Origin of the sequence: Synechococcus sp. CBW1006, assembly GCF_015840525.1 — a bacterium.
Lineage (GTDB): Bacteria > Cyanobacteriota > Cyanobacteriia > PCC-6307 > Cyanobiaceae > CBW1002.
In genome coordinates this window covers 1,688,437-1,745,909 of record NZ_CP060396.1, presented here as the reverse complement: position 1 = coordinate 1,745,909, position 57,473 = coordinate 1,688,437, and the positions used below count along the sequence as shown (strand labels likewise).

General features: G+C 59.9%; 51 protein-coding genes and 6 pseudogenes (2 of these 57 only partly in view). 28 read left to right on the top strand and 29 right to left on the bottom strand.

The genetic code is table 11. The annotated features are described in order from the left end of the window. Window positions 1-301 carry the 5' portion of a histidine triad nucleotide-binding protein gene (locus H8F26_RS08345; protein ID WP_197158725.1) on the bottom strand. 44 nt of this gene lie to the left of the window's left edge, so 301 of the gene's 345 nt are visible here — the first part of the coding sequence; it begins with the start codon at window positions 299-301; the stop codon falls past the left edge of the window. 57 nt (window positions 302-358) lie between these two features. Here H8F26_RS08345 and H8F26_RS08340 point away from each other — a divergent pair, with 57 nt between their 5' ends. Next, complete coding sequence (locus H8F26_RS08340; protein ID WP_197158724.1) at window positions 359-2,128, top strand: YifB family Mg chelatase-like AAA ATPase; 1,770 nt, start codon at window positions 359-361, stop codon at window positions 2,126-2,128. Between the two features lie 58 nt (window positions 2,129-2,186). On the opposite strand, the gene H8F26_RS08335 is transcribed toward H8F26_RS08340, so the two are convergent. The 5 genes from H8F26_RS08335 to def all read right to left on the bottom strand — a co-directional run bounded on the left by H8F26_RS08335 (window position 2,187) and on the right by def (window position 4,457). Continuing rightward, window positions 2,187-2,384, bottom strand: coding sequence for a hypothetical protein (locus H8F26_RS08335; RefSeq protein WP_197159389.1), 198 nt, complete (start codon window positions 2,382-2,384; stop codon window positions 2,187-2,189). A gap of 243 nt (window positions 2,385-2,627) precedes the next feature. Then, on the bottom strand, window positions 2,628-2,798 hold the full coding sequence (gene rpsU, locus H8F26_RS08330; protein WP_006172073.1) for a 30S ribosomal protein S21: 171 nt from the start codon (window positions 2,796-2,798) through the stop codon (window positions 2,628-2,630). A gap of 52 nt (window positions 2,799-2,850) precedes the next feature. Then, window positions 2,851-3,465 (bottom strand): DUF3747 domain-containing protein, encoded by a 615-nt coding sequence (locus tag H8F26_RS08325; RefSeq protein ID WP_370594681.1) that lies wholly within the window; start codon window positions 3,463-3,465, stop codon window positions 2,851-2,853. A gap of 116 nt (window positions 3,466-3,581) precedes the next feature. Next, on the bottom strand, window positions 3,582-3,779 hold the full coding sequence (locus H8F26_RS08320) for a hypothetical protein (protein ID WP_197158722.1): 198 nt from the start codon (window positions 3,777-3,779) through the stop codon (window positions 3,582-3,584). A 72-nt stretch (window positions 3,780-3,851) separates the two neighbouring features. After that, on the bottom strand, window positions 3,852-4,457 hold the full coding sequence (def, locus tag H8F26_RS08315; protein ID WP_197158721.1) for a peptide deformylase: 606 nt from the start codon (window positions 4,455-4,457) through the stop codon (window positions 3,852-3,854). A 54-nt stretch (window positions 4,458-4,511) separates the two neighbouring features. On the opposite strand from def, the gene H8F26_RS08310 reads away from it, so the two are divergent. Next, entirely contained in the window at window positions 4,512-6,659 is a 2,148-nt protein-coding gene (locus tag H8F26_RS08310; protein ID WP_197158720.1) for a prolyl oligopeptidase family serine peptidase, read from the top strand. Between the two features lie 119 nt (window positions 6,660-6,778). Then, window positions 6,779-8,155, top strand: a complete 1,377-nt coding sequence (locus H8F26_RS08305; protein WP_197159075.1) for a sodium/glutamate symporter — start codon at window positions 6,779-6,781, stop codon at window positions 8,153-8,155. A 355-nt stretch (window positions 8,156-8,510) separates the two neighbouring features. On the opposite strand, the gene H8F26_RS08300 is transcribed toward H8F26_RS08305, so the two are convergent. The 3 genes and pseudogenes from H8F26_RS08300 to H8F26_RS19355 form a co-directional block, all read right to left on the bottom strand. Beyond that, window positions 8,511-10,025: an IS66 family transposase gene (locus H8F26_RS08300; RefSeq protein ID WP_197154224.1), complete on the bottom strand. Its 1,515-nt coding sequence runs from the start codon at window positions 10,023-10,025 to the stop codon at window positions 8,511-8,513. 340 nt (window positions 10,026-10,365) lie between these two features. Continuing rightward, window positions 10,366-10,617 (bottom strand): Nif11-like leader peptide family RiPP precursor, encoded by a 252-nt coding sequence (locus H8F26_RS08295; protein ID WP_197158719.1) that lies wholly within the window; start codon window positions 10,615-10,617, stop codon window positions 10,366-10,368. Window positions 10,618-10,909: 292 nt separating this feature from the next. Further along, window positions 10,910-11,676: pseudogene (locus H8F26_RS19355) on the bottom strand (transposase); the annotation flags it as partial. Here H8F26_RS19355 and H8F26_RS20130 point away from each other — a divergent pair. The 3 genes from H8F26_RS20130 to H8F26_RS08275 all read left to right on the top strand — a co-directional run bounded on the left by H8F26_RS20130 (window position 11,648) and on the right by H8F26_RS08275 (window position 14,537). Beyond that, window positions 11,648-11,959, top strand: a complete 312-nt coding sequence (locus tag H8F26_RS20130; RefSeq protein WP_370594696.1) for an IS3 family transposase — start codon at window positions 11,648-11,650, stop codon at window positions 11,957-11,959. The pseudogene H8F26_RS19355 and the gene H8F26_RS20130 sit on opposite strands and share 29 nt — an antisense overlap. Window positions 11,960-12,283: 324 nt before the next feature. Beyond that, on the top strand, window positions 12,284-13,348 hold the full coding sequence (locus tag H8F26_RS08280) for a hypothetical protein (protein ID WP_197158716.1): 1,065 nt from the start codon (window positions 12,284-12,286) through the stop codon (window positions 13,346-13,348). A gap of 97 nt (window positions 13,349-13,445) precedes the next feature. Beyond that, a complete protein-coding gene (locus H8F26_RS08275) occupies window positions 13,446-14,537 on the top strand; it encodes an IS630 family transposase (RefSeq protein ID WP_197158715.1) in 1,092 nt (363 codons plus the stop codon). Between the two features lie 32 nt (window positions 14,538-14,569). Here H8F26_RS08275 and H8F26_RS08270 read toward each other — a convergent pair whose 3' ends face one another. Continuing rightward, a complete protein-coding gene (locus H8F26_RS08270) occupies window positions 14,570-14,911 on the bottom strand; it encodes a Nif11-like leader peptide family natural product precursor (protein WP_197158714.1) in 342 nt (113 codons plus the stop codon). Between the two features lie 169 nt (window positions 14,912-15,080). On the opposite strand from H8F26_RS08270, the gene H8F26_RS19890 reads away from it, so the two are divergent. The 6 genes from H8F26_RS19890 (at window position 15,081) to H8F26_RS08245 (ending at window position 19,947) form a co-directional block, all read left to right on the top strand. Continuing rightward, window positions 15,081-15,710: an ISAs1 family transposase gene (locus tag H8F26_RS19890; protein WP_197158706.1), complete on the top strand. Its 630-nt coding sequence runs from the start codon at window positions 15,081-15,083 to the stop codon at window positions 15,708-15,710. Then, window positions 15,701-16,243, top strand: coding sequence for an ISAs1 family transposase (locus tag H8F26_RS19885; RefSeq protein WP_197158713.1), 543 nt, complete (start codon window positions 15,701-15,703; stop codon window positions 16,241-16,243). The genes H8F26_RS19890 and H8F26_RS19885 overlap by 10 nt, the downstream gene beginning before the upstream one ends. A gap of 418 nt (window positions 16,244-16,661) precedes the next feature. Then, on the top strand, window positions 16,662-17,669 hold the full coding sequence (locus H8F26_RS08255; protein ID WP_197158712.1) for a transposase: 1,008 nt from the start codon (window positions 16,662-16,664) through the stop codon (window positions 17,667-17,669). Continuing rightward, on the top strand, window positions 17,666-18,199 hold the full coding sequence (locus H8F26_RS19880) for a transposase (protein WP_197158711.1): 534 nt from the start codon (window positions 17,666-17,668) through the stop codon (window positions 18,197-18,199). The genes H8F26_RS08255 and H8F26_RS19880 overlap by 4 nt, the downstream gene beginning before the upstream one ends. A gap of 183 nt (window positions 18,200-18,382) precedes the next feature. Next, window positions 18,383-18,892, top strand: a complete 510-nt coding sequence (locus H8F26_RS19345) for a transposase (RefSeq protein WP_197170293.1) — start codon at window positions 18,383-18,385, stop codon at window positions 18,890-18,892. Continuing rightward, complete coding sequence (locus H8F26_RS08245) at window positions 18,868-19,947, top strand: IS3 family transposase (RefSeq protein WP_231598145.1); 1,080 nt, start codon at window positions 18,868-18,870, stop codon at window positions 19,945-19,947. The genes H8F26_RS19345 and H8F26_RS08245 overlap by 25 nt, the downstream gene beginning before the upstream one ends. A gap of 536 nt (window positions 19,948-20,483) precedes the next feature. Here H8F26_RS08245 and H8F26_RS08240 read toward each other — a convergent pair. Continuing rightward, a pseudogene (locus H8F26_RS08240) lies at window positions 20,484-21,736 on the bottom strand (IS256 family transposase). A 647-nt stretch (window positions 21,737-22,383) separates the two neighbouring features. Here H8F26_RS08240 and H8F26_RS08235 point away from each other — a divergent pair. Beyond that, window positions 22,384-23,451: a hypothetical protein gene (locus tag H8F26_RS08235; protein WP_197158710.1), complete on the top strand. Its 1,068-nt coding sequence runs from the start codon at window positions 22,384-22,386 to the stop codon at window positions 23,449-23,451. A gap of 37 nt (window positions 23,452-23,488) precedes the next feature. On the opposite strand, the gene H8F26_RS08230 is transcribed toward H8F26_RS08235, so the two are convergent. The 3 genes from H8F26_RS08230 to H8F26_RS08220 form a co-directional block, all read right to left on the bottom strand. Continuing rightward, window positions 23,489-24,193, bottom strand: coding sequence for a hypothetical protein (locus tag H8F26_RS08230; RefSeq protein ID WP_197158709.1), 705 nt, complete (start codon window positions 24,191-24,193; stop codon window positions 23,489-23,491). Window positions 24,194-24,333: 140 nt separating this feature from the next. Next, on the bottom strand, window positions 24,334-25,263 hold the full coding sequence (locus tag H8F26_RS08225; RefSeq protein ID WP_197158708.1) for a hypothetical protein: 930 nt from the start codon (window positions 25,261-25,263) through the stop codon (window positions 24,334-24,336). A 26-nt stretch (window positions 25,264-25,289) separates the two neighbouring features. Then, on the bottom strand, window positions 25,290-26,549 hold the full coding sequence (locus H8F26_RS08220) for a YcaO-like family protein (protein WP_197158707.1): 1,260 nt from the start codon (window positions 26,547-26,549) through the stop codon (window positions 25,290-25,292). Window positions 26,550-27,030: 481 nt separating this feature from the next. Between H8F26_RS08220 and H8F26_RS19875 the strand changes: the two genes are divergently transcribed. Then, the gene (locus tag H8F26_RS19875; RefSeq protein WP_197158706.1) at window positions 27,031-27,660 is read left to right on the top strand and encodes an ISAs1 family transposase; all 630 of its coding nucleotides are present in this window, start codon (window positions 27,031-27,033) and stop codon (window positions 27,658-27,660) included. Beyond that, window positions 27,651-28,193: an ISAs1 family transposase gene (locus H8F26_RS19870; protein WP_197158705.1), complete on the top strand. Its 543-nt coding sequence runs from the start codon at window positions 27,651-27,653 to the stop codon at window positions 28,191-28,193. Before H8F26_RS19875 ends, H8F26_RS19870 begins: the two co-directional genes overlap by 10 nt. A 195-nt stretch (window positions 28,194-28,388) precedes the next feature. Here H8F26_RS19870 and H8F26_RS08205 read toward each other — a convergent pair whose 3' ends face one another. The 4 genes from H8F26_RS08205 to H8F26_RS08190 all read right to left on the bottom strand — a co-directional run bounded on the left by H8F26_RS08205 (window position 28,389) and on the right by H8F26_RS08190 (window position 31,982). Continuing rightward, the gene (locus H8F26_RS08205; RefSeq protein ID WP_197158704.1) at window positions 28,389-29,126 is read right to left on the bottom strand and encodes a hypothetical protein; all 738 of its coding nucleotides are present in this window, start codon (window positions 29,124-29,126) and stop codon (window positions 28,389-28,391) included. A 239-nt stretch (window positions 29,127-29,365) separates the two neighbouring features. Then, entirely contained in the window at window positions 29,366-30,607 is a 1,242-nt protein-coding gene (locus H8F26_RS08200; RefSeq protein WP_197158703.1) for an FAD-dependent oxidoreductase, read from the bottom strand. A 6-nt stretch (window positions 30,608-30,613) separates the two neighbouring features. Then, a complete protein-coding gene (gene phnD, locus H8F26_RS08195) occupies window positions 30,614-31,426 on the bottom strand; it encodes a phosphate/phosphite/phosphonate ABC transporter substrate-binding protein (RefSeq protein WP_231605601.1) in 813 nt (270 codons plus the stop codon). After that, window positions 31,335-31,982 (bottom strand): transposase, encoded by a 648-nt coding sequence (locus H8F26_RS08190; RefSeq protein ID WP_255518585.1) that lies wholly within the window; start codon window positions 31,980-31,982, stop codon window positions 31,335-31,337. Before H8F26_RS08190 ends, phnD begins: the two co-directional genes overlap by 92 nt. Before the next feature lie 573 nt (window positions 31,983-32,555). Between H8F26_RS08190 and H8F26_RS08185 the strand changes: the two genes are divergently transcribed. The 7 genes and pseudogenes from H8F26_RS08185 to H8F26_RS19335 all read left to right on the top strand — a co-directional run bounded on the left by H8F26_RS08185 (window position 32,556) and on the right by H8F26_RS19335 (window position 41,376). Beyond that, window positions 32,556-33,830: a hypothetical protein gene (locus H8F26_RS08185; protein ID WP_197158701.1), complete on the top strand. Its 1,275-nt coding sequence runs from the start codon at window positions 32,556-32,558 to the stop codon at window positions 33,828-33,830. Further along, a pseudogene (locus H8F26_RS20125) lies at window positions 33,831-35,051 on the top strand (cysteine peptidase family C39 domain-containing protein); the annotation flags it as partial. Window positions 35,052-35,363: 312 nt separating this feature from the next. Next, window positions 35,364-35,987 (top strand): annotated as a pseudogene (locus H8F26_RS20120) (ATP-binding cassette domain-containing protein); the annotation flags it as partial. Between the two features lie 11 nt (window positions 35,988-35,998). Continuing rightward, on the top strand, window positions 35,999-38,188 hold the full coding sequence (locus H8F26_RS08175) for an ATP-binding cassette domain-containing protein (protein WP_197171872.1): 2,190 nt from the start codon (window positions 35,999-36,001) through the stop codon (window positions 38,186-38,188). 234 nt (window positions 38,189-38,422) lie between these two features. Then, entirely contained in the window at window positions 38,423-39,973 is a 1,551-nt protein-coding gene (locus H8F26_RS08170; protein ID WP_197158698.1) for an IS5 family transposase, read from the top strand. 185 nt (window positions 39,974-40,158) lie between these two features. Then, window positions 40,159-41,112 (top strand): IS1595 family transposase, encoded by a 954-nt coding sequence (locus H8F26_RS08165; protein ID WP_197158697.1) that lies wholly within the window; start codon window positions 40,159-40,161, stop codon window positions 41,110-41,112. A gap of 96 nt (window positions 41,113-41,208) precedes the next feature. Next, the gene (locus tag H8F26_RS19335) at window positions 41,209-41,376 is read left to right on the top strand and encodes a hypothetical protein (protein WP_231598206.1); all 168 of its coding nucleotides are present in this window, start codon (window positions 41,209-41,211) and stop codon (window positions 41,374-41,376) included. A gap of 183 nt (window positions 41,377-41,559) precedes the next feature. Here the strand turns inward: H8F26_RS19335 and H8F26_RS19330 are convergent. Then, window positions 41,560-41,697 (bottom strand): annotated as a pseudogene (locus H8F26_RS19330) (IS630 family transposase); the annotation flags it as partial. Between the two features lie 128 nt (window positions 41,698-41,825). On the opposite strand from H8F26_RS19330, the gene H8F26_RS08155 reads away from it, so the two are divergent. Next, entirely contained in the window at window positions 41,826-43,376 is a 1,551-nt protein-coding gene (locus H8F26_RS08155) for an IS1182 family transposase (RefSeq protein ID WP_197158696.1), read from the top strand. Here H8F26_RS08155 and H8F26_RS08150 read toward each other — a convergent pair. The 5 genes and pseudogenes from H8F26_RS08150 to H8F26_RS08130 all read right to left on the bottom strand — a co-directional run. Then, a pseudogene (locus tag H8F26_RS08150) lies at window positions 43,361-44,224 on the bottom strand (IS630 family transposase); the annotation flags it as partial. The gene H8F26_RS08155 and the pseudogene H8F26_RS08150 overlap by 16 nt on opposite strands. A 240-nt stretch (window positions 44,225-44,464) precedes the next feature. Next, window positions 44,465-44,773 (bottom strand): Nif11-like leader peptide family RiPP precursor, encoded by a 309-nt coding sequence (locus H8F26_RS08145; protein ID WP_197158695.1) that lies wholly within the window; start codon window positions 44,771-44,773, stop codon window positions 44,465-44,467. 46 nt (window positions 44,774-44,819) lie between these two features. After that, entirely contained in the window at window positions 44,820-45,098 is a 279-nt protein-coding gene (locus H8F26_RS08140; RefSeq protein WP_197158694.1) for a hypothetical protein, read from the bottom strand. Window positions 45,099-45,208: 110 nt separating this feature from the next. Next, window positions 45,209-47,374 (bottom strand): bifunctional aldolase/short-chain dehydrogenase, encoded by a 2,166-nt coding sequence (locus H8F26_RS08135; protein WP_197158693.1) that lies wholly within the window; start codon window positions 47,372-47,374, stop codon window positions 45,209-45,211. Window positions 47,375-47,472: 98 nt separating this feature from the next. Then, a complete protein-coding gene (locus H8F26_RS08130; protein ID WP_197158692.1) occupies window positions 47,473-47,700 on the bottom strand; it encodes a hypothetical protein in 228 nt (75 codons plus the stop codon). A gap of 211 nt (window positions 47,701-47,911) precedes the next feature. Between H8F26_RS08130 and H8F26_RS08125 the strand changes: the two genes are divergently transcribed. Then, complete coding sequence (locus H8F26_RS08125; RefSeq protein WP_197158691.1) at window positions 47,912-50,254, top strand: response regulator; 2,343 nt, start codon at window positions 47,912-47,914, stop codon at window positions 50,252-50,254. Here the strand turns inward: H8F26_RS08125 and mtnA are convergent. Then, window positions 50,245-51,336: an S-methyl-5-thioribose-1-phosphate isomerase gene (gene mtnA / locus H8F26_RS08120; RefSeq protein ID WP_197158690.1), complete on the bottom strand. Its 1,092-nt coding sequence runs from the start codon at window positions 51,334-51,336 to the stop codon at window positions 50,245-50,247. The genes H8F26_RS08125 and mtnA overlap by 10 nt on opposite strands. A 94-nt stretch (window positions 51,337-51,430) precedes the next feature. Here mtnA and H8F26_RS08115 point away from each other — a divergent pair, with 94 nt between their 5' ends. Then, window positions 51,431-52,234 carry an STAS/SEC14 domain-containing protein gene (locus H8F26_RS08115; RefSeq protein ID WP_231605550.1) on the top strand — a complete coding sequence of 268 codons (804 nt, stop codon included), beginning with the start codon at window positions 51,431-51,433 and terminating at the stop codon, window positions 52,232-52,234. Window positions 52,235-52,406: 172 nt separating this feature from the next. Here H8F26_RS08115 and H8F26_RS08110 read toward each other — a convergent pair whose 3' ends face one another. Further along, window positions 52,407-53,102, bottom strand: coding sequence for a response regulator transcription factor (locus H8F26_RS08110; RefSeq protein ID WP_197158689.1), 696 nt, complete (start codon window positions 53,100-53,102; stop codon window positions 52,407-52,409). A gap of 221 nt (window positions 53,103-53,323) precedes the next feature. On the opposite strand from H8F26_RS08110, the gene H8F26_RS08105 reads away from it, so the two are divergent. Together H8F26_RS08105 and H8F26_RS08100 are read left to right on the top strand one after the other, a co-directional pair. Further along, on the top strand, window positions 53,324-53,713 hold the full coding sequence (locus tag H8F26_RS08105) for a hypothetical protein (RefSeq protein ID WP_197158688.1): 390 nt from the start codon (window positions 53,324-53,326) through the stop codon (window positions 53,711-53,713). Window positions 53,714-54,048: 335 nt separating this feature from the next. Next, the gene (locus H8F26_RS08100; RefSeq protein WP_197158687.1) at window positions 54,049-54,771 is read left to right on the top strand and encodes an iron-containing redox enzyme family protein; all 723 of its coding nucleotides are present in this window, start codon (window positions 54,049-54,051) and stop codon (window positions 54,769-54,771) included. 55 nt (window positions 54,772-54,826) lie between these two features. On the opposite strand, the gene H8F26_RS08095 is transcribed toward H8F26_RS08100, so the two are convergent. Then, the gene (locus tag H8F26_RS08095) at window positions 54,827-55,063 is read right to left on the bottom strand and encodes a Nif11-like leader peptide family natural product precursor (RefSeq protein WP_197158686.1); all 237 of its coding nucleotides are present in this window, start codon (window positions 55,061-55,063) and stop codon (window positions 54,827-54,829) included. A 176-nt stretch (window positions 55,064-55,239) separates the two neighbouring features. Then, window positions 55,240-55,416 carry a hypothetical protein gene (locus tag H8F26_RS08090; RefSeq protein ID WP_197158685.1) on the bottom strand — a complete coding sequence of 59 codons (177 nt, stop codon included), beginning with the start codon at window positions 55,414-55,416 and terminating at the stop codon, window positions 55,240-55,242. Window positions 55,417-55,592: 176 nt separating this feature from the next. Between H8F26_RS08090 and H8F26_RS08085 the strand changes: the two genes are divergently transcribed. Then, window positions 55,593-56,294, top strand: a complete 702-nt coding sequence (locus H8F26_RS08085) for a trans-aconitate 2-methyltransferase (protein ID WP_197159073.1) — start codon at window positions 55,593-55,595, stop codon at window positions 56,292-56,294. A 10-nt stretch (window positions 56,295-56,304) separates the two neighbouring features. Here H8F26_RS08085 and H8F26_RS08080 read toward each other — a convergent pair whose 3' ends face one another. After that, window positions 56,305-57,473: the 3' portion of a SufS family cysteine desulfurase gene (locus tag H8F26_RS08080; RefSeq protein WP_197158684.1), read on the bottom strand. 199 nt of this gene lie beyond the right edge of the window; the window shows 1,169 of its 1,368 coding nt (coding positions 200-1,368); the start codon falls outside the window, past its right edge — the gene reads right to left on this strand; its stop codon occupies window positions 56,305-56,307.

Below are 57,473 nucleotides of genomic sequence, written 5' to 3'. Positions count from 1 at the left end.
CATGCAGATGGAACACGGTCTGCCCCGCCTCGGCCCCGGAGTTGATCACCGTGCGCCAGCTGCTGAGGCCCTCCTGGCGCGCCACCTTCGCCGCCACCAGGAGGAGGTGGCCGAGCAGGGCCCCATGCTCCTCGCCGGCATCCGCCAGCTGGGCCAGGGGCTCACGCGGGATCACCAGCACATGCACCGGGGCCTGGGGGGCCACATCCCGAAAGGCCAGGCAGAGATCGTCGGCATACACCTCGTCGCAGGGGATCTCACCACGCAGGATGCGCCCGAAGATCGTGTCGCCGCTGGCCATGGCACCGGAAGGGGATGAGACGGGGGTGGCACTGACACTGCAGCGACCCCTGGCGTGATGTTGGCACGATCCTGCAGTGCGGCCCTGCAGGGCCTGGAGGCTGTGCCGGTGCAGGTGGAAGTGGACATCGCCCCCGGGCTGCCCGGCCTGCAGATGGTGGGACTGGCGGATACGGCGATTCAGGAGGCGCGGGAGCGGGTGCGGGCGGCAATCCGCAACAGCGGCCTCAAGGTGCCGCTGACCCGGGTGGTGGTGAGCCTGGCGCCGGCGGATCTGCGCAAGGAAGGGCCCTGGTTCGACCTGCCGATCGCCCTTGGGATGCTGGTGGCCAGCGGCCAGCTGCCGCAGGCGCGACTGGAGGGGATCTGGAGTGCGGCGGAACTGGGGTTGGACGGGCGGCTGCGGCCGGTCCGTGGCGTGCTGGCCCATGCCCTGGCGGCCAGCCGCGGTGGGGCCAGGGCCCTCGTGGTGCCACGGGCCAATGCCGCCGAAGCCGCCTTGGTGGAGACCCTGCCCCTCTGGCCGGCGGACACCCTGCAGGAGGTGCTGGAACTGCTGCGGGATCCCAGCAAGGCCCCGCCACCGGGATCGCTGAGCCCGGCGGCCACTCGGCAACCGGGCCCTGGAGATCAACGGGAACCCGTGGATCCCGATCGCCCCCAGGGAGGTCGCAGCGATCTCGATCTGGCCGACGTGGAAGGGCAGCAGCACGGACGGCGCGCCCTCGAGATCGCTGCGGCGGGCCATCACCATCTGCTGCTGGTGGGTCCGCCAGGCAGCGGCAAGACGATGCTGGCGCGGCGCCTGGCGGGTCTGATGCCGCCCCTGGAGCGGGACGAAGCCCTCGAACTCACCCAGCTGCATTCGGTGGCAGGCCTCCTCCGCGCTGAAACCAGCCTGCTGCTGCAGAGGCCTTTCCGCAGCCCGCATCACAGCTGCACCGCCGCTGCGCTGATCGGCGGCGGGGCCCATCCCAGGCCCGGCGAACTCAGCCTGGCCCACCAGGGCGTTCTGTTCCTCGATGAGCTCACCGAGTTTCGCCGGGAGGTGTTGGAACTGCTGCGCCAGCCCCTGGAGGAGGGGGAGGTGTGGATCAGCCGCAACCGCCTGCGCTGCCGCTTTCCCTGCCGCACCACCCTGGTGGCGGCCACCAACCCCTGCCCCTGCGGCTGGCATGGGGATCCTCAGCGGGCCTGCAGCTGTGGCGTCGTGCAGCGGCGGCGCTACTGGAACCGGCTGTCCGGCCCCCTGCTGGATCGAATTGATCTGCAGGTGGTGATGCAGCGCCCATCCGCCGCCTCCCTGGCCCGCCGCTACGGGTACGGGGCAGCGGCACAGGGAACCACCAGGTCAGGCAGTGCAGCGGCTGCAAACTCCATCTCTGCCGGGACTGGCACCATCCACGAAGGTGCCGAACAGACAGGCCTGCCGGAATCCAGCGCCATCGTGGCCGGCAGGGTGGCAGCGGCTCGCACCAGCATGCGTCGCCACAATCCGCAGGGCTGCGCCAACGCCGCACTGCCGGCGGCGGAGCTGCGCCGGGTCCTCAACCCCAGCCCGGCGGCACTGGAACTGTGGGAGGCCAGCGTGCACCACCGCCAGCTGAGCGCGCGGGCGGCGGAGCGGGTGCTGCGCGTCGCCCGCACCATCGCCGACCTGGAGCAGGCCCGCACTGAGCTTGCACATGTTGGCGTGAGCCAAGCGCTGCTCGACCAGGTGCAGTCAGACGATGCAGATTCCACCGAACGGATGCCGGTGAGCGAGCGGGCCGTGGCCGAGGCCCTCAGTTATCGCTCCTTTGACGGCCTCACGCAGGATCGGAGCTGAGCGGGGGCCAAAAGCCCTGAGCGGAGAACCCCACGGCCATGGCTCTCCACGGAAACTCCTAGCGACGCTTGCGGGGCCGATCGGTGTAGGGCTGCATCCCAACATCGGGGGGCAGGTGTTGGTCCTCCTCGCGAGGGTTGCCGAGCGCATGGCTCACCATTTCACTGAGCCAGTTGAGAAACAACGTGGCAGAGGAGGCCGGCGGAAGGGCTGTGGCGGCGGCAGGACGAGCGATCCATTCCGTACGACGGTCCATGATCCAGTAGCGATCGACACCTCCAGGGTGGTGGGAAATCACCAGACTGAACACAGGTAAAAACACTGGCAAAGCAACGCCTTGCCACGGACACGCTTCCGTCGTCCCCAGCCCGCAGAAGGTTGGACAGGCCCCAGCAGCCAAGCCCCAAAGGTTCGACAGGCCAGCAAAAAGCCCCGACTGGCGGGGCATGCAGAGATCCAGACCTGCAGAGCGTTGACGAATCCCTGAACCTCGCTGGACTCAGCGGCGGCGGCGGCGCTGCTGGGCCTTGCGCTTGTACTTCTCAGTGGGGGTTTCGTGGTGGCGCAGGCGCTTGAGGTCGGCGAAGATTCCGGCCTTGGAGACCTGGCGCTTGAAGCGGCGAAGGGCCGACTCGATTCCCTCGTTTTCGCCGACAGTGACCTGGGTCATGAAGCGCTGCAAATCAGTTCAGAGTGATTCACCCTAGCAAGCAGGCCAGCCCTCATCCCGGCTCCGCAGGAGTCACTGCGGCCTGGTTCTCCGAGGGCCAGCTATCGCGGTAGAGGTAGACGTGCCCCAGGACCCGGTTGCCGAAGTGGCGTCGCATCAGCCGCCAACCAGGCTCCAGTTCCAACTTGAGGAATCCACTGCCGGCGCCCTGGGTACGGGCCACGACCATCTCGGGCCCGACGCCGGCCTTGGTGGGCATCGCCATCAGCAGGATGTCGTCGTTGCCCTGGATCACGCTGAGGCGATAGACAGTACCCAGGTCGCTGCCACCGACGCGAACCGAGTAGCCGTTGGCATCGATGAAGCGGCTGCAGATGCCGGTGAAATCAAAGCTGCCCAGCAGGGGATTGACCGGAGCAGGCTTGCCGGACCCCACAGCGAAGCAGGGGCGAGTGGCCTTGACCTGCTCATAGATGTTGAGCTGGGCTCGGGTTCCATCACCGATCGGAGCCGACACCAGCACAAAGCGTTCCTGCTCCACTTCGCCAACCTGGAACAGGGAGCTGGCCCGCGCGACCGGGGCTTCCAACAGCGGCACCGCGGCGCCTCCGAGCAGGAGCAGGGTGGCCAGCAGGGGGCGCAGGGCTGCAGCGCCTCGCTGGTGCAAGGTGCGAGGCCTGGCAGGGAGGGAGCTCGGGAGGATCACGGTGGGACGGGCAGGGGACAGGTGAGGGAAATCGTATGCAGGGCGACCGAAGCGCACCAGCCGCAGCCGCCCAATCCTCAAGCCGGCTTGTTGAGACGAATCGCCACCACCAGGGCCACAACCGTGCCGGGCAGACATCCCGCCAGGATCAGACGGGTGACGGACACCCCCAGTTCCGGATCCCCGTAGGCCAGTTCGAACACCGAACCGGTGGCAGCGATCCCGAGCAGGCAGGCCAAGGCGAGGAACACCCCCGCCAGCGGTTTCATCGGCATGGATCTGAGAAAGGATTGAGGAAGACAGGCGTAAAACTGTTTGTCTCAGTGCAGTGCGCCACTGCGTCGAGCTCAGCGCACTGAGCGGACGTCGTCACGCTGGAAGCCGTGCTCCTGCAAGCCCTCGTTGAGGCTGATCTCATCGGTGACGCGATCGACGAACAGCACACCGTTGAGGTGATCCAGTTCGTGCTGGATGCAGCGGGCCAGGAGACCATCGGTCTTGAGGCGGCGGGGCCGGCCCATCTCATCGCGGAAGTTCACCTCGACCCGGCTGGGGCGCACCACATCGAGATAGACCCCCGGGATGCTGAGGCAGCCTTCCTCGTAGGTATCGATCGCGGCACTGGCGGCGGTGATCTCGGGATTGATCAACACCATCGGCGGGGTGGCCGGATTCTCAGGATCGAGGTCAATCACCAGCAGCTGCTTGTGGATGCCCACCTGGGGAGCGGCCAGGCCGATGCCCTTGGCGGTGTACATGCTGCGCAGCATGTCGCGGGCCAGATCCCGGATGCTTTCATCCACCTTGCCGATGCGTCGGGCCGGATCGCGCAGCACCTGATCACCGAGGGTGTGGATCGCCAGCGGCGGCTGGTCCAGGGGCTCCTTGGGAACCTGCACGGCGCGGTTCACCTGCTCCGCAGATCGGGCCAACTGGGCGAAGCTGCGAGCCAAGGCGACACCTGAAACGATAGATCGATTCTAAGTGGCGTCCACCGGAGCGATGGCATGGCAAGCCAGGGGAAGACCGAACGGCCGCGGCCGAAACCCCTGCCACTGACGGCGGATCAGGTGGTGGGCCGCACCCCCGTGGTGAAGGAGCCCCGCCTGGATCAGGGGCGGCTCTTCTGGCTGGAGCAGCGTCCCCACGAAGGCGGCCGCACGACCCTGCTGCTGCAGCTTCCGCCCTCCAGCCAGGCCGACCCCGCACCGGGCCGGGTGCTGGAACTCACTCCGGGGGACTGGAACCTGCGCAGCCGCGTTCACGACTACGGCGGTGGTTGCTACGCCGTGCAGGGCGACACGGTGGTGATGGTCGCGGACGCCGACCGTGCCCTCTGGCGGCTGGATCTGGCGGATCTCACGGCAGGGCTCAGCGCGGCTCTCCCAGCAGGGCTCACGGCAGAACTCGGAACGGATCTCGAGCCGGGGCTCAGCGCAGAGTGCCCGGAGGCTGCCTCAGTGGATTCGCCCCTCCCACTCCTGCTGCCGGCCCAGCGGCTCACGGCGGCGGATCCGCAGCGCTGCTTCGCCGATGGGCTGATCGATGCCGCGCGCCAGCGCTGGATCGGCGTGATGGAAGCCGCCGGCCGCGACCATCTGGTCAGCGTGCCGCTGCAAGGCGGCGAGCCCACCGTGCTGCTGGAGCCCGACGACTTCTGCGGCTACGCCGCCCTCAGCCCGGATGGCCGCCAGCTGGCCTGGGTGGAATGGCAACAGCCCTTCATGCCCTGGCAGCGCAGCCAGGTGTGGCTGGGACGCTTCGCGGCCGACGGCTCCCTGCAGCAGCGCCAGCCCGTGGCGGGTGCCGGAGCCGCCGCAACCCATCACTGCTCGGTGTTCCAGCCGCTGTGGATCGGCAACGGCGACCTGGTGGTGGCCAACGACCGCAGCGGCTGGTGGAACCTGGAGCGCCTGAGCGCGGAGAGGATCGCCACCCTCTGGCTGAAAGGAACCACTGCCGGCGCTCTCAACCCGGCCACGGAGCCCTCCTCTCACGAGCGGCCTGACATGGGCTGGGAGCCCCTTCTGCCGCTGCAGGCGGAATTCGCCATGCCCCAGTGGGTCTATGGCATGCGGACCACGGCCTGGGACGGCGAGCAGCTGGTGGCCGCCGCCTGCCGGGACGGCCGCTGGCAGCTGGGCGTGGTGCCGCTGGACCTCACGGACCGCCAGCAGGCGGGGGCGCCGGCCCAGCCTGCGGATCTCTGGCAACCCCTGGATCTGCCCGTGGATGACCTCGCCATGCTCTGCGCCGAGGCCGGGCGGATGGTCTGTGTCGCCAGCGGACCCACCACCGGCGCAGGCCTTCTGGAGCTGGACCTGGCCAGCGGCCGCTGGCAGCATCGCCCCGTGGAACCCTGCGTTCTGCCCCCCGAGGCGCTCAGCCGGCCGGAGCCGCTCTGGTTCCAGGGCCATGGCGACCAGCCCACCCACGCCTGGTACTACCCGCCCAGCGGCGGCTCCAGCCCCCAGGCACCGCTGCTGGTGAAGAGCCACAGCGGACCCACCGGCATGGCCCGAACCGGCCTCAACCTGGCGATCCAGTTCTGGACCTCGCGCGGCTGGGGCGTGGTGGACGTGAACTACGGCGGTTCGACCGGCTTCGGCCGGGCCTACCGGGAGCGGCTCGACGGCCAGTGGGGCGTGGTCGATGTGGCCGACTGCGCCGCCGCGGCCCTGGCGCTGGTGGCTGCCGGGCGGGCAGCGCCGCAGCGGATCGCGATCGAGGGGGGCAGCGCCGGCGGCTTCACCACCCTGGCCGCCCTCTGCTTCACAACGGTGTTCCGGGCCGGCGCCTGCCGCTATGGGGTGGCTGATCTCGCTGCCCTGGCCACCGACACCCATCGCTTCGAGGCCCGCTACCTCGACGGACTGGTGGGCCCCTGGCCCCAGGCCCGGGCGCTGTACGAGGCACGCTCGCCGCTGCGGCACGCCGATCGGATCGGCTGCCCGGTGATCTTCTTCCAGGGCTCGCAGGATCGGGTGGTGCCACCGGAGCAGACCCTGGCCATGGCCAGCGCCCTGCGGGCCAATGGGGTGCCGGTGGAGGTGCGGCTGTTCGAGGGCGAAGGCCACGGCTTCCGCGACGGCGCCGTGCAGCGCGAGGTGCTGGAGGCCACCGAGGCGTTCTTCCGCAACGCCTTTGGGCTGTGACGACTTCGCGGCCAGGGGGCAGCCAGCGATCAGGCTGAGAACCACGACGGCTTTCGCCACGCAGGACGTGACCCGTGATCAATGAGCTGGAGCTGGATTTCTCCCTCCTGACTGGCTGGATGCAGACCAGCCTCGCCACGCTGCTGCTGGCCACGGGGGCGCTGCTGCTGCTGCTGCTGCTCGGCGTGAGTGTGGGTCAGGCGCTGGGCATGCGGCGCTGGGGGCTGCCCGAGGCCCTGCTGGCGGGAGCCTTCGGTCTGCTGATCGCCCCGGCCGGCCTGCTGCCCCTGCTGCCCCAGGCCGTGATCGATCTCTGGTCCGATCTGCCCCTGCCGCTGCTGACGCTGGTGTTCGCCACCCTGCTGCTGGGCAAACCCCTGCCCCGCCTGGCCGGTCTGTGGCGACCGCTCTCGGGCCAGCTGTCGCTGGCGCTCACCCTCGCCTTCGGGCAGTTCCTGGTGGGGGGCCTGGCCGTGATGGCCATGCAGCCCGTTCTGGGGGTCAGCCCGGTGATGGCCTGCCTGATCGAGGTGGCCTTTGAGGGGGGCCACGGCTCGGCGGCCGCCATGGGCCCCACCTACGAGCGGCTCGGCCTGGAGGGCGGCGAAGGCCTGGGGCTGGCCATGGCCACGGTGGGGCTGCTGGCCTCCACGCTGGTGGGCGGCCTGGTGGTGGTGCTGGCCCGCAGCCGCGGCTGGCTGAAGTTCGCCGACGTGATGGTCCACGAAGCCGTGGAGGAGGTGGTGCGGACCGCCGATCCGCTCGACAACCTCGTCCCCCGCCCCCTGGAGGCCCCCACGGTGGCCACGCCAGCCCTGGTGCGGAAAGTGGCCGACTGGGCCGTGAATCTCGGTCTGGCCGGTCTGGCCGTGCTGTTCGGCTGGGTGGCCCTGCAGGGGCTGCGCTGGATCGCCGATGGGGTGGGCGGCGGCTTTGCCCTGGTGATCGACGCCCTGCCCGTCTTCCCGCTGGCCCTGGTGGGATCGCTGCTGGTGCGATTGGTGCTGGAACGCAGCAACCAGGTGCAGTGGGTGTCAGCGCCGATCCAGGGGCTCACGGCCACCCTCTCGGCCGACCTGCTGATCACCGGTGCCACCGCCTGCCTCAACCTCTCGCTGCTGGCCCACGACTGGCTGCCCCTGACGGTGCTGGCCGGCGCGGGCCTGATCTGGAACCTGCTGGTGGTGCTGCTGCTCGCCCCCCGGATCCTGCCGTTCGACTGGTTTGAGCGCGGCATCATCGAATTCGGCCAGGCCACCGGCGTCGCGGCCAGCGGCCTGCTGCTGCTGCGCATGGCCGACCCGGATGATCGCAGCACCGCCCTGCAGGCCTTCTCGATGAAACAGATGCTGCTGCAGCCGGTGCTGGCCGGCGGGGTGGTCACCGTGGTGGCGCCCCTAGCCATCACCGCCCTGGGGCTGCCCGTCTGGACAGGGCTCTGCCTGGTGCTGGTGCTGGTCTGGATCTCGGTGGGGCTGCTGCTGGCGCGGATCTGAGCATCCGCCTCAGCGCACCATCGCCGCCACATTGCAGCCATCGACAGCAAGCTGCGCGCCGTGCTCAAGGAGGAAGCAGGAACAAGAAAGAAAGCGAAGCACTCGGCGGAAGCACCAAGGGAATCAGTGCATCAACAACAGCAGGAAATAGACACGAGTTGCATTACTTTAATTGTTCAAGCCCTTAGGCCGAGGAGCTCGACATTCCCGCCAGTCATAAATTGCGCATATCGCCAATGGCCAGGCACTAAAAGAAACTGTATCCGTTCAGGGGCCGTTACGCAGCAGCGCAGCATTCCACCCTTGATCGCTGATCAACGAGCAACCACAGACACCACGATCGATGACGGCCGGCTCAGGGATTCGGCAACAGCGATGGCATCTCACCGCCGCGATGATGGGCGATCAAGGCCTGCTCCAGGAACTGCCAGATATCACGGCCCTGTTGCCGCAGGCTGGTGGTGACCGTGAGCAGCCTGCTGCGGCAGATCGCACCCTGGCGGGATTGGACGCCATGGCTGATCTTGCGCTGAATCACCGAATGGCGCAGGGCACGCTCGGCTGCGTTGTTGGTGGGCTCGATCCCTTCAATCTCCAGGAAGGTCCAGAGGCCATCGCTCACTTGCAGCAACTGATGGCAGGTACGCACCGTCTTGGCCCACGGCGTTCGCTCGCCGCGCTGGCAGCCCAGCTCCACAACCCGCTGCAGCGTGCCCACAAACGCCTGGCGGATCGGCCGACAGCCCTGCTGCAACGTGGACCAGTCGATCGTTCCGTCTTTGTAGCGGTGCCACTGGGCAAACAGCTGCTGCTGCAGGCCCAGCAGCTCCGCTCCAATCTCACCGCTGGCGCCCTGACGGTCAGCGATGGCGGTGAGATCGCGGATCACGTGCGCCCAGCACAGCTGGCGCTGCTCCAGCGGGAGATGGTTGTAGGCGGAGAAGCGATCGCTCACCACAATTCCGCCAAAGGCATTCCCGAGCAGGTCGATCGCGGCGGCAGCCGAGCGGCTCAGGCTCTGCAAGAACACTGTCACCCCCATGGCGGTCACCATGACCCACTCCCAGCCGCGCCGGCCATCGGGGTTGCCCCCATCGGCATTACCGGTGGGGGCACCGGTTTCATCGACATAGACCACCGACTGCTGACGGGCAAACGCAAGGGCCTCCTGCATGGGCTGCTCCAGTGCTGCACTCAAGCGCTGGCGGATAGTGGCCATCGCTCCCCGGCTGATCTGTACCCCCAGCAGCTGATCCAGCAGCGCCTGGGTCTTGCTGAAACTCAACGGGAAGGCACTACCCAGCAGACCCACCAGAGCACTGAGCCGGGGACCGTAATGGCTTACTTCCACCTCCGCCGGTAACGAGGCACAGGTGCTGGTGGAACAGCAGGGGCAGACCAGGCGGTGCAGCCGGTGCTCGATCACCAGAGGCGTGATCGGTGGAATCTCGATCACCTGGTGCCTCAAGGGCTCGGGATCCTGACCCTGTAGCAACGTGCCGCAGCGGCGGCAGGCCTGGGGGTGGTGCTCGACCACCTCATCCACCCGCTCGATCGGCAGCAGCTCCGGCCCAGATCCGGGATGGCCCGGCTGGCCGCCGCGCTTGCGGCCACTGCCCTTGCGTCGTTCGGGCGGCTTAAACCCCTGGCCATCACTGGAGGGAGGCTTGGAAGAATTGCGGGAGCTGCGGCCGATCCGCTCGCGCAGATGGGCCAGTTCGGTCGCCAGGGCGGTGAGCTGGATGCGGAGCTGCTCGATCTCCTGTTGCTGCCTCTGGCACTGACTGACCAGCTCAAGAAATCCAGCCTTCACTCCCACCGGGGTGGCGGCCCAATCGGCTTCTGAAATCCCGGCCGGTGGGGTGGTCATCGCAAGGAGTCTCTTACTGAGATGCAACCAGGAATCAAGCCACCGTCAAGGGTTCAGCAAGCCCGATGTTCGTTGCGAGCTGTCCCGACTCCTGAACGGGTACAAGAAACTTTGGAGCGGTCCTGGGAGACCCAAAAGGCACAAGGAACCTCTGAATAACCTCAATGCTGGCGGTTCTCCCTGGTGAGACTCATTGCGCCGCAGCGCTCCCACTCTCTGGGCACAGGGCTATCCATAGGCTCCCTAAGAGGCTTAGGACAACAGAGTAGTGGAAGCAGACTACGTTCAGACCAAGCTACTTTAGCACCAAATAAGCACCCAACATCACATCCTGCTCTCTCTATTCATTTCCCGCCCATGAGCCACCTGCGACGCCTGCCAGTTGCTCATCACTGAGTTCGGTCATGGCCTTGCTGCCCATCTCTTGAGCCTTCAGGATCTCAGACTTGCTAATCGCATATCCAGCCTCTTTGGCAATGGCCACCACGGCATCCAGGTCTGCAGCGGCAGTGAGGTGCTCCTGCAGGGCGCTATCGCCTTTGACGGCTTCAACGAATTCCAGGAAGGCCTGGGGGAGTTGATCTTCTGGCATTTGGGTGGTGCGATAATCTATCCTCACTCTGGCACAGTCAACGGCCCTTCGACATCGCCAGCAACACCGGGGATTAAGTGTTACGTACTTGATGCCGCTGCCCCAGTGCTCACTTAAACCGCACGACAAAGCCTTCCGCCCAGGCTTTCACCAAGAGCAGATCCCGGAATCACCTGAGCTAGTAACTCTGGCGGAATGAACCACCCTGCGGGACTGCATCAACATCGGACCTCCTGAAAAAGCTATTCCTCGGCCCCGCGTCTGATCAAGAGACGGCCACGCCGTGATCATCTCAGCACGTGGCCAAACTCAGTCCCGATAAAATCGGCGGTTTGGAGCGCCTCTCAGAGGCGATACATGTCATCAGCAAGCCATGGAAAACAGCAATCAAAATAAAAGAAGCTCAAGGAGCTTCTCGAGGTTCATGACCAACAGATTCATGGCGACGGTGCAACCTGAGGTCTCGGCCAGCTTCTCACGAACAAGCCCAAGCCCGAAACTACGCTTTCCATGGCCGAACTTCCCCGCCACACCATTACGTAGCCGCTGATCATGGAGAGCAATCTTTTCACTGCAGAGACAAGATCGGGGATATCCTTGGGCCTACCAAGACGCGGCCCGCTCAATCGAATACCACGCCGCATGTAAAAGGCGCGATTGGATCGTGTCGGATAGATCTGATCAGCACAGACAATCTTTGGATAACAGCCATAGCGACGGCGGGAGGCTAGGACTTGGGATCTCAGGTCTTCTCCTTGATTGTAGGGATCCCAGCTGAGACGATCCAGGAATTCAAATCCGTCGCAGCCGACCGAGATCGAGATCCTGGCTCCGAATTAAACATGATTCCTGGTCTTGCCACGAACAATTGGCCTGATGTGAGGCTGAGCCAACTGACGATTCGATCCTGAATGCTTCTGGTGACTGAGTGGTACAGGATCTTTTGCTGCCTCGCCAGTTCCGGGTTTCCGAGCGGATCGCCTGTCGGGTGGTGGGCCAGCATCGCAGCACCCAGAGCCATGGCGGCAAGATCGTCGACATCGAGGAGGCCAAGCTCCGGCATCGCCTCCGGCAGATCGAGGCTAAGCACATTCGTTGGGACCGGAGGATGGCCTACCGCCTGCTGAGGCGAGAGGGCTGGCTGGTGAACCACAAGCGCTTGCATCGTCTCAGGCGGGAGGAAGGGCTGCAGCGCCCTACTCCTCGCAAGCAGAAGCGTTCCCGGCCTGCCGATGGCTCTGTGCGACAGCATCAAGCCGAACACCCGCACCAGGTCTGGGGGCCATGGACTTCCAGTTCGACGCCACCGCTGATGGCCGGCGGCTCAAGGTCCATAACGTGATTGACGAACACAGCCGTCTCTGCCTGGCGATCCGGGTCGGACGGCGCTGCAAAGGCCAAGGACGTGGTGGCGATGCTGAAGGACCTCACCAGCCTCTACCCAGCACCGATGTTCATCCGCAGTGACAACGGGCCGGAGTTCATTGCCCACGTCCTCCGGCGGTGGGCAAGAGCAGCGGCACCACCACGGCCTACATCGAGCCAGGATCCCCATAAAGCTTGTAGGGGAATTTGGCTTGCGCTATGGCGAGCACGGCCAGCAGCCCATCCTGGCTCAACCCTTGGGCCATCAGAAACTGACGGCTGCTGCGCAGCGTGATAGGAAATGAATGCCCCTGCGGCAGGTGACGACTTGGACGGGGCATCAGGGTGGCGGGGGGATGGTCAGGCCACGGCGGCCCAGCAGTCGCTCGTTGCTTACTGCCAGGGCTTCCAGGGGGCCAGCGAGCCTTGGCCACAGCATCCCCTGGCCAATGACACCACGATCGACTGGTGGCGCCAGGTGATCGCGGACGCTCCCTCCGGTTTGCTGCTGGGCGATCGGCTTGTGAAGACCCTGCAGTCGGTTCTGCCCCAGCTGCTGTTGCCCCAGGTGGCCGACATCCGCAGCAGTGAGCTCTATCGGCGGCTGGTGCTGCGCGGGGAAGAGGGCACCTCGGCTGCGTTGCAGGCGGTTGGTCCGGAGCCGGTGTGGCAACAGATCGGGTCCCTGAGGCTCTGGGTGGCGGCCCATCCCTGCGGCGCCATGCCGGTGCTTCTCACCCCCGATTGGTCTGACTTTTGCCTACTGGTGAGAGCCCTGGCCCATCGCTGCGAACCCGTTGCATTGGCCCATGGGGTCCACGCCCAAGCCGTGAGTGGACTGATCCATTGGGGGCTGATCCGCCGCTTCGGGCCCAAGAGCCGCGCCCAGCTGATCCTCTTGCATGAGGCACCCTATGGATCTGTGGCAGCACAGCATGTGCCGGGCATGCCTAGCAAGGACACCTGGTTGGAGACTTCCACGGCCCTGAGGCTGGAGCATGAACTCACCCATCTGGCCACCAAGCGCCTGCTGGGTGAGATGCGGCTGAACCTGCTCGATGAGCTGGTCGCCGACTGCATGGGGATGGTGGCGGCCATGGGCCTATTTAATGCCGAGCTGTTTGGCCATTGCCTTGGCCTTGATCCCAACGGCGAACCCCTGCCAGGCGGGCGCTGGGGCACCTACGTGGCTGAACTGGATGCTTGCGATGCTCGCCTGGCACTTCGGCTGGTGATGGAGCGAGCCCAGGAACTGCAGGCCTTGCTCCAGGAATATCCCGATCTGCTCAGGCCCGAGTCCGCCATGCAACGTTTGCACTGGCTTTGCCAGCAACGGCTTGATCAGGTGATCAGCGGCTGGCCGTGAGCGTCTGCTCCCCCAGTGGCACTTGGATACATCCTTAGTCCTAGTATGCCGTCCCGGAAATAACAGCTAGAATCGAGAGTGTCACCCGAGGTGCCTTGTGGCGCTTGGTCGTCCGATGCCTCCGCTGGTCCTCAGCGAGGACGAGGTTCAGCAGTTGCGGGCCCTTGCAAATTCCCGGTCGTTGCCGCATTCGATCGTGCAGCGCGCTCAGATCGTGCTGGCCTGCGGTGCCGGCGAGACCAACACCGCCATCGCCAAACGGATGGGGCTGACGGGGATGACCGTTGGCAAGTGGCGCAAGCGGTACCGGGAGCTGGGCCTGGAGGGCCTGCATGACGAGCTGCGGCCGGGTAGGCCTCGCACCTACGAGGACGACACGGTGGCGGAGGTGATCAACCGGGCACTGCAGACCAAGCCCACCGATGGCAGCACCCAGTGGTCTGCGCGCTCCCTCGCGGCTGCCACCGGCATCTCCAAAACCACCGTTCACCGCTGGCTGCAGACTTTCTCGGTCCAGCCCCACCGGCAGAAGTCGTTCAAGCTCTCCACCGACCCGTTCTTTGTGGAGAAGGTCCGCGACATCGTCGGCCTGTACCTGAACCCTCCGGATAAGGCGATGGTGCTCTGCGTCGACGAGAAGACGCAGATCCAGGCACTGGACCGCACCCAGCCGCTGTTGCCCATGGGCCTGGGTTACGTGGAGGGCGTCACCCACGACTACATCCGCCACGGCACCACCACGCTGTTCGCTGCTCTGGATGTGGCAACAGGCGAGGTGATCACCCAATGCAAGCCCCGCCATAGGCATCAGGAGTTCCTGGGGTTCCTGCGCCAGATCGAGAAGTCGGTCCCCGAGGAGCTTGATGTCCACTTGATCGTCGACAACTACTGCACCCACAAGCACGCCAAGGTGAGGGCCTGGCTGGCGCAGCGGCCCCGCTTCCACGTGCACTACACACCGACCTACGCCTCCTGGATCAACCAGGTGGAGCGTTGGTTTGGGATCATCACCCAGCGGGCGATCCGACGCGGCAGCTTCTGCAGCGTCAAGGAGTTGATCTCCAAGATCGAGCAATTCGTGGCGGCCTACAACAAGACCAAGGCGCCGTTCAACTGGACGGCCACAGCGGATTCAATCCTGGAGAAGCTCCAGCGACTTTGCTCGCAGATCTCCAGGACGGCACACTAGGACTAATCACGGTGAGCGCAGGCGGGGCAGCCTCACATCCCTCTAATCTTCTGAATGAGGACTGATTTTGTGAGATCCACGCCGCCGGGTCTTGTGAGATCTGCGAGCTGTTGTACAGACACGTTATCAGACCCTTGCCACGCGCCGCCTGCAACGCCTGCCAGTTCCTCTTCGCTGAGTTCGCTCATGGCACTACTGGCCATCCCTTGAGCCTTCGTGATCTCAGCCTTGCTGATCGCATATCCAGCTTCCTTGGCAATGGCCACCATGGCATCCAGGTCTGCAGCCGCACTGAGGCGCTCCTGCAGGGCGCTATCGCCTTTGACGGCTTCCAAGAATTCTAGGAAGGACTGGGGGAGTTGTTCTTCCGTCATTGGTGGGTTGAATATTCATTTAACATATTAGCACAACCATTGCGGCCTACACCGGTGACATTCAGGAAAGATGTCACTCCTTAGCCGCAGGGCCGCCTAAAAGTCTGTCCTGGTAGCTCTTGACAGGTCTGCCAGCATTGGGTTTGGTCGGCGGGTCTCAGTGCCCCCAATGCCCGAAACCCGCTCCACCGGAGTCGATCAGCCCGCACCGGATGACCTGATCAGCTTCCTCAAGGCCATCCCGGATGGGCGTTACCGCCGCGGGGTGCGTTACCCGCAGTGGTTCCTGCTGCTGGTGGCTGTGCTCGGGATCCTGAGCGGCTGCCGCAGCTCCCGTGATCTGGAGGCCTTTGCCCGGCGGCACCGTGAGGCACTCAACCAGGCGCTGGGCCTGAATTTCAAGCGCTGGCCCTCCGATGCCACCTTCCTCTACCTGTTCAACAAGGCCCACCTGCAGGAGTTTGGCCAGGTGCTGCAGGCCTGGATGATCAGCCAGGTCCCAAGCGGGGCAACGGGTCTGGATCAGCTGGTGTGTGATGGCAAGACCCTGCGCGGCTCTGCCGTGGAGACAGAAGACGGCAGTCACCGGTTTGTCGCCCAGGTCACGGTGTACGCCCGGGCCCTTGGCGTCGCCCTGGCCCAGACGACCTATGACACCCACGAATCCAGTGAGCGTGCGGCGCTGAAAGAGCTGCTCAGCAGCCTGGATCTCGATGGCGTGTTGATCCAGGCGGATGCCCTGCACACGACGCAGGCGTTTTTCGCTGGTGCCTCTCCCAGGGGGCCGACGTGCTCCTGACCGTCAAATCGAACCAGAAGACCCTCTACCGCCAGATCGGCTGCCAGTTCCAGGGAAAGCGTCACATCCCTTTCACTGCAACAGATCACGAGAAGCGCCACGGGCGCGACACCGTCTGGGAACTGCGAGCCAGAGAGGCACCGGAGCACATCAAAGCCAACTGGCCCGGCAGCGCCTGGATCGTTGAGGTGATCACAGGCACCCTCACCCGCAAGGGCAAGCGCAAGATCAGGCACCACCTGTTCCTCACCAGCGTGCGCACCACGCCACAAGCCCTGCTGCGCCTGATCCGTCAGCGCTGGAGCATTGAGAACGAATGGCACTGGGCCCGTGACGTCCAGCTGGGTGAGGACGCTCATCGCTACGCCAACCGGATCGGGGCCCCGGTGTTCGCCTTCCTGCGAACCATCGTGATGAACTTGCTGCGGCGGGGCGGCTACCGCTCGATCCGCCAAGGCCTGCGGGAGTTGGCCTACGACATCAAGGGAATGCTGGCACTTGGCGGCGTGGCCAGCCGAGGGAGCTTGGGCTGATCACACTTTTAGGCAGCCCTGTCCTTAGCTGCCATTCAGACGGCCTTGATAAAGCGTATCGCGAGGATCTGACCTGGTTCATCTGGTGGCTTGTTGATCCACACGTCTTCGGGTTGGCGCCAGCAAAGAGTGTATCGGCTCCAACGTCTTGGATGGGCCTTGCGGGCCTTCTCGTAGACATCGGCTCGCTGCTGGCAAATTGCGTGGCGGTACCGGTGGCTTAGCAGGCCAAGTAACCGTAAGGCTTCAGCGAAGCAGCATGCCTCTCCTCAGCGGCCTGGGTGCCGATCGGTATGTCCTGCAGCTCAGGTAGATGTATCCGTTCAGGGGTCGGGACAGCACGCGGCGAACTTCGTCTCTGCTGAACCCTTGACGGCGTTCTGATTCCCGCTTGCATCTCAGATAGAGACTGCTTGAGATGGGCGCCCCTCCTGCTGGCATTTCCGAGGCGGACTGGTTGTCTTGGCCAGCTGGTGCCAGGGAGTTCATCCTGGATCAGCAGGGGGAGCTACGAGCTCAACAGGAGGAGATCGAGCAGCTCCGCGTCCAACTCACCGCCCTGGCCACCGAACTGGCCCATCTGCGCGAGCGGATCGGCCGCAGCTCCCGCAACTCCTCCAAGCCTCCCTCCAGTGATGGGCCGGGGTTTAAGCCGCCCGAGCGGCGCAAGGGCAGTGGCCGCAAGCGCGGCGGCCAGCCGGGCCATCCCGGATCTGGGCCGGAGCTGCTGCCGATCGAGCGGGTGGATGAGGTGGTGGAGCGCCACCCCCAAGCTTGCCGCCATTGCGGTCAGCGGTTGGAAGGCGTGGATCCAGAGCCGCTGCGCCATCAGGTGATCGAGATTCCACCGATCACAGCCGTGGTGATCGAACACCGGATGCACCGGTTGGTGTGCCCCTGCTGTTCCACCAGCACCTGTGCCTCGGTACCGGCGGAGGTGGAAGCGAGCCATTACGGCCCCCGGCTCAGTGCTCTGGTGGCTCTGCTGGGTAGTGCCTTCCCGTTGAGTTTCAGCAAGACCCAGGCGCTTTTGGATCAGCTGCTGGGGGTGCAGATCAGCCGCAGCGCCATCGCAACGATCCGCCAGCGCTTGAGTGCAGCACTGGAGCAGCCCATGCAGGAGGCCCTTGCGTTTGCCCGTCAGCAGCCGGTGGTCTACGTCGATGAAACCGGTGCCCCCACCGGTAATGCCGATGGTGGCAACCCCGATGGCCGGCGCGGCTGGGAGTGGGTCATGGTGACCGCCATGGTGACGGTGTTCATGCAAGGACTAAGCCGCTCGAAAGCCGCTGCGATCGCGCTGCTCGGGAATGCCTTTGGCGGCAACCGCTCCGCGGAAGACTGCGTCTACGTGGTGAGCGACCGCTTCTCCGCCTACAACCATCTCCCGCTGGGGAGCAGCGCCAGCTGTGCTGGGCGCACGTGAGCCGCGATCTCACCGCCCTCGCCGAACGCCCGGGCGCCAGCGGTGAGATTGGAGCGGAGCTGCTGGGACTGCAGCAGCAGCTGTTTGCTCAGTGGCACCAGTGGAAGGACGGGACGATCGATTGGCCGATGTTGCAGCAGGGCTGCCGGCCGATCCGCCAGGCGTTTGTGGGCACCTTGCAGCGGGTGGTGGAGCTGGGCTGCCAGCGCGGCGAGCGAACGCCGTGGGCCAAAACGGTTGGCACCTGCCGGCAGTTGCTCCAGGTGGCTGATGGGCTGTGGACGTTTCTGGAGATCGAGGGCATCGAACCCACCAACAACGCCGCCGAGCGTGCCCTGCGCCATTCGGTGATTCAGCGCAAGATCAGCCATGGCGTCCAATCCCGTCAGGGTGCGATCTGCCGCAGCAGGCTGCTCACGGTCACCACCAGCCTGCGGCAACAGGGCCGTGATATCTGGCAGTTCCTGGAGCAGGCCTTGATCGCCCATCATCGCGGCGGCGAGATGCCATCGCTGTTGCCGAATCCCTGAATCGGCTGTCATCGATCGTGGTGTCTGTGGTCGCTCGTTGATCAACGATCAGGGGTGGAATGCTGCGCGGCTGCGTCACGCCCCCTGAACGGGTACTCTTCCAGGTACCTCTACAAGTCCCCCTGCGTCAGGAAAGAAGTCCGCTCGGTCTGACCCATCCACTAGGGGGCCAAACCGAGGACCATGAAACCGATTTATGACCAGGCCGTGCGGGCTGAGATCCGCAATCGCATGAGCCCGCCCAACCGAGAGAGCGTGGCCGAGATCGCTCGCTCCACCGGCATCACTACCCAGACCCTCTACAACTGGCGCAGTCAGTGGCAGAAAGAGGGCCAGCTGGTGCCGGCCACCAGCAAGCCGCCGGAGCAGTGGGGCGCATCCGACAAACTGGCCGCCGTGATCCAGGCCGCAGGCCTCAGCGGCCCCGATCTCGGCGCTTACTGCCGTGAGCGGGGCCTCTACCCCAAACAGCTTGCCCGATGGCGCCAGGCCGCTGAGGATGCCAATGGCCCCAGCGCGCCGACCATGACCGACCACAGGGATCTACAGCGCAAAAACCAGGAGCAGGCCCGCCAGATCCGGCGCCTTGAACGTGAGTTGCAGAAGAAGGAAAAAGCTCTTTCGGAGGCGGCAACATTGCTGATGCTGTCAAAAAAGCTCGATCAGCTTTGGCTGCAAGAAGAGGAGTCCTGATTCCGTCAGAGCAGAGAAATAAAGCCATGGACTTTCTCCATGAAGGCCTCAATGCAGGAGCTTCCATCAAGGCTGTTGCTGATCTGATCGGCATCTGTTCACGCACTCTGCGGCGCTGGGGGCTTGATATCAGCGGCCAGGGATTCAGTGTGGACCGCCGCAAGGGTGCCCCACGTGAAGTGGCTCACAGATTCACGGCAAAAGAGCGGCAGCGGGTGATTGACTCCGTCAATGATCCGCGCTTTGCCGATCTTGCGCCTGCTCAGATCGTGGCCATTCTTGCTGAGGAGAGAATGTATGTGGGTTCAGAGTCGACGATCTATCGCATCATGCGGCAGGAAGGCCTGCTGAATCATCGTGGCAGGGCCCGCTCTCCCCGCGAGCCAAGACCAGTCCCGGTGCTGGAGGCAACAGGAGTTTACCAAGTGCTGGCCTGGGATATCACCCTGTTGCCCGGCCATGTCAAGGGTCAATTCTACTACCTCTACATGGTGATGGATGTGTGGAGCCGCCGCATCCTTGGAGTGGAAGTGCATGAGCGCGAATGCAGCGTGCTCGCCAGCGCATTCTTTGATCGCGTCTGCCGCGATGAAGGAATCAACAAGGAGACTGCTGCGGTCCTGCACTCGGACAATGGCGCCCCCATGCGCTCATTCGCCTTGGCGGCCAAGATGGCGGAGCTGGGTGTTTCGCTCTCGTTCTCCAGGCCGCGCGTCAGCAACGACAACGCCTACGCTGAATCATGGTTCCGTACCATGAAGTACCACCAGAGTTATCCGCTACGGCGCTTCCGGGAACTGCTCTCGGTAAAAGCCTGGGTGGATGGCTTTGTCGAGTGGTACAACGCTGAGCACCGGCACAGCGGCATCAAGTACGTGACGCCCAATCAGCGGCACTACGGCCAGGCCGATGGGATCTGTGCCATCCGGCAGAAGACCTACGAAGAAGCTCGGCAGAAGAATCCGCAGCGCTGGAGTCGTCACATCCGTGACTGGAGCCAGCCACAGGTTGTGAGCATCAACCATCCCCGTCCGCAGCAACCTATCGCTACTTGACCCTCAACAATCCAGGCCCCCGTGGCTGTCCGATGGCGCCCCTCGGTGGGCGCCATCGGACACAGCCGCGAACAGGGGCCGGACGCCCCAACCCCGACCAAAGACAGCCATCGATGACAACGACACCCCGGCCACGGCGACCCTGAACCTCAACCCGCAGTACACTCAAGTTCGGTGCTCAGCTCAGCACCCCGAGCGGACAACTTCCCTGATAGGTCCCGAGTCTTCGAATTTAAAGTGGGTTTAGCGATGTAACCGGTCTTATGTGGCCGCGTCCCTTTGCGTGGTGTAAAACCCGAGGCCCGAATGCCCTGACTCAGAGGGTGAACAGGGTGGAATGACGGGCTGTCATTCCTGAGGCGCAGATGCACCTCGTTTTTCCACGATGAAATGAGGCGATTGACTTGTCAAGTCTCTCGTCTGATCGCGGCTGTGTTGTGAGCGGCAGGGGTCTTCTATGCAGCCCAGGGGTTACAGCGCCGGCCCCCGGGCGGCGATTGAGGCCGCTGCGCCCTGTGGGGGCGCTGCCACCTCAATCACCTGGGGCCTGCGTCTTGCACCTCTGCGGCGGCGGCGCTGAGCAGGGCCGGCAGATCCTCCAGCTCCGGGATGGCGGCCATGCTCTCGGCTGAGAACATGCGGCGTCCCTCCAGCTGCCAGTGCTCGTGCTGCTCCAGCAATACCGCGCCCACCAGGCGGGTGATCGACGCGTCGTTAGGGAAGATGCCGACCACCCTGGTGCGGCGCTTGATCTCCTCGTTGACCCGCTCCAGCAGGTTGGTGCTCCAGACCTTCTTCCAGTGAGGCTGCGGGAAGTGACGGAAGGCCAGCACGTCCTCTCTGGCCTCGTTCATGAGCTCGGTGGCCTTGGGGAAGCGCTCCGCCAGCGAGGCGGCCAGGTCATCCCAGCGGCTGAGGATCTCTCCGGCATCCTCCTGAGCGAACACCGAGCGCAGGGCGGCGGTGACCATGCCCTGGTGGGCTTTGGGGACGCGCTGGAGAAGGTTGCGGGCGAAGTGGACGCGGCAGCGCTGCCACACACAGCCCTGCAGCTGGCGCCTGATGGCCTTGGTGAGGCCCACGTGGGCGTCGCTGATCACCAGCTTGACGCCAGTGAGGCGCGCTCCTTGAGCGAGGCAATGAACTCGCTCCAGAAGCCCTCGGTTTCGCTGTCGCCCACCTTGAGACCCAGCAACTCCCGGCGGCCGTCCGCGTTCACCCCCATGGCGACGACGACAGCCCGTGAGCAGACATGCAGGGCCTTGCCCAGCCTGCCCTTGAGGTAGGTGGCATCCAGGTAGACGTAGGCGTAGCCGGACTCCTGCAGGGGCCGGCTCAGGAACGCCTGCACCTGCTGGTCGATCTCCTGGCAGATGCGACTGACCTGGGATTTGGAGATGCCGCTCTGCGATCCCAGGGCCCCCACCAGGGCATCGACCTTGCGGGTGGAGACGCCGCCGATGTAGGCCTCCATGATCACGGCATAGAGGGCCTGATCCACCCGGCGGCGGGGCTCAAGGATCGAGGGCAGGAAGCTGCCGGCCCGCAGTTTGGGGATCAGCAGGTCGATGTCGCCCACCTGGGTGGTGAGGCTGCGGGGCCGGTAGCCGTTGCGGTAGCCGAGCCGTTCCTCGCTGCGCTCATGGCGGTCGGCACCCAGAACGGCGGCAACCTCCAGCTCGATCAGCTGCTGCAGGCCGTGGCGGGCCAGCTCCGGGATCAGCTCGCCGGCACTGCTGCCATCCAGTAGCGGCGCCAGGTCAACTGCGGCACGATGGGTCTTGGGCATGGTTCGTCTGGTTGAGGTGGTTCTCGAACCAGGGAAACGGGCCTGCCCACCCCTTGCAACGCCAGGCGTCTGAGGTGTGCTCGCTCAGCCCCGGCTACGCCGGGGCTGAGGCCCAGGGGATTTACACCACTGCTGGGGACGCCAGCTCTTATGTTGCATGTCAGCGCCAAAGCTTGGCAGGCGCTTTGCGAGATGGAGGCGACCAAGGCACTCCTGACCACTGGGTGCCTTGCGTGCTATCCGGTAGTCTAGGGCAAGCTGGAATTAGCGCTCCACGTTTTCGCCTACCGCCAACAATGGGCTGGTCCCAAGGCTCACTAATAAGAAGCTGAAGCAAATCCTCACTTTTAGCGGTACATTTCAATTGTTCATTCTATACGAATAGCCAGCCGCTGTGTTGGCGCATTGCATGGGTCTTTCACTCGGCACTTCAATTATTCGGCGAAGGGCGTAGTTCGCGGCTTATACTTCCAAAAAGCTGCCCATTCGGATGAATACCGCTGGTTTTCCAAGGATCTCTTAGAATATGTGCCAAGTTAATCCTAGCCTACCAACGCTGACCTACTTAATTGGGCATCCAGGCTTGTATTAGATCGATCAAGCCTCGGTTGCAGATATCCTGCAAACGTATCCGTCGAGAACAAAGCATGGCAACCACTCCTAACAACCTGAAATCCAATCCACGAGCATCTCATGCAAGCCTTGTAGAATGGTATGTATCTGAATGCACTGACCAAACGGGGGCAAACAAGTACGCTCAAGCTCTTTTACTTGCTCGAGAGCTTGATCAACTGTATGAGACCAACGAAACCACCTGCGGCTTTGAATATCATCACTACAAGCCCGACTCTCACCCCGACTATCTAGTATATTGCAATGCTAAGCAATTCGCCAATGGTGGGCGCAGGCGAATAGTGCCAGAATGGTGGCCCAAGGTTCAAAGAGATTGCATTGAAGGATGTGACCTCTCCTTCGCAGGGCCAGGGCTGTATCTTCCATGTGAGAACTGGATCGAGTTCGACCAAGGAAGCGACGATCTTATTATGGCAGGGATATGGCAGATGGTTAGATCAAATGGAGAAGTGCAGCCAGGGGATTGGGAAAAAATCGTTTCAACTCTCGAATCTTGGCAATCTGGGGAAGGAAGCATAGCATGCTCAAAAACTGTACGGCATTTCTATCAGTTATTAGGCCATGCGGCCCAGATTGGTCTCATGTGCGGTCGAGGCTCGTACCTAAAACTCATGAAGCAACATCTATGCCCAACACAGATTGACTCGCATATCCAATATTTAGCTAGCATTACCAATGACTCCTGGGACCTTGATCTGGAGTCATACTCTACAATCCTTAAAGAACATGGTAACTATCTGCGCCCAGCAACCAGTGTTGACATCGACCTTGACAGCGATATTTTGTTATCACAAATCGGAATCGAAATCCATCCTCAAGGCCTCTTGGGTCGTGCACTCCCTAAAACAGTTCATCGATTGGTTGGCGACGTTTTTAAGGTCGATTCAGCTCAGATCGAGAGCATCTCAAGCTTGCTGAGCTACTTGCCAAAGGGCATTGAAATGCGCGGCTTTCTTGATGGGGCAGAGAGAATAGCAACCAAGACAAGAGTTGCCAAGCTAAACCACATTAAGATTATCTTCTCGCCTGATTCCAAGGCAAGGCTAAAGTCTTATGTTCGCCTTGTAGAACAACATACTTAGAGGTTTGAGAACAGAAAGATCACTGAGCAGGTTAAGATCAACCCAGCCAGAGCCTTTCAAGAAAGTAATCAGTCTTGCCAGACTTGTGTCGCATCAGAGTGTCAAGTATCCAGCCTTGAGTACCGCTTTGAAACCGTTGACCCCAAAGACTATCCAAGAGTGAAGTAATATAGTCTACCTCAGAGAGCAGATCGGATTCGGAGGCAAGCAGAATCCTTAGCCTAGGCATGGCGCTGGCGACATCAAAGCCAATAACGGGAAAAGAATATTCATAGGATGGGTGGCTACGTAGATACGAGTATGCAAAAGACGTTTGCGCAAAACGAGCCCTGAAACGTTTGCTCATTGGAATGAGCCTGATGCCAAAGCCTAACTGCTCTAGCATCTTGATCGAGCCAAGCCCATAAGTAGAACCGGCAAGTGACTCATCGACTTCAAGCCACTGACCACCCACTGCTGCTAGGTTACCAGCCCATTCCTCACAGCAGATTAGAGGATAAGCAGGAAGACAGTTGAAAGGCAATTGCGTGACAAGTTCACCAAGCTTCTTCTGCCAGCTAGTCAGCAAGATTACAGGCTTGAAGGCGGTGCCATCGGAAAGCAAATACGAGAGATAGCCCGATAGAGACTCTGGAACAGCTACAATGACAATGATATCGGGATCAAAAGGTAGCGAAGATACTTGGTTGTGGGGTATGCATGCCAAAGAGAGATCAAGCTGGGTTATCCTCCGCCCACCCATCTCAAGCTCACAAGTAAGAAGTGGAGGGGATTCACGTGAATGAATTAAATCGCTCCTTATGAGACGTACCTTATGACCGCGCCATGCAAGCCAGTGGCCATAGCTAAGCGCAACAGGACCCGACCCTAATATCTCAACATTCACAACCTAAACTCAATATCATTGGAGCGATCACCAGGAAAGTAGCCTGCATGGGAACGAGGCGCAATCCTAATCAACAAGGCATCGCGAGCGCTACTCATGCCATTGTTGGCATATGTGCGATGATATGTTAGTCCGTTGAAAACGGCATACCCACCAGCATTGAGGCGTGGAATGACCGTAGAAACGGTTTCATCTGGGAAATCCTTGGAAACATCTGCCAGGTTCTCGATACCATCTCCGAAATGCGACGAAAAGTAGCCTGACCTAAGACTAGCAAGTTCAATTCCCGGTATCTTCTGACCGGAATACTCTTGCAATGGGATCCACAGAGTCAACATAGGCCTCCCACCATACACAAGACTACTATCTTGATGCCAGTCCTGATTATTCTTATTCTTTGAGCTCTGACTAATTTCATAGCATGGATAGGTTCGGCGGAGCAAGCAACGATTCATAAGCAGAACCATAGATTCGCCAAGGAGAGACTGATCAATCAATAAAGAACTGTGCGCAAGGTCTGCAACAACACTCTTTGCAATATCAATAAGTGCCTGAGATAGCTGCAGGCTGGGATCAGACACGTAACCAGCCAGACAAAGCGGACCATCTCCTCGAATCAGGATTTGGTCCTCATAAAGAGAAAGCATCTTGGCTATCACTACAGAGGAAACAAGCTTGTCACGACAAAGCGTCTCGCCAGTCGGAATCAGCTGTGGAAACGATTGAGCCTTTCGCTCTGACAGCTGTGCATTCACACAAAGGATGATTAAAGCCTTCCATCCTGGCACTTGATTGGCTAATTTATGTTCCTCGACAGTAAGCGGTTCTAGTGCCCAGCCTTGATCACAAAGCATGTCATGCAACTCACCATAGCTCAGACTGGGGTGCTCCTGAATTAAGGCGGCAAGTTTAGAAGACAGATTCATAAGTTGAAATGAAGATTACAAAGACCTCAAAGGCCAATTGGACAGTTCAAGTCAGAAGAAAAGCAGCGGACTACATGCACAGGAAGCTCCTCCGGACTGAGGCGTACGCAAAAGAGGCCTGCTACATTAATTGCCGCAAGCTTTGCGATTAGATCACTAACTAGGAGACTGGGATCCACCGACAAGTCACTGTCTGCAGTTTGCATACCAACTATACCGCTAGCGGAACGTGAAATGATTTCATTTATGGCTGCAATCATCGGCTTGGGATTTAGATGAGCCCTTGGCATGCACAAGTAATCATCGGAACAAATAACGTAGCCACCCTTGCGCCGGCTAGCTGGAAGTGTATTCAGATTTATCGCCTCTTGAATACGCCATACCTGCGCAGCTTCTGCAATGGCGCGGCGAGCTGCAATCAACGGACTATGATTACAGCCCCATCCATTGAAGCCGCGATAGGTTTCATCTGGAGCCTGGATGAAAAGGGTGGCCTCGAAAACTGCTGCAGCCTTGGATCGTAATGACTTTAGTATTAGAAAATGGCCTTGATCAGCCAGTCGAGCGGTAACGCTATCAAGAAGCTGATCATTAAAGGAGGCAGAGCAGATAGGATTTGCAGAATCAGGATTGCTAAGATAGTTATGCATTGCATCTCTTTCTATTAGCTCATAGAGAGAATGCAACATCGCCTCTTCGAGGGTATTGCCAGATGCAAGTCCATTGGTGAACGATTTCAGTGGCATCCCTGCTTCCAATGCTACGGGGTAAAAGACATCACAATCTGGAACGAAGCATGTGGCATTGGAGATAAGGTCTTTACAAGGGATAAAGCTCACTATTAATTCTTCGAGATTCGAAGAAAGGCTGCATTCAGCATCGCGAAAACGGACAGTTCGGCCTTCGAGACTACTTGACCTTGGCATACCCTTAATACGAGGAGACTCAATCAGGCTCATCTCAATCCCTTCCATGATCGCCGAAGCAGTAGCGGCTGGCGCCGTATAACCCTTGCCAAGATTAAGATAACCCGAATGAGCATTATTCCTCAGCGCTTCAAAGACATGAAGCTCAGGTATACGGCTACTAGTATGGTCGATGACGCCAACGATTCCCAAGCCCTCGAGATAGGGACTAACCAAGTCAATGGTTGTGGCGGCAGATTGAGTTCGGAGCGATGTCTTAAGATCTTCCATTACCAAGAGATCAAAACCACTAATGCTTCTGCAGTGACGAGGCTCAAGGAATATGCAAAGCCACGACCGCCCTGAGGACTGACCAAGCATGAGCTATTGCAGCCCAAGCCTTTGGCAACCATCCTGGCTAGAGATTCTCGTGCCCAAAGAACATCAAGCCCAGCATTAAAGCGGGAAAGAGTCTTACAAATAAACTCTTGTGAAGCTAGACCTCTGGGCTGATTGGCGAAAAAGCCAGTGCTTGAGGATCGTCTTGCAGCCAAGACATACATCAACAGGCAAGCTCCCACTTGCCACACTAAATTTGGATTCATCGTTCCATGTCTGTCAAGATCCTTGCTGACGAGCTTACAAGTAAATCTACTACCGGATGGCGCAGACCGCACCGACCCAAGTACTAACACCAGTAGAGCGTCAATTGATTGATGCGACCATAGCCTTGATCTGATCGATGACCATTTCGACATTTTCCTTGCACCGCTGTTTGCGCAGGGTCGCCTAAAAGTCTGTCCTGGTAGCTCTTGGCAGGTCTGCCAGCATTGGGTTTGGTCGGCGGGTCTCAGTGCCCCCAATGCCCGAAACCCGCTCCACCGGAGTCGATCAGCCCGCACCGGATGACCTGATCAGCTTCCTCAAGGCCATCCCGGATGGGCGTTACCGCCGCGGGGTGCGTTACCCGCAGTGGTTCCTGCTGCTGGTGGCTGTGCTCGGGATCCTGAGCGGCTGCCGCAGCTCCCGTGATCTGGAGGCCTTTGCCCGGCGGCACCGTGAGGCACTCAACCAGGCGCTGGGCCTGAATTTCAAGCGCTGGCCCTCCGATGCCACCTTCCTCTACCTGTTCAACAAGGCCCACCTGCAGGAGTTTGGCCAGGTGCTGCAGGCCTGGATGATCAGCCAGGTCCCAAGCGGGGCAACGGGTCTGGATCAGCTGGTGTGTGATGGCAAGACCCTGCGCGGCTCTGCCGTGGAGACAGAAGACGGCAGTCACCGGTTTGTCGCCCAGGTCACGGTGTACGCCCGGGCCCTTGGCGTCGCCCTGGCCCAGACGACCTATGACACCCACGAATCCAGTGAGCGTGCGGCGCTGAAAGAGCTGCTCAGCAGCCTGGATCTCGATGGCGTGTTGATCCAGGCGGATGCCCTGCACACGACGCAGGCGTTTTTCGCTGGTGCCTCTCCCAGGGGGCCGACGTGCTCCTGACCGTCAAATCGAACCAGAAGACCCTCTACCGCCAGATCGGCTGCCAGTTCCAGGGAAAGCGTCACATCCCTTTCACTGCAACAGATCACGAGAAGCGCCACGGGCGCGACACCGTCTGGGAACTGCGAGCCAGAGAGGCACCGGAGCACATCAAAGCCAACTGGCCCGGCAGCGCCTGGATCGTTGAGGTGATCACAGGCACCCTCACCCGCAAGGGCAAGCGCAAGATCAGGCACCACCTGTTCCTCACCAGCGTGCGCACCACGCCACAAGCCCTGCTGCGCCTGATCCGTCAGCGCTGGAGCATTGAGAACGAATGGCACTGGGCCCGTGACGTCCAGCTGGGTGAGGACGCTCATCGCTACGCCAACCGGATCGGGGCCCCGGTGTTCGCCTTCCTGCGAACCATCGTGATGAACTTGCTGCGGCGGGGCGGCTACCGCTCGATCCGCCAATGCCTGCGGGAGTTGGCCTACGACATCAAGGGAATGCTGGCACTTGGCGGCGTGGCCAGCCGAGGGAGCTTGGGCTGATCACACTTTTAGGCAGCCCTGGCTGTTTGCGTTCAGGGTTCAAGGGCATCTTGATCTAACCGAGCGATACTGCTCAGCCAAGACGCTCCTACGACACCACCTGCAGTGCCTGCTGCGTGGGTGGTCCTAGTGGTGTGCACTGGCAGCCCAGCGCACCTGTGACACACCTTTCATCAGACTTGACTCCCAAATTCCTTAGCGGCTTCCTGATAAACTCAAGGCAATCTCTCTCAAGCTGAACTGCCGAAAAGCACTCCCTATCTCACCTATATCTTCACAGTGATAGAAGATTCTCCTTCCCCCAATCCCGCAAAAAAGGCTCGCAGTCTCATACCAATAATAAAGGATGGGTTCGCCATGCGTGGCGAGACCACCCTCACTTCCAAGCCAGGATTCCGCTTTGAAAATAGCTTTCAGTGGATCAAGTGGCATGGCAACACTGGCTGGCAAGATGTCAACCAAGCAAGCGATAGACAAGGCATTTAAAGAGGTGGAGATGACACTCTTATTCCAGCAACCGCCCGCAGACTGACTTTGCAGCATATGATTGAGAACTGATATCAGATGGGGGAGCTCCCTACCTACAGCAGCAAGGGCGCGTAGCACGTAATAATTCGTAAGGGCCTGCTGCTGAAACCAACGCCCTTTCCACCCAGCCGGAGACAATGGCTGTTCAAGAATATATCTCAATGCACTCTCCTTTACCTCGGAATGAGAGCTGGAAGCAAGTTTCTCAATGAAATACACAGCAAACGCATTAGCCTCAAGGGAAGGCCCAAGCCAGTATTTAGATCGACCTTGAAAAAGAGTATGAAACGCGCCATCATCGGGAGCGTAAAAAGATCTAATCAGTAGATCAACGCAGTTTCTGAGTGCGTCAGCATTCCAGCCGGAGTCTATGAGGCCGTCAATGACGAGCGCGCTATCCTCCATTGTAACCCCAAAGCCCCGGCTATACTCCCACAACCCATTACTATTCAGCTCCCACAAGTTGCGAGCAAGTTGGTTGCATCGGCTAGCCTTTAGTCTAACCCCATGAAAAGCAATGTCGCCCTCGATAAGGGTTCGGATGAAGACTGGCCTGTCATCCCGAAGCTCGTAGACATGAGCCCTAATCAAAGGTGGCAGCAATGGCATTGACGAATGTGCGTCGTGACAGGAAAAAGCAGGGGCTATGCGGATAATATATCAGAAGCAATCATTTTGCCCGCCTTAATCGCGGCGGACATTCCATAGCTAAGGGGCGAAGATGGTGTATACAGAGCCATTTCACCCGCAAACCAAAGATTATGAGCAAGCCGATAATGCTTAGGATAATAGCTCAGCCTGAGCTGTTCAGAAAGTATGGGCCCAAGTTCACGCCATCGCCGAACGGTGGCGCCAAAGAATCTCTCAACAAGACCGATTGAGCGTATTGATTCGCCAAGCTTACGCACAATCTCAACATCTGAAGAGCTCCAGAGAGAAACAGCTTGCGATCCAGTGATATAAAAGTGTAGAATGGTCTTGCCTCTACGGGTTAGAGGTATCATGGAAGACCAGATTTGGTCAGTGCTAACGATATACCGCGGAAAATCAGACGATTCGTCCACAACCATGGCGCATACCATGCCAGAGGCATAGAGCACATCACGGTAGAAACTACAGTTAGACGACTGGAAGTCTTTCAACATGCCGAGCATTTGGCTGGCCGGAGCAGTAATTGCACAGAACCGAGACTGAGTACTAAAGGTATCGGAGCCAGTCCGATACTGAACCACTGGCTGTCCGAATGGACCAGGCGAAACCTGGCTCACAAGACATCCCGTACGCACTGCGACTCGCCCCCCTAAGCTCTCCAATAGACTGTTGACAAAGCTGGTATTGGGCGCATCATTGAATAGACAAGGCCAGTCAACAAGAGAATGACCCACAATCGCTGGAGAATATAGATTAACAGACTCGGGGTGAATAACCCTATGGAATGCATCAATCTGACTTTTCATATGTGCAGAGAACCGGCTCAGATCTCCAAACGACTGATTTTGAATTCGAAGCTTCCCATTTAAAAGGGATATATATGGATTGGTAAAAGATGCCAACAGATCAAAATCAGGCGTTAAGCCTCCGTTGGCACTGCGGAGAACCTCAAGCGGATCGCTACCAAGATAGAGAACGCCATTCTCATACAAACCAAGCGGCTTAGCAAGTGGGATAGAATCAGAATCTGAAAGTCTGGCTGATTTGAAAGGGAAGATGGCTCCGAGTTCAGCGAACACCCCATCTAGCTGATGCGAGCAAACTCGTCCTCCAACATAGTCTTCCGCTTCAAGAATCAGGATTGAATGATTTGGCAAAGAGGAAGCAAGACTTAATCCGGACAAGCCGGCTCCTACAATAATTAAGTCATATTGACCAGCTTCAATTGCAGACATCAAGAGCTACTTCTTGGCAGACCTAGGAGTGGTGCGCAAAAAATCATATTCGTCATCGGAGACATTCCTGAACAGATCAACATTTTCTATTTCTTCAGTAACTTTGGTGTCATCAAGGGAGAAGAATGCATCTTCAATCTTGCTCTTCAGGTCGCTGGGAAGCGTGCTGTCGATGACCCAGGCATCATTTGGAATACGCCTTGAGTTGCCAATAACAACTAGATCAGAAAAAAGCGTAGGACTAGCGGCTAGAATCTTGGGAAGAAAACGCGAAGAGACTGGGCCAATATCGGCCTTATTGGATGCCAAGGCATTAAGAATGGCTTTATGATTATCAAGCCTAACGACCGTATAGTCAACTCCCGCTGAAAGGCCTAGAGAAGCCAATTCTCGGTTGATAAGGACAGACTGAGATGTCGACAGAGGATCCCCAAGTGCAACTCTCTTGCCGCGGGCGTCTGATAGCTCTTTGATATTAGAGTCAGCGCGAGCTATGAAGACGGAGTAATAGTAGGGTAGACCCTTAGAGCTCTCGCCCGCAAATAGCTTGTAGCCCGAATTAACCGGAAGAGTGGCATAAGCATAGGGGCCAAGCTTCGCCATTGCATATTTATGGATTTTAATGCTGTTCATGCCCGCTTGATAGGAGGGCATGACCTCAACCTTTACATTGCGAGATAGACTTTGAGACAGGTAGTCTGCCAGCGGCTTAAATTGGCGCTCTGTTTCAGTCAGTCCACCAGCACCTTGAATTCCCAAAATCAGATCTTTTTGCTGGCTGGACGTAGTGCATGCTGCTAGCGAAAGCCATGCGGTGATAGACAGCGCTGCAGATAAACACCGAGGTATACGTAGGGCTGATCTTTGCATAATGCTTTGACTTTAGCCTTGTGATCCAGTTGAACCACAGAAATTTACAAAATTGTAGCACCTCACTTAGCTGGACCAAAAGCTGACTGTCATGAGCGCCTCGGGAGGCCGTTCCCCGAGGCAACTCAACATTGCCCAGTGCAACCACTGTAGATTCATACAAAGAATTCAAGCCTTGCGCGTGAGTCTCTCGGGCACGAAGGTGTTCAGACTTGATCTCTTTCTCCAGTTCCTTCTCAACCCTGAGCATCCGCTCGTGACTATCGCCTTGTGCTTGGAGGCACTTGGCCTGCACCATCCCAGCCTTCTGGCACAGCCGCAGGATCTGAATGAACTGGCCCTTGAGGGCATCAAGGTTGCAGCGCCGGAATTCACTGATACGGCTGTGATCAGGTTGCTGATGACCGGTCAGCACGCGAAACGCCAGATCCTCGCAGCAGGCACGCTCGATCTTGCGGGAGGAGACGATGCCCACGCAGTAGGCGTAAAGCAAAAGCATCGTCAACCGCTGCGCGGAAGCCTGTGGCTACATCCCGCAGATCAAAGCCCTTCTCTCCGCGGGGATCCTTGGCCTGAGCGGGGATCAGGATCGCCGAGAGATCGAGCTCATCGACCAGATCGAGCAGGAAATACACCTGGTGGTCATCCGAGAGCCAGTCACTCGGTGATGGCGGCAGCAAGGTGGCCTGCTCCGGCTGGCAGGGGCGCAAGGATTTGGGCTTCTTAATGCCCTATTTTCTCACCCAGATCCATTGCAGTCACTGGGATCTGGGCAGATTTAGGAGCGTTTGTGGAGAGTGCAGACGGTGATCTCTGCGCGACGGGCTCCTAGGAGGCGTGCGAGCGGCCACGAGCACAGATTGAGCTCACTTTTAGGTATGTTGACACCAAGCAGACGGGAAGTCAGCGTTGGATCAGGCCTGTGTTGACAAGGGAGGGGCTTCATCCGCATAATGAGAGATAGTCACACCCTCGATCTCAGGACGCATTGGATAGCATATTTTCCAAGGAAGCTCTCGATGCTCGTCGATCGACTCCCATTTCACGACCGGCCTCATTACTGCTGCTTCCTACGCGCTTGGTGATTGGAACACTTTTTACCGCGGCCTTTCTTGCAACAGCCTGGGCAGCCGTTGCACCCATTCCGATTAGAGTTCCCGCAAGCGGGATCATTCTTGATGTCAATCAAAACATCCCAGTCTCCACAAACTCCTCCGGAAGAGTTATTCTCTTTAGCCCTGAAATTATTACATTGCGCCAAACTGTTGACCGAGAAATAATCTCATTCTATTTTCAGCGGATATCTCAATTGCCGAGCACAGAGCAGATGATCCAGCTGGCCAACGCCCTCCTCGAAGACTCGACAGACCAAAGCTTTAGAAAGTACGCGGCATTAACTAGTACAACGTCATTAGCGGAAACGATTGGCACATCCGGCTTCGCAGTCAAAGAACACCAGATTCTGGGACTTATTATTAACGAGACTGAACGCGCCGACCTGCGCACGAGCGTTGGCAGAACCTATTCAGGCCTTAACGAGATTCGAGCAGCCCGCAGAGCCGCACTCACTGATATAGAGATGTATCAAAAAGAGTTGCGCCTCAAGAGTGATTTAGTTTCGTCATACGAGGGATTATTGACGCAAGGTGCCTCAGACAACCAGCAAGTGCTTTCTGCCAAATCTGCAGCCGCGCAGACTGCCACTCAAATAACTAATCTTAAGTCCCGCCTTGCGGAGTTAGAAGCCAAAGAAAAATCGGCACAGGCTGAATTGTTCACAACACTGAAAGGATTTATCAATAAGCACTATATCATTTCCCCGGCCGAAGGGTATGTCGTTAGTCTTGACTTGGGAACTCAGCAACTTGTAGAGGCAGGCACAACTGTAATGTCCATTTCCTCCGTCCCCCCAAGCCAGCTTCCCGATCAAGTCATCGGCTTTGTTGATGATAATTACTCAAGCCTTGTCCGGACAGGCATGAAAGTCGTCGCCACACCACAAGGGGTAGACAAGTCTCAATACGGAGGGATTAAGGGATACATCACGCAGGTCTTGCCTTACTCAAAAGATCGCGAGACCATCGCCAAACTAAGTGGCCTACAGTCTGCAGTGGGTGCGGCATCAAATTCCGATCAAACTCCTACTGTTATACTAATGGCCCTAGAGAAAGTTGGTGCAGACAATCAATACAGATGGACGGGTAATAGCAGCCCCGACGCCGCCCCAAGAGTTGGGGTTCAACTTGACATTAGTATAGCTGTCGACACCCAAACTCCGCTGCAGATTGCAATACCGTATTTCAAGAAGTATACAGGACTTGAAGGCCCCACGACCTTCCCAGGAAATCAATAGATGAAGTACGTCAAGCCGGTTTTACAGTATGACGTGGTTGAGTGTGGCGCTGCCTCGCTCTCTGCAATTCTTGCTTACTATGGAAAGTACAAGAGTATTTCGGAATTGCGAGATGTCTGCGGCGTCTCCAGAGATGGCTCTAATGCACTCAATCTCCTGAAGGCGGCCCGTACACAAGGCATGGAGGCGAGGGGCTTTCGAATTCCCGCTGATCAACTAACCGATGATAAACTGCCTTGCATTATCTTTTGGAACTTTAATCATTTTCTTATCCTCGAAGGCTTCAAGAATGGGCGCGCTTATCTGTCCGATCCGTCACAGGGTCGTTGGTCCTTGCCAGCCTCTGAATTTCTTAAATTCTATACCGGTGTAGCTCTTGTAATCAAACCCGGCCCAGAATTCAAGAAGAGTGGAGCGCCTACTAATCTCTTGAAAGAGATATTCAGGGTACCTTTTTACTATCCCAAGATTACTCTAGTAAATCTAGCGATAGGAGTAATAGGAATTGTCCCAACGCTATTCCTCTCGTCATCTACGTCCGAATTTGTCAACTCTTTCCTAAGCAAGCAGCGTGCATACTATGGAATGCCAATTGTCATTCTTATCTTATTGGCCATTATCTTTATCTTTGCTTCCTCCAATATTAGCTCGGCAATTGCTCGCCGTTTGCAATTTAACCTGAGCAGGCGCTATAGCGCCGCTATTTTTTCAAAGCTTTTCGAGGCCAATTATAAATTCATAGCTCAGCGCTCTGCATCCGAGCTATCAAGTCGAATGACGCTAGGATTGGTTTATTCTCAGAGCGTTATCAGCATTATATACTCTTATGGAACAACATTGCTTCAAGCTGCAATTGTTTTATTTGCAGTCTTTCTTATCTCTTGGCCCTTAACTCTATTGACCTTGTTTGGTACCATGCTGAACATGTACTTTACCAATAGGCAAATTGCAGGAACTGCAGACGACAATAAGAAGCTCGCCATGGATCAAGGACTTCTCTATTCCAAGGGATTGCTTTCTATCGTTGATATAGAAACAGTTAAGTCTACCGGGATGGAGTCGTCTTCTCTTAATTCATGGATGGACTACTTTGTCCCCGTTAATCAGACTTCTCAAGAACTAGGGATCAAGCAAACAAATCTTTCCACCCTGAGCTTTGCTAGCACGTTATTTCTCGATATTGGCTCAATTTTACTGGGTGGATACTTAATACTCGTCGGTGAGTTTACTGTTGGTGGACTATTAGCATTTCAATTCCTTAGCAGTATTTTGCAAGCTCCAATCACAGCCTTGGTACAATTAGGTCCAGCCATGCAAAGCCTTGAGGGTGTGATTGGAAGGGTCCAAGACATTAACGGATCTGACAAGGACCCCAACGTGCGTTCCCTTGTAGCAAATTTAGATTCAACATTTGGGATACTTCCACAGGATTCCTCTTTGGAGATCCGTAATATTAATTTTAAATTTAGCCTCTATGAAGATTATTTTTTTAAAGATTTATCTATGATTATTCCTGAAAAGTCGCATACAACAATTGTTGGCCCGAGTGGATCAGGTAAGTCGACGCTCTTAAAGATAATTTCTGGCTTGATTGAGCCTGAATCAGGCAATATCTATGTTGGCAAGCTGAAGATTCAAGAGATTGATACAGATTACTTTCGCAAGTTTCTTGGCTACATACCTCAAGACGTTATGCTATTTGATACTGACTTTTATGATAATATTGCTCTCTGGGATACGCGCATACCAAAGGAGCAGATTTACTCCTCATGTCAAGATGCTGAGATTGAATCCAAAATATTAGAGTATGCTGAATCTTATTCAAAGCGTCTTGGTTCCTTCGGGTCAATCTTAAGTGGAGGCCAGAAGCAGAGGCTGACAATAGCTAGATCTCTTGCCAGAAATCCCAGCATTTTGATTCTTGATGAGGCTACGAGTGCACTCGACGATGCAACCGAACAAGCTGTCCTTAACAACATAAGATCTCGTCAGATTACAACAATTACAGTGGCTCACAGGCTATACTCAGCCCTTAGTAGTGACTATGTTTATGTTATGGATGGCGGAAAAGTTATTGAATCTGGTCCCCCTTCTAAACTTCTACAAATGAACGGAGCCTTTAACAAAATGGTAGAGCTTGAGAAGGTAAGCCAATGATCAATAACAGCATGAATGACAATAACGACTCCTTTTCTCAATCAAGGATTCAAACATTGCAGGCCATTTTAGACTGCACCGATGATCCATCGTTACTTGATCAGTCCTTGCCAGAGCGAACCAATATTGATGCCTATGATGCCCTTGCTTTTATCCACTCTTTACTTGCAATAGATACTACCCTTCGCCTCGTCAAGGATACCAGTCTTGTAGATTTATATGAGTATAACCAGATCCATTTGCGTCGAACATCCATTGATACGATTGGGGTATCAATAGCCGATCCTCCCACCTTGCCTACTCTCGTCATTCGGGATGATGGCTCCCATGTCGTATTCTTTACACGCAAAGGAAAAAGCTACACCTACAATCCATATGATGGCGCCATAGCAAAAAATCCTGATCCCAATATCCTAAGAAAGCCAAATAAGATCTTTGAGGCATATTCGCACTTTCCGAGTAGTGTTACATCTCCATTTTCATTACTCAAATACGCGTTCCGAACAGATACTATTAAATTGCTCGTTATCGTATTTGCCTCGCTCTTGGTGGCCATACTTGGATTAGCGGTACCATGGATTACCAGCTTTCTAGTGCAGACGGTCATCCCTTCGTCAAGCCTTTCGCTTTTAATTCAAAGCATTATACCAGCGACTCTTATCATTATTAGTTCGGCAATATGTAGACATTTTCAGTCGCTTTCTCTCTTGGCCATTGAGTTTAGCGTCAATACCAAATTGCAGACTGCCGTGTGGACCAAGGTACTTAAGTTACCTTTTAAATTCTTTCAAAAATATACGGCAGCTGACTTAATGATGCGCGTATCATCTATATCGACAATCAGACAACTTCTTGGGAACCAAGTACTACTGGCCCTGCTTACGCTAGTATTTTCGGCTGTCTACTTTGTATTGATGTTTACATATGATCGAAATCTAGCTTTTGTTGCAGCAGGAGTGACCCTTGTAAGCATTGTAGTTACTGTATTTTTAATTCATAGGCAATCACTTCTACAGCTACCCAAGGCTAAAGCATATGCAGATATGGCCGACTTTTCGTACCAAACAATATTTGGAATGCCTCAGATCCGCTCCACAGGAAGTGAGCCCTTTGTTTTCAAAGAGTGGACAAGTAAGATTTCATTGGCAACCAATCTTGATCGTCGAATCATGTACTGGAGTGGCTTATTAAGCAGCTTTAACTCGATTTGGAATCCTCTAGGAACACTTGCAATTTATTTTTATTTAGTCTATAATTTTATACTCTCACCAGGCCAAGCCGATCCCAAGCAACTTGTCCAGTCTATCATTATCTTTGTTCCTTTTTACAGTGCTTATGTGGCATTCAATTCTCAGCTGCATTCAGCTGTAAGCAGCCTCTCTAGCGTCGCGTCTCAGGCGGTGGTTGAATGGGATCGCGCTAAGCCAGTCATTTTTGCTCAAGAAGAACAAGGTTATTCTCCTTCTGCAGTGATGGCTAATATCAAGGGGGCAATATCTTTCAACAATGTTTCATTTATCTATGAAAACGATAGTGACTTTCTATTTAAAGAGTTGTCTTTTTCTGTGCAGCCGGGCAGTTTTACGGCCATAACCGGGAAAAGTGGTTGCGGTAAGACAACTATACTCAAATTGCTTCTTGGCCTGTACGAGCCATGGTCGGGCTCCATCGCAATTGATGGGACTCCGTTGTCTAAGCTGAACATTAAATACTATCGTCAGCAAGTTGGAGTCGTCATTCAATCAACAAGACTTCCGCCGGGAAGCATTTTCGAAATTGTTAGTGCTGGTAAATATTATACAGAAGAAGAAGTGTGGCATGCTTTGAAACAGGCAGCTATTGATGAGAGGATTCAAAAACTGCCAATGGGGCTTGATACAATCATAACCGAAGTTGGTTCCAGTATATCTGGTGGCGAGCGTCAAAGGCTAGGGATAGCCCGAGCTCTTATTTCAAAGCCTAAGGTCTTGTTGTTAGATGAAGCCACGAGCGCTTTGGATGCCATGTCTCAGGAAGTCGTTAGCAAGAATATTAGGGATGCAGGTTGTACCCGAATTGTGGTAGCTCATCGGCTTTCAACCATTCAAGAAGCAGATCAGATCCTTTACATCGAAGATCATCGCCTTAAGGCAACTGGATCCTTCCATGAACTAGTCGCGCAGGGGCTCTTGACTGACAGTCTTACAAGCTACACCAGTTAGAGTGCAGTCTTGTCATTAAGCTCGAAGACACCAGCGTCCGAGCTCACAATACTCGGGCGCGTCCCCTTCTGCCAGGAAACGTTGCCACCTCTCCATCCCGACCATTCTTTCCACAAGTAGGGACTCCTGAAAAATCCAGATCCATTGCGCCGCAGCTGGTCTCAAGCATGAGAAACCGCTAAAGTGGCCGTGAATCAGGCAATCCGTGATTGCCTTTACTCCTGATCGCTCCATATGTACCGGAGGCACAATAACGGTCAGATCTCAATCAAGGAGTTCCACCTGCCATTTGGCGGCACACTTGATCCCGAGAATCGCTGGGTTCAACTGGAGGGGCTGATCCCATGGGGTGAGCTGGAAGAAACCTATGCCCCTCAATTCAGCGCCACAATTGGCGCTCCAGCCAAATCAGTGAGAATGGCCTTTGGTGCTCTCTACATCAAACAGAAGTTAGGGCTCACCGACGAAGAGACAGTCCATCAGATCAGAGAGAACGCCTATATTCAGTTCTTTCTCGGCTTTGCGGGCTACACAGCCAAGGCACCGTTTGATGCCTCGATGATGGTGCACTTTCGCAAGCGTTTCTCTGACGAGGATCTGCGCCTTATCAACGAGCTGGTGGTGCAGCGCGGCAAAGAGATCCTTCTGGAAGCACTTGCTCAGGCAGCAGACGATGACGACCATGATGATCGTGATTCCAGTGGAGGAGGCGCTCAGCTAGAACTTGATGCGTTGATCAAGCCTGCTGACTGGCCAGAAGGAAAGAATTGGGGCACTCTCACGATTGATGCCAGTTGCACTCCAGCCGACATCACCTATCCCAGAGACCTCAAGCTCCTCAACGAGGCTCGCACAACGACCGAGCGAGTCATTGATGATCTGTGCAGTCAGTCATCGGGATTCAGGAGACATCGACCTCGCTACGACCGTGGCCTTGCTCGTGCTCATTTCCTCAGAGTGGCGAAGCAAAAACGACCACGTCGCCGCAAAGTGAAGGCTGCCATTAAACATCAGCTTGGCTATGTGCGGCAGAATCTCAAGGCCATTGATGCTCTGATCGGCTGCGGGGCAAGGCTTTCCGAGCTTAAGAGGCATTGGTGGCAGAAGTTGTTGGCCTGCAGCGAGTTGGAGCGGCAACAGGGCCTTCTGCTCGCCTCTCAGACCAACAGCATTCCAGACCGCCTAGTGAATCTTGTGCAGACCCATATCCGCCCAATGGTGCGAGGCAAAGCACGTGCTGCGGTGGAGTTTGGAGCCAAAGTCAGTGTTTCGGTTCAAAACGGCTTTCCGTTCCTGCACCGCATAAGCTGGAACCCCTACAACGAAGGAGAAGACCTGATCGCTCAGGCGGAAAAATACAAGCTGGATACAGGATCTTACCCAGAGCGCATCTGCGCCGACCGGATTTATATCACGGCCAAGAATAGGCATTTCTGCACGAGGAACGGTATTCGCCTCTCCGGCAAGCGATTGGGTCGCCCGCCCAAGGATCCTGATGTCACCACTGCACACAAGCACCAGCTCCGATCTGATCAAGCTCGACGCAATGAAGTGGAAGGCGTCTTTGGCTCTGGAAAGCGCAAGTATTCCCTGGATCTGATCATGGCTCGTCTACCAGCTGGTGCCGAATCCTCCATCTCGATGGCCTTTGTCGTGATGTGCGCGGAAAAGGTCTTGAGGCTGCTGCGCCTCCTTTTTGTCCTTCTTTTTGGGTGGATCTACAGCTTTTTTATGGCCTGGTCAGCGATCAGAGCGCCTGAGGGCATCTGCAGGCCAGGCTTTTGAGATCTGGCCGACTTGATGTCACCGCGCTTGCCAGCCTGATTAACGCGAAGCAAACGGACGAATCCGGCGCCGATGGGCCGAGAATCTTTTTCAGGAGTCCCCAAGTAGGCTCTTGATTAGGTAGCAAGCTCCGTCAGAGCCCTTCCAGCGCGTAGACTGATACACATGTACCCGTCGGGATCGCTATGGCCATGAATCGGATCCAGTTCCAGCCGAGTCTTTCTCTGCCTCAGTTCATAGAGCTCTACGGCACAGAGGAGAAGTGTGAGGCCGCACTTGAGCAAGCGCGCTGGCCAGATGGCTTTCGTTGCCCACGTTGTCACACTCAGGAGCATGGGATCATCCATGGCCGGCGCCACAAGCGCTACCAGTGCCGGAACTGCCGCCATCAGGCCACCCTCACGGCCGGTACCATCATGGAGGCGACCAAGTTACCCCTGACGACCTGGTTCCTCGCTTTCTATTTGGTGGGACAGGCCAAGACCGGCATTTCCTCCCTCGCCCTGATGCGCCATCTCGGAGTGAACTACCGCACCGCGTGGCTGGTTCACAACAAGATCATGCAGGCGATGAGCGAGCGGGAGGAGGCCTATGTCCTGCGGGGAAAGGTGCAAGTGGATGATGCCTACCTTGGGGGAGAACGACGTGGTGGCAAGACAGGTCGAGGATCGGAAAACAAGGTCCCCATCGTTGCCGCCGTCTCCCTTGATGACACTGGCTGCCCGGTTCATGTGAAGCTTTCAACAGTCCCGACGTTCTCGTTTGCAGCTATCGCTGACTGGGCCCAGGATTCATTGGCGATAGGGTGTGAAGTGGTATCTGATGGACTGGCTTGCTTCCGAGCCGTGGCAGAAGTCGGTTGCTTCCATCACCCTGTGGTAGTGAACGGACGCCATCCCAATGAGCTGCCTGAATTCCACTGGATCAACACGATACTCAGCAACCTGAAAACCAGCTTCAGCGGCACGTTTCACGCCTTGCGATTCGATAAGTACGCCGACCGCTACCTGGGCGCCTTCACTTACCGCTTCAACCGGCGCTTCAATCTTTCGGCGATGACGGACCGGGTGGTTCATGCCGTCTGTATCTGCACCGCACGTCCCGAGCGTCACCTCAGGAATGCGGAGCTTGCTACCTAATCAAGAGTAGGCTTGATGGAGTGGTTCGATGCGTCGTTACAGCGAGGCCGTCAAGGCTGATCTGAGAAGGCGGATGACCCGCCGCAACGCCAGAGCGTGGCCCGGATTTCAGAAGAACTGGGCAGCCACGTGATCACCCTCTACAAATGGAGGAAGACCTGGCGGTTGCAGGGGGAGGTGGTGCCGGCATCCGAGAAGGATCCTGAGGGCTGGGGCGTCGCCACCGACAAGTTCACGGTGGTGCTGGAGACGGCAGGGCTGTAGCCGTAGGCCTGCGAAGCAGTACGCCACCGCGCTCAGTGCCTACTGCCGGGAGCGAGGGCTGTACCCTGAGCAGGTTAACCCTTGGCGGCAGGCAGCCCAGGATGCCAATGCCAAGCCGGTGCTGACGATGGCTGAGCAGAAGGAGCTCGAAAGGCTCCAGGACCAGCGGGAGATCAAGGCCCTCTAGTGTGCCGTCCCGGAGATTTGCAAGCAAAGTCGCTGGAGCTTCTCCAGGATTGAATCTGCTGTGGCCGTCCAGTTGAACGGGGCTTTGGTCTTGTTGTAGGCCGCCACGAACTGCTCGATCTTGGCGATCAGCTCCTACCGCTTCGCGGAAGCCTGCGGCTAGGAGCCTGTCGCGCATAGATCACCGCCCGCATTCTCCACAGACGCCCCTGAATCTGCCCAGATCCCAGTGACTGCAATGGATCTGGCCGATAAGATGGGGCATGAGCAAGCCCAAGACCTTCCGGCCCTGGACCCCGGGACAGACCAGCTTGATGCCACCGTCGCCGATCGACTGGCTGCCGAGTGATCACCTGGTGTTCTTCCTGCTGGAGCTGGTGGAGGAACTGGACTTTGCGCTGATCATGTCTCCCGCCCGGCAGAAGGATGCCCGCGGTGAGAAGGGGTATGACCCCAGGATGCTGACGCTGCTGTTGCTGTACGCCTATTGCATCGGTATTGCCTCGTCTCGCAAGATCGAACGGGCCTGCCATGAGGATGCGGCTTTCCGCGTGCTGACCGGTAACCAGCAGCCGGACCACAGCCGCATCAGCGACTTCCGCCGCCGCCATCTTGGAGCCCTGGAGGAGCTGTTTGTGCAGATCCTGCGCCTGTGTCAGAAGGCCGGCATGGTGAGCCTGGGTCAGGTGGCGCTGGATGGCACCAAGGTGAAAGCCAATGCCTCCAAACACAAGGCGAAGCCCTCGGCTTCTGCGAAGCAGTTGAGCCACCAGCGGATGCTCAAATCCGAGGAGCAGTTGGAGCAGGAGATCAGGGAGCTGCTGCGCAAGGCCGAGATCCTCGACGCCCAGGAGGATGGCCGCTACGGCAAGGGCAAACGCGGCAGCGACCTGCCTGAGGCACTGCGCCGCCGAGAAGACCGGCTGGAGAGGATCCGCCAAGCTCGCCGGGAACTGGAGGCTGAAACCGCGGCTGCCGCTGCACGGGAACGGCAGGAGCAGGCGGCAGCGGCAGCGAAGGCCGCGGAAGAGGGGCCCGAGCAGCAACGGCAAGAATGCAGCAAGACAGCCGATCGCGTAGTCGAGAAGGCAGCTGCGGCAAAAGATCTGGCGATCGCCAAGGCCAACGAGGCGGGCCTGGGACCACCTGATCTTGAGCCGCTGGCCGCCGATCAGATGCCCCATCGCGGCCTGGCGCACAAGGCTTGCGGCACACCGACAAAAGGCAGCCAGCGCAATCACCGCTGCGCGGAAGGCTGCGCCTACACTGATCCAGCCAGCCACATCATGAAGAGCGATGGGAACTGGATTCAGGGCTACAACTGCCAAGCAGCTGTGGATGGGGACTACCAGGTGATCGTGGCCATCGGCGTCAGCAACCAGCCGCCTGATGTGGAGCATCTCGAACCGATGCTTGAGCGCACCATTGCCAACACCGCTCAGCTTCCGAAAACATTGATCGCGGATGCCGGCTACTGGAGCGAGGCCAACGCCGAGGCCTGCACGGCACGGGGCGTCGATCCCCACATCGCGACCGGCAGGGAGAAGCACGGCCAGCCTCCAGCACCAACCCGTGGCCCCATCCCCAAAAACCTGGATGCCAAGGGCCGGATGAACCGCAAGCTGCGCTGCAAGAAGGGACGCGAGATCTACGCCAGGCGCAAGACGATCGTGGAGCCCGTCTTTGGTCAGACCAAGGAATGCCGCGGGCTGCGCCGCTTTCTGCTGCGCGGCCTGGACAACGTGAACGGTGAATGGGCGCTCTGGTGCCTGACCCACAACATCAACAAGTTGTTCAGGATCCAGGAGGCATAGGTGGGGGTGTAGTGCACGTGGAAGCGGGGCCGCTGCGCCAGCCAGGCCCTCACCTTGGCGTGCTTGTGGGTGCAGTAGTTGTCGACGATCAAGTGGACATCAAGGTCCTTGGGGACGGACTTCTCGATCTGACGTAGGAAGCCCAGAAACTCCTGGTGCCGATGCCGGGGCTTGCACTGGGTGATCACCTCGCCTGTCGCCACGTCCAGGGCGGCAAACAGGGTGGTGGTGCCGTGGCGGATGTAGTCATGGGTCACCCCCTCCACGTAGCCCAGACCCATGGGCAGCAGCGGCTGAGTCCTGTCCAGGGCCTGGATCTGCGTCTTCTCGTCGACGCAGAGCACCATCGCCTTATCCGGAGGATTCAGATAGAGGCCGACGATGCCCCTGACCTTCTCGACAAAGAAAGGATCCGTCGACAACTTGAACGTCTTCTGGCGGTGCGGCTGGACGGAGAAGGTCTGCAGCCAGCGGTGAACGGTGGTCTTGGAGATACCTGTGGCAGCCGCGAGTGAGCGCGCGGACCACTGGGTACTGCCGTCGGTGGGTTTGGTCTGCAGGGCCCGGTTGATCACCTCCGCCACCTTGTCGTCTTCATAGGTGCGGGGCCGGCCAGGCCTGAGCTCGTCATGGAGGCCTTCCAAGCCCAGCTCCAGGTACCGTTTGCGCCACTTGCCAACGGTCATGCCCGTCAGGCCCATTCGTTTGGCGATCGCCGTATTGGTTTCGCCTGCTCCGCAGGCCAGGACGATCTGAGCGCGCTGCACGATCGAATGCGGCAGCGACCGGGAATTCGCAAGGGCCCGCAACTGCTGAACTTCGTCCTCGCTGAGGACCAGCGGAGGCATCGGACGACCAAGCGCCCCAGGGCACCTCGGGTGACACTCCTGTTTCTAGCTGTTATTTGCAGGACGGCACACTAGCCGAAGACTGCTCCGAAGGAGTAGGAGGAGCTGCAGCGCAAGGAGAAGGCTCTAGCGGAGGCAGCAGCAGGCATTGGCTTACAACAAAAAAGGCCGCCCAAATGGCGGCCAAAAATGATAGCTTTCCTAAAATTTGCCAGCAGAAAGCGGGCAAGGTCTTCGGGATTACTTAATAAGAGACGCAGCGAATATTGCTCCTCCAATTAAACCAGCACCACCAGCTCCAGCCCCAAACGCGAGGCCTGAATCTACTCCCTCATTTCCAGACCAAGACCCTCCTGCTACGCCAGCAAGATCTGCATCTGACAATTCAGATGTAATTGCCGCAGCTCCTTTGATGACCTCTTCTGGCGTCACACTAATTCCATGCTGGAGAGCAAGAGCGCAAATGCCATCAATGGATTCTGAAGTCTTTATCGCCTCCGCCAATGTTGTATCTGCTTGGCAAGCGTCAACAAGCTGCTGGAAAGACATTGTTTTAGGTAGCTGATTGGATACTAAGTACTAAGTGGATTAAAATTTATTTTATCATGAGGCCGAAGGCTGTTATAGCGCCACTCACTACCGATCTATCATTGAGATCATTGTTCGTCCAAGCCCCACCAGCAACGGACGCAAGCGCTGCATCATCGAGCTCCGCAACCGATTCTGAAGCGTAGCGAATCAAATCGCCACTTGTAACGGTGACGCCTTTCTGTGACAGATAAACCACAATTTCATCAGGAGTACCGAGCTTGCTGATGTCTTCAAGATAAGTGGGATTTTCGGCGAATAGCTTGGAAAGCTGTTCTTGGTCCATGATCTTAGCCTTGGTGCCTAACAACCCTACGGTACTACAAGCCTTTGCATCCGCACGGTCCCTTGCGTTATGTAAAGATCGCGCATCCAATCAATACGACTGGGGCCACCTCAGCGCACCATCGCCGCCACGTTGCCGCCATCGACGGTAAGCACGGCGCCGGTGGTGCGGCCCAGCTGGGCCAGGGCCACGAAGGCATCGGCCACATCAGCAGCGCAGACCTCCTCGCCCAGCAGATTGCCGGCCATGTAGACGTCTTCGCTGACGCCACGGGCGGAAGAACGCTGCTTGATCATGGCCTCATCCAGCAGGCCGGAGCGGATTCGATCGGCATTGATCGCATTGGCGCGAACGCCCTCCTCGCCGGCCTCGAGGGCGTACTGACGCATCAGGGCGAGCAGGGCCGCCTTGGCGATGCCGTAGGCACCGAAGTTGGGGCCTGGATTGAGGGCCTGCTTGCTGACATTGAACAGCAGCTGGCCGCCCAGCCGCGGCGCATCGCCGGCCAGATCATTGCGGCGCCAGCCGTTCTGGGCGCGGAACACCGCCAGGGCCGCCTGGGCCACCTGCTGATGGCTGAAGAAGTTGAGCTCGAAGCAGTCCCGCAGCGCCTCGTCTTCCAGATCGGCCATGGCACCAGTCCAGGCGGCGCCGGCATTGCTCACCACGATGTCGAGGCCGCCGAAGTGGAGACAGACCCGCTCCATGGCCCGCCGCAACTGGGCGGCATCGGTCACATCGCAGGCGATCCCCAGGGCCTTCTTGCCGCAGGCGGCTGCCGTGGCCGCCGCCGCCGCACCATCGCGATCCAGCACCGCCAGCTCGGCGCCCTGGGCCGCAAAAGCCCGGGCCGTGGCGGCACCGATGCCACCGCCGCCGCCGGTCACGAGCACCACCTGGCGGGCCAGGGGCTTCTCGCGCCCCTTGCCGAGCTTGGCCTGCTCCAGGCTCCAGTACTCCATGTCGAAGGTGTCGTCTTCATTGACGGGCTGAAAACGACCCACGGCCTCGGCCGCCAGCAGGGTCTGGGCCCAGGCTTCCGCCAGATCCGCCGCCACGGCCGCCGCCGCCGCGCTGCCCCCCAGGCCGATCAGGCCCAGGCCGGGGATCGCCACCAGGCGAGGCAGCGGATCCAGCGGCTGGCGCCCGCCGCCGACACGGGCGTTCTGACGCGAAAAGTAGGCCTTGTAGTCGGCGCGGTAGGCCGCCAGGGCCCGTTCCAGCTCGGCGGCCCAGGTCGCCAGCACGGCCGGCTCCGCCGTGGCGGGCAATGGCGGCAGCACCAGGGGGCGGGCCTTGGTGCGGATCACATGGTCGGGGGTGGCCACACCCCGTTGCGCCCAGTCCGCCAGGCGCGGATCGTCCACCACACTCCGGGTCAGGGGGGTGTCGCGCAGGGCCAGCAGCCAGCGGCGGGGCACTGGAGCGGCGGCGGCCGGGCCGGCTTCGGCCACGGCGGCACGGCTCAAGGCACCGCGCAGGATCGGCAGCACAGCCGCCGCAGGGGTGGCGGGCGCCGGCACGGCAGCCGGCTGGCTCGGCCCTGCCGCGCCACGCGCGCGCTGAATGCGCTCCTCGGCCTGGCGCACCAGCGCAATCATCCGCTCATAGCTCTGCTGGGCCGTGGCGCCGAAGGAGAACAGCCCGTGCTGGAGCAGCACCATGCCCTCCAGGGCGATGTTCTGCTCGGCAGCAGCAGCAGCGGCCTCCTCGTAGGCCCGGGCGGCAGCAAGAGCCAGATCGAAGCCGGGCATCACATAGGGCACCAGAGCCACCCGGGAGCCGTACAGCTCCCGGCAGAGGGCCTCTGCATCCGGCTGATCCGCCAGGGCCAGCAGGGCGGTGGCGTGGGTGTGGTCCACGAACTTGTGGGGCAGGAAGGCATGCAGCAGCGCCTCCACCGACGGATTGGGGGCCGCCGGATCGATCAGGTTGCGGCGCTGGGCGGCCACCATGTCTTCGTCGCTGAGGGCCTTCAGGGCCCGCAGGGCCTGCAGCGGCTCCAGCCGCACGGCCGGATGCCCCGGTGGCTCGATCGTGGCCAGATCCCAGCCGGATCCCTTGACGCACAGCACCGGGATCGACTCCCCCAGCAGGCCGGTGCAGCTGGTCTTCACCGAGGTGTTGCCGCCACCGTGCAGCACCAGCTCCGGATCGGCGCCCAGCAGGCGGGCCGAGTAGGTGCGCAGGGCCAGGTCTTCGCTGACGCCCTCGGCGCCATAGCGGGCGACCGCCGCGGCCGCGTCGGCATCCGACCAGCGGTTGAGCACGGGCATGGGCGGCGGCCTGGGGGCACAGGGGACGGACCGAGGCTACGGATCGGAGATCCCATCACCCAGTCGGAGTGGGAAAGGCCGCAGAGCCAGGTCGATCCTCAGATCCGCAGGCATTCGTCGTTGGCTGGGATATCCATCCACTCGGGCAGGCAGTCCAGATCCGCCGGCTTTGGATAGGTCCAGCCTGGGGGAGAAGTGGGATTGACGCAGGCCTCTCCAATGGCCAGGAAGCCCTCCGGGCAGGCACCCTGACCATCAGGCGACACCACCTGCGCCCGACTCGGCAGGCCACCCGCCAGGAAGAGAAACACAGCGGCGGCAGTCACCGCCCCAGTGGAAGCGACTCTGACGCTGGAGGCCTCGACAGACAGGTGAACAGCGCGAGAGTCACGTGGGTCGGCAAAAGCCACGGCAGCCCATTTCTCCGGCACGGCCTCAGGCTAGGCAGCCCAGGTCCTCTCGGACATCAGGCTGCTCGCGGTGCTGCACCGCACGATCTTGCGTGGCAGGCTTGGGTTCGGCCACGATCGGCTCCCCGTGCCCCTTCCCACGCCTCCGGTGCCGTCAGAACGGCGCATCCGCCGGGAAGCGCTGCTCACAGGCATCACGATCTTCTCGGTGGCCGCCGCGGCCCTCACGGTCACCTATCGGGTCGCCACCCGCACGATGCAGAACCAGCTGCGGGAGCATCTGCGCAGCCTCGCCAGCATCGCCGCCGCCGAGATCGACACCAAGGCCATCGCCCAGCTGCAGCGGGCCGATCAGCTCGGCGGCCCGCTCTACCAACAGGTGAGCCAGCCCCTGATCCAACTGCGCTCGGAGGTGCCGGAGATCTACTACGCCTACACCCTTCGGCCCTCCTCCGAGGGCCTGCGCTTCGGCGTGGACACCTCGTACTACGTGAAAAACCATGGCGACGACACAGACGTCGCCAAGCTCGGCGAGCTGTACACCGACGCACTCCCAGCGGCCAAGCGGGCGCTCCAGCAGGGAACAACTCAGGTGAGCCAGACCCCCTACACCGACAGATGGGGCACCTTCCTGAGCAGCTACGCACCGTTCCGCAATGCAAGCGGCCAGGTGATCGGCCTGGTTGGCCTCGATCTGTCCACGACTCAGATCGAGGAAAAGGTGCTGCCGCTGCGGATCACCCTGATCCTCGCTCTTGTCGGCAGCGGCGGCCTGGCCTTTCTGGCGGGCTTCGATGCCTATCGATCCTTGAAGGCCCGAGCCCAGGCCCTGCTGGAACAGACCGATGCACGCCAGCTGGCGGAGGCCGCCGCTGCCGCTGCCGACCTGGCCAACCAGGCCAAGACCGACTTCATCGCCACCCTCAGCCACGAAATCCGCACGCCCCTCAACGGCGTGCTGGGCATGACCGATCTGGTCCTGGCCAGCGAGCTCACCGATCACCAGCGGGAGTGCCTCGACACGGTGAAAAGCAGCGGCAAGACCCTGCTCAGTGTGCTCAACGACATCCTCGATTTCTCCAAGATCGAGGCCGGCCGGCTCGAGCTTGAGGAGCAGCCCTGTGCTCTGCGCCCCCTGATCGAAGACGTGCTCGATCTCTATGCCCCCCAGGTACGGGAAAAGCGGATCGAACTTGTGCTGTTGCTGGCCCCGGAAGTACCCAGCGTCATCCTCACCGACCCCACCCGCCTGCGCCAGATCCTGATGAACCTGGTGGGCAATGCCACCAAATTCACAGAGCGGGGAGAGATCGTGGTGGAGGTGACCAGCCATGGATCCCTGCCTGAGGACCATTGCAAACTCGAGATCACCGTGCGCGACACCGGTGTCGGGATTCCTGCCGATCGCATCGCCCGCCTGTTTCAGGCCTTTTCCCAGGCCGACGCCTCCACCACGCGCATTCATGGCGGTACCGGCCTTGGCCTGGTGATCTGCCGGAGACTGGCCCGCGCCCTCGGTGGAGACATCAGCGTGACGAGCACCGAGGGAGAAGGCAGTGTCTTTTCTCTGACGTTCCGAACCCAGGCCATCCCGCTCAGTGATCCTCTCCCCCAGGCAAGGCTCTTCGAGAAGCGCGGCGTTCTGATCGCGATGGCCAACCCCACCAATCAGCGCCTGCTGGAAAGCCACTGCCGCCTCCTCGGGATGGTGCCCCACGCAGCCTCAACGGCAGGCGAGGTCCTGGGCCAGCTGGAGAAACAGACGATCGAGGCTGTGGTGCTGGACACAGCCCTGCCCGGAGAGGGAATCAGCACCCTGGTGACGACGCTGCGGGAGCGATCGGAGCGGCAGCCTCGGCCCGTGATCGTGATCCGCTGGGTGGGGGAGGAGGTGGATGGGAGCAACGTCCAGGCCGTGCTGAGCAAGCCGATCAAACCGGTCGCCCTGGGGCAGATTCTGATGCGATCGCTGGAACCACCCCCAACAGACGGCGACGGCGCCGCCGTGGCGAGCGGCCCGTCTCCTGACCAGCCGGTTCGGGGCACGATGGCGGAGAGCCACCCCCTGCGGGTGCTGGTGGCGGACGACAATGCCGTCAACCGGCGGGTCTGCGAACTGGTGCTGCGCCGCCTTGGCTACACCCCCAGCTTCGCCGTCGACGGGGAAAAAGCGGTGACCATGCAGGCCACCGAGCAGCCGGATCTGATCCTGATGGATCTGCACATGCCGCGGCTCGATGGCCTGGAGGCAACACGGCGGATCCGCTCCAGCAGTGGCGATCCGATTCATCCCTGGATCCTGGCGGTCACGGCCGATGTCGCCCCCAGCACCTGCCGCGCCGCCCTCACTGACGGCATCAACGACTTTCTCAGTAAACCGATTGAAACGGACGCTCTGGTCGCCGCCATCCACCATGCCTATGCGGTTCTGCATCCAGGACTCGATCAGGCCCGGATCGATCAGGCATAGAGGGTCTGCAAACCTGCTTCGCTGGCGGGAGCCACACCGCGCTCGGTGATCAGGCCCGACACCAGCCGGGCCGGCGTCACATCGAAGGCCGGATTGAAGCCGGCGCTGCCAGCGGGGGTGAGCTGCACCGTGACCGCTTCTGCAGCGACGCGGCCCTGGATGGACGTCACTTCAGCGGCCGAGCGCGCCTCGATCGGGATCTCCGCCACGCCATCGGCCAGGGTCCAGTCGATCGTGGAGGCCGGCAGGGCCACATAGAAGGGGACGCCGTTGTCGTGGGCGGCGAGGGCCTTGAGATAGGTGCCGATCTTGTTGCACACGTCGCCGCGGCGCGTGGTGCGGTCGGTGCCCACGATCACGACATCCACCTGGCCGTGCTGCATCAGGTGTCCACCGGCGTTGTCGACGATCACGGTGTGGGGCACGCCCTCCTTGCCGAGCTCGAAGGCGGTGAGGCTGGCGCCCTGGTTGCGCGGGCGGGTCTCATCCACCCACACATGCACGGCCAGGCCAGCCCGGTGGGCCTTGTAGATCGGCGCCAGGGCCGTGCCCCAGTCGACCGTGGCCAGCCAGCCGGCGTTGCAGTGGGTGAGCACATTCAGAGGCTGGCCCTGCCGCTCAGCCGGCCGGGCCAGCGCCAGCCCCTGCAGGATCTTCAGCCCGTGGGCTCCGATCGCCTCGCACATGGCCACATCCTCTTCCGCGATCGCCGCGGCCTCCTCCCTGGCGGCCGCGGCCCGCTCGGTCTCCGGCAGTGGAGCCACACGATCCCGCACCCGCTCCAGGGCCCAGCGCAGGTTGATGGCCGTCGGACGGGTGGCGTTGAGCTGCTCGAACGCCACCGCCAGCGCCCCATCGCTCGGATCTGCCTGCAGGGCCAGCATCAGGCCATAGGCGCCCGTCACACCGATCAGCGGAGCGCCACGCACCACCATCGTAGCGATGGCCTCGGCGGCCTGCTCGACGGTGGAGAGCGAGCGGGTCTCGAACTGGTGGGGCAGCCGCGTCTGATCGATCACACCGATCGAGCGACCACCCGGCTCCAGCCAGACGGTGCGCCAGGCCTTGCCGTCGATGTTCATGGGAGTGGGCTCCGAGGAAGCGGCGATGGGTTGAGGCCCCGATCATCGCGGCCGGCGCGAACGACAATGGGCAACCTCAGCAGCTCTGCCTAGCTTGCGAACAGGACGGGCGCAGCGGGGGATCACGATGATCGAGACGATCGAAGGCCTGCCGGAGGGCACCCTGGGTTTCGCCTTCAGCGGCCAGATCAGTGGCCACGACTACGACACGGTGCTCGTCCCCGCCATGGAGCGGGCCATCGAAGAGCACGACCGCATCAAGACCCTGCTGCGCTTCGGGCCGGCCTTCGAGGGCTATGACCTCGCCGCCGCCTGGGACGACACCCTGCTCGGCCTGCGCCACTGGCGCGGCTTCGAGCGGATCGCGGTGGTGAGCGATGTGCCCTGGCTGCGCACCACCATCCGGGCCATCGGCGCCCTGATGCCCTGCCCGATCCGCAACTTCCCGACGGAGCAGGAGCAGGAGGCCCGGATCTGGCTGGGCGAGTCGCTGGGCAGCATCCATCTCGATGAACACAACGGTGTGATTCAAGTGCGCCTGATCGGCAGGCTGGAGCCCAGTGCCTACGACCACATCGACGCAGACATCGCCGCCCTGTTCAGCCGGGTGACGCCGGTGAAACTGCTGCTCGATCTGCGCGCCTTCGACGGCTGGTCGGGCCTGGCCGCCCTCGGTGATCATCTGTCGCTGATCCGGGAGCATCGCAGCGCCCCGCGCCGGGTGGCCGTGGTGGGCCAGCAGAACTGGCAGAAACTGGTGCAGAAGCTGCTGTCGCGCTTCACGTCGGCGGAGACACGCTTTTTTGATGTGGCCCACAGCGCCCAGGCGGAACTGTGGCTCCAGGGCAATGGGGAGTCAGCGCGCGAGGCCGGGATCAGGCAGCTGCACGACGCCTGATCCCGGCCAGCCGGCGCAGAAACGCTCGCTTCTTCACGATCCTGAGATCGCGGTGGCGTTGGGCTGGGGGTAGAGGGTCTTCGTGGGCTGACCATGGCACCAAAAAATGCACTTGCAGCCCTGTCACTCCATCATGTCTCCCCTCATCCTCTGACCCAACCCATCCCACCGATCACACCTGAACCATGCCGCAGCGCATTCCCTTGAGCACCGCCTGGAGCCGGTTGTGCACGTTGAGGGTCTGCAGCAAGCGCTTGGTGTAGGTGCGGGCGGTTTCATCACTCACCACCAGTCGCTTGGCGATCTCCCGATCGCTGAGGCCACTGGCGAGCAGGTCGAGAACTTCATACTCACGCGGCGTGAGTCTGGGACAGCTCAGGTAGGGAAGAATGCCCGTCCGCAGGGAGGGGCTGCGGTAGGAGTGCCCGCCCAGCACCGCCATCACGGCGGCCTGAAGCGGTTGCTGATCATCCACGAAATCCGCCTCGGCGACCACGGCTTCCAGCCATGGTGCTTCGATGCACTCGGCAGGAATAGCATCACCCAGCGCCAGGATCACGGCATGAAGTTTCGGATGAAGCTGGCGGGCCTGACGCACCAGATCGAAACCATTGCCACTTTCCAGATAATCGGTACAGACGAGCAATTCATAGGGATCACTGGCTTCCGCCGCCAGATAATCCAGGCACATCTCCTGATCGGTCACAGCACAGGTGATGCGGGAATACCCCCCGAAGCTGCGGCACAAGGCCCGCAGCAGAAAGCGACCTTTGGCCACCACCGCAACACGGCCCGGAATCTCGATCGATTCGAGACCCTCCTCAGGGGTGCCAAGACCAGCATTGGCCAGAAAGGGCGTGAGATCCATGCTCCGCGGATGGCCCCTGGCTGGGAGCAATGAAAGCCTGGGCAAAATTAGGCGTTGGGCGGCAGGCGCTGCGAGGTCCGACAGATCCCAGGACCAGCCCCCAAAGCCCTGAATCGATGGGCAGCTTGTGACATCTCAGGGACGTCTGCTCATCTGTCGCCGCAGGATCCCAGCGCCGCCCGGCGAACCTGCAGGGTGGAGTCTCCCCGCACGCTGCATCGATGACCGACGCTCCCTATCTCGTGGCCCTGGCCCTGGTGGAGTTTGGGGGGAAGCGTGCGTTGCCTCTTTCCGGAAAATCCCAGTCAGCAGCTGCTGCTGACGCCATCGATCCCGGCGATGACGGTCGCACCCTGGCGTTGGAGCTGCTGCTGCGCCTCTGGCAGCGCAGCGACGAAGGCCCTCTGCAACGGGCTGCTGGGGATCCCAGCCTGTTGCTGGTCGAACTGCCGATGGAAGCGATGCGCGACCAGCTGCCACAACTGAAGGCGAACTGGGTGGGTGGAGGTGACACGGAGGCGTTGCTCAGCAGCCTTGGGGACCTGGCCATCAGGGCCTGGCGGATCACGATCGCCAAGTACGAGCCGGTCAGCTTCATGGCCTGGCCTTGATCGAGCCCATGCAGCCGGGGCCGATACCCCCGCTTGGGGACTGGTAGAGGAACCCAGCGGCATTTCAGGATGAACTGGCGGTCACAGGGGACTGATGGAGGAGGCGACTGCACAACCAGTGCCGTCATCGTTCAGCCAGCCAGGAGCCGGGGCTGCTGGGTCCTGACGAGGCCCGCGCCCTACAGAAAACCGGTGGTGGCAACGCGATCCGGAACGACAGACAAAACGACAGGCAAGTGGAGAACAGCCCAAGCAACGAACTCAATTCCTCTCCCCATGTTGATCCTGAAGATTCTCAGGATCAACACATTGCAGCTCAGTATGTCGACGATCTGGTGAGCCAGGCCCTGATGCACCGGGCGACAAGGCATCCTTACCTCACAGCCCTCTCGGCGGGAACGCTGCCTGACCTGAGATTTGCTCTGGGTGATTTTTCCCGGCATTACTACGGCTACTCGGCCCACTTCCCCCGTTATCTGACGGCGCTGATTTCACGACTGGAGAACCCGGACCACCGCAATCCCCTGCTGGCCAACCTCCTTCAGGAATCGGGCCACTATGAGCCTGAGGAGCTCGCGGGGTTGCACCGCTGCGGCATTGAAGCCGACTGGATCGTGGGGGTCCCGCACCCCGAACTGTTCCAGCGTTTCCGGCAGGCTCTGGGGATGATTGGCACCGATCCCAGCATCGATCACGTTTATGTGGTCGCTTGGAGAGATCTTCTGCTCAGCCTGTTGAGCAGCGGGTCTCCAGCCGAAGCCCTGGGCGCCCTGGGTCTGGGTAGCGAAAGCATCGTGCCGGCGATCTACCAGCCCTTCCTGGATGCAATCGGCCGATTGGGCACGCTTGAGCCCCGTGACACTGTGTTCTTCCCGCTGCGTACAGCGATCCACGATCAGCGCCAGGCCAGGATCAACGCCATCGCCATCGACTTTGCCATGACCCCAGGCGGCCAGGCCGACCTGTCCAAGGGCATGCACATGGCCCTCGCCCTGCGGAATTCGTTCTGGGACTGGCTGTACGAGCGTGTTCTTCGGGGTGGTGGCGGGCCTGTGTAGCCCGACTCCATGGCCCCTCGGACTGCAACCGAGGGGCCAGATCCAGGCCGCGGCTTCAGCCGCGCCAGGTGGGCAGACCACCGCCCACAAGGGTGCCGCGGTTGCGCCAGAGGGCTGCCGGAGTCACCGCAACGCCGTGCCTGGCTGCCAGGCGCGCCGCCGCCTCGGTGGAGTCGGTGGCGCGCAGGTCCTTGGCGAAGGCTGGGTCGTGTTGCAGCAGATCCTTCAGGTGGTGCAGGGCATCCGCCGCTGGAACCGCCGGAGCCGGGGTCGATCGATTGCAGGTGGCCATGGGGCCTCCATCTCAGAGTGATACCAGCCTAGGAGTGCTGATTCAAGATGCCCATCGCAGCGCGGGGCAGCGGGTAGTTCGTTACCAGCGCACAACCCCGTTGGCCCGGCCCGCCCTCTGGCCGAAGAGTCTCAGCAACTTGCCGCCAGAGACTTCGTCGACTAGAGACCCGGTGATCAGATCATCGATGGCCATGCTTCGCGATCCAGAGAGCCTTGGAGCAGGGCCGCCACATCCGCATCCACCTGAGCCAGACGTTCCAGCACCAGCTTCAGATCCAGGGCGGTGAGGTCGCCATCGGCTTCCCACTTCAGACAGGTGCGCCCCAGACAGCTGCTGCTGTTCGTCGTCATGGTGGGTTCTGCCATGGCGGGCTTCCTGGCTCTCGTTGGCTCCAGTTTCGGCAAGCAGGCCAGGCTGCGATGCCCCCAACAGGGGACAATCTCCGAAGCTTGGGGACGCGGCTGGTCAGGCAGGGTGCGGTCGGGGCCCTGTCGACAAGACTGTGACCATGCACTCTGCTGTGCCGATGGACCTGTTCGAACAGAACTGGAGCATCTACCGGGCCGTGGTGCAGCACGATCTGATGGGACACGCTGACCTCACCGCAGCGACCGCACTGGCCCTGCGCTCCTGGCTTGAGGCACGTGCCCCCGGCACCCGGCCGCCCCTTGCCGTGGATCTGGGCTGCGGCGATCTGAGCGCACTCGCGCCTGTCTGGCGGCAACTCCCCCTGGGGGGCTACGAGGGGATCGATCTCACCGCCCAGGTCTTACCCCTGGCCCGCCAGGCCCTGGGAGCCGTGCCCTATCCCAGCCGCTGGCAGGCGGCAGATCTGCGTGTCTGGGCAGCCAGCAACGACGAACCCGTGGATCTGATCCACACGGCCTTTGCGCTCCACCATCTCTCAGACAGCGAAAAAGCGGAGTTTCTGCGCCAGGCCCGCCAGCGCCTCGCCCCCGGCGGACTCCTTCTCTGGGCTGATGTCTTCCGCGATCCAGGCGAATCCCGTCAGGACTACCTGGGGCGTTACAGACACCGGATCCACAGCCAATGGTCGGTGTTGCCCGCCGAGGCCCGCACCCAGGTGATCGACCACATCGATCAGCTGGACCACCCAGCCGATCGTGCCGTGATCGTGCGACAGGCCGAAGCAGCAGGCTGGCGCTGGACCTGGCTCTGGAACGGCCCACAGCGGGCTGAAGGACTGGCCCAGCTGGAGCCGATCTGAAGCCTGGGGCTCAGCTGTGCTCCCGCAGAAAACCGATCGTGCCGCTCAACTCATCAGAAAAGCGGTCGATCTCCTCGGGAGTGGTGGTGAAACTGAGGCTGGCCCGGGCTGAACCGGGAATGCCATACAGGCGATGCAGCGGCTGGGTGCAGTGATGGCCGCTGCGGATGCAGATGCCGGCCGAATCAAGCAGGGCCGCGATGTCATTGGCATGCAGGCCATCGACGGTGAAGGCGGCCAGCGCCCCCCGATCAGGCTGCTGCTCCGGGGTGGGTCCGAGGATCCGCACCCCTTCGATCGCCTGCAGGCGCTGGAACAACTGGCGGGTGAGCCGCTGCTCCCAGGCGTGGATGCGCTCCAGCCCCAGGCCCTGGAGGTAATCCAGAGCGGCACCCATGCCGATCGCCTCACCGATGGCGGGGGTGCCGGCTTCAAACTTATGGGGCAGCTCCGCCCAGGTGCTGTGGTCGAGGTAGACGTCCTGAATCATTTCGCCGCCCCCCAGAAAGGGAGGCATGGCCTCGAGCAACTCCTCGCGCGCCCAGAGGAAGCCCATGCCGGTGGGGCCGCAGAGCTTGTGGGACGAGCCCACCAGGAAATCGCAGCCCAGCTGGGCCACATTCACGGGTAGGTGGGGCAGGCTCTGGCAGGCATCCACCAGCAGCAGCGCACCGGCGGCGTGGGCCAGGGGGGCGACCTCCGCGACCGGGTTGAGGCAACCGAGGGTGTTGCTGACCTGAACCAGGCTGACCAGGCGGGTGCGCTCGTTGATCTGGCGGCGCAGGTCGGCGAGGTCCAGCTCGCCCGTTTCGGTGAGGCCCACATGGCGGAGCACGCACCCGGTGCGGGCCGCCAGGAGCTGCCAGGGAACCAGGTTGCTGTGGTGCTCCATCACCGAGAGCAGCACTTCGTCGCCGGAGCGCAGGTTGGCCTCACCCCAGGAGCGCGCCACCAGGTTGATGGCCTCGCTGGCGTTGCGGGTGTAGACGATCTCGCGGGCACTGGCCGCCCCCACGAAGGCAGCCACCTTGCCACGGGCTCCTTCAAAACCTTCGGTGGCTCGCGCACTCAGCTGATGGGCGCCCCGGTGCACATTGGCGTTGTCGTGGGCGTAGTAGTGCTGCAGAGCCTCCAGCACCTGGCGGGGCTTCTGGCTGGTGGCGGCATGATCGAGATAGA

Coding starts and splice junctions, on each gene's coding strand:
- H8F26_RS08340 (WP_197158724.1), top strand. CDS start 359: ATGTTGGCACGATCCTGCAGTGCGGCCCTGCAGGGCCTGGAGGCTGTG.
- H8F26_RS08335 (WP_197159389.1), bottom strand. CDS start 2,384: ATGGACCGTCGTACGGAATGGATCGCTCGTCCTGCCGCCGCCACAGCC.
- rpsU (WP_006172073.1), bottom strand. CDS start 2,798: ATGACCCAGGTCACTGTCGGCGAAAACGAGGGAATCGAGTCGGCCCTT.
- H8F26_RS08320 (WP_197158722.1), bottom strand. CDS start 3,779: ATGCCGATGAAACCGCTGGCGGGGGTGTTCCTCGCCTTGGCCTGCCTG.
- H8F26_RS08310 (WP_197158720.1), top strand. CDS start 4,512: ATGGCAAGCCAGGGGAAGACCGAACGGCCGCGGCCGAAACCCCTGCCA.
- H8F26_RS08305 (WP_197159075.1), top strand. CDS start 6,779: ATGCAGACCAGCCTCGCCACGCTGCTGCTGGCCACGGGGGCGCTGCTG.
- H8F26_RS08300 (WP_197154224.1), bottom strand. CDS start 10,025: ATGACCACCCCACCGGCCGGGATTTCAGAAGCCGATTGGGCCGCCACC.
- H8F26_RS08295 (WP_197158719.1), bottom strand. CDS start 10,617: ATGCCAGAAGATCAACTCCCCCAGGCCTTCCTGGAATTCGTTGAAGCC.
- H8F26_RS08280 (WP_197158716.1), top strand. CDS start 12,284: ATGAATGCCCCTGCGGCAGGTGACGACTTGGACGGGGCATCAGGGTGG.
- H8F26_RS08270 (WP_197158714.1), bottom strand. CDS start 14,911: ATGACGGAAGAACAACTCCCCCAGTCCTTCCTAGAATTCTTGGAAGCC.
- H8F26_RS19890 (WP_197158706.1), top strand. CDS start 15,081: ATGCCCGAAACCCGCTCCACCGGAGTCGATCAGCCCGCACCGGATGAC.
- H8F26_RS08255 (WP_197158712.1), top strand. CDS start 16,662: ATGGGCGCCCCTCCTGCTGGCATTTCCGAGGCGGACTGGTTGTCTTGG.
- H8F26_RS19345 (WP_197170293.1), top strand. CDS start 18,383: ATGAAACCGATTTATGACCAGGCCGTGCGGGCTGAGATCCGCAATCGC.
- H8F26_RS08235 (WP_197158710.1), top strand. CDS start 22,384: ATGGCAACCACTCCTAACAACCTGAAATCCAATCCACGAGCATCTCAT.
- H8F26_RS08230 (WP_197158709.1), bottom strand. CDS start 24,193: ATGGGTGGGCGGAGGATAACCCAGCTTGATCTCTCTTTGGCATGCATA.
- H8F26_RS08225 (WP_197158708.1), bottom strand. CDS start 25,263: ATGAATCTGTCTTCTAAACTTGCCGCCTTAATTCAGGAGCACCCCAGT.
- H8F26_RS08220 (WP_197158707.1), bottom strand. CDS start 26,549: ATGCTTGGTCAGTCCTCAGGGCGGTCGTGGCTTTGCATATTCCTTGAG.
- H8F26_RS19875 (WP_197158706.1), top strand. CDS start 27,031: ATGCCCGAAACCCGCTCCACCGGAGTCGATCAGCCCGCACCGGATGAC.
- H8F26_RS08205 (WP_197158704.1), bottom strand. CDS start 29,126: ATGGAGGATAGCGCGCTCGTCATTGACGGCCTCATAGACTCCGGCTGG.
- H8F26_RS08200 (WP_197158703.1), bottom strand. CDS start 30,607: ATGTCTGCAATTGAAGCTGGTCAATATGACTTAATTATTGTAGGAGCC.
- H8F26_RS08175 (WP_197171872.1), top strand. CDS start 35,999: ATGAATGACAATAACGACTCCTTTTCTCAATCAAGGATTCAAACATTG.
- H8F26_RS08170 (WP_197158698.1), top strand. CDS start 38,423: ATGTACCGGAGGCACAATAACGGTCAGATCTCAATCAAGGAGTTCCAC.
- H8F26_RS08165 (WP_197158697.1), top strand. CDS start 40,159: ATGGCCATGAATCGGATCCAGTTCCAGCCGAGTCTTTCTCTGCCTCAG.
- H8F26_RS08155 (WP_197158696.1), top strand. CDS start 41,826: ATGAGCAAGCCCAAGACCTTCCGGCCCTGGACCCCGGGACAGACCAGC.
- H8F26_RS08145 (WP_197158695.1), bottom strand. CDS start 44,773: ATGTCTTTCCAGCAGCTTGTTGACGCTTGCCAAGCAGATACAACATTG.
- H8F26_RS08140 (WP_197158694.1), bottom strand. CDS start 45,098: ATGGACCAAGAACAGCTTTCCAAGCTATTCGCCGAAAATCCCACTTAT.
- H8F26_RS08135 (WP_197158693.1), bottom strand. CDS start 47,374: ATGCCCGTGCTCAACCGCTGGTCGGATGCCGACGCGGCCGCGGCGGTC.
- mtnA (WP_197158690.1), bottom strand. CDS start 51,336: ATGAACATCGACGGCAAGGCCTGGCGCACCGTCTGGCTGGAGCCGGGT.
- H8F26_RS08110 (WP_197158689.1), bottom strand. CDS start 53,102: ATGGATCTCACGCCCTTTCTGGCCAATGCTGGTCTTGGCACCCCTGAG.
- H8F26_RS08105 (WP_197158688.1), top strand. CDS start 53,324: ATGACCGACGCTCCCTATCTCGTGGCCCTGGCCCTGGTGGAGTTTGGG.
- H8F26_RS08095 (WP_197158686.1), bottom strand. CDS start 55,063: ATGGCCACCTGCAATCGATCGACCCCGGCTCCGGCGGTTCCAGCGGCG.
- H8F26_RS08090 (WP_197158685.1), bottom strand. CDS start 55,416: ATGACGACGAACAGCAGCAGCTGTCTGGGGCGCACCTGTCTGAAGTGG.
- H8F26_RS08085 (WP_197159073.1), top strand. CDS start 55,593: ATGGACCTGTTCGAACAGAACTGGAGCATCTACCGGGCCGTGGTGCAG.